At 65.5% G+C, this 54,176-nt stretch carries 61 protein-coding genes and 1 tRNA gene (2 of these 62 running past the window's edge); 20 read left to right on the forward strand and 42 right to left on the reverse strand.

Annotated features, from left to right (window positions below):
* Positions 1-200 carry the 3' portion of a lipid IV(A) 3-deoxy-D-manno-octulosonic acid transferase gene (gene waaA, locus U5798_RS10730; RefSeq protein ID WP_124449121.1) on the forward strand. The gene continues 1,162 nt to the left of window position 1, outside the view, so only the last 200 of its 1,362 coding nucleotides appear in the window; its start codon lies beyond the left edge, outside the window; its stop codon occupies positions 198-200.
* A gap of 63 nt (positions 201-263) precedes the next feature.
* Here the strand turns inward: waaA and ureG are convergent, their stop codons facing one another.
* The 16 genes from ureG to hemN all read right to left on the reverse strand — a co-directional run bounded on the left by ureG (position 264) and on the right by hemN (position 14,834).
* The gene (ureG, locus tag U5798_RS10735) at positions 264-911 is read right to left on the reverse strand and encodes an urease accessory protein UreG (RefSeq protein WP_124449119.1); all 648 of its coding nucleotides are present in this window, start codon (positions 909-911) and stop codon (positions 264-266) included.
* Positions 912-927: 16 nt separating this feature from the next.
* Entirely contained in the window at positions 928-1,608 is a 681-nt protein-coding gene (locus U5798_RS10740; protein WP_124449117.1) for an urease accessory protein UreF, read from the reverse strand.
* Positions 1,595-2,221, reverse strand: coding sequence for an urease accessory protein UreE (gene ureE / locus U5798_RS10745; RefSeq protein ID WP_322082023.1), 627 nt, complete (start codon positions 2,219-2,221; stop codon positions 1,595-1,597). The genes U5798_RS10740 and ureE overlap by 14 nt, the downstream gene beginning before the upstream one ends.
* An 18-nt stretch (positions 2,222-2,239) precedes the next feature.
* Positions 2,240-3,946 (reverse strand): urease subunit alpha, encoded by a 1,707-nt coding sequence (gene ureC, locus U5798_RS10750; RefSeq protein ID WP_124449113.1) that lies wholly within the window; start codon positions 3,944-3,946, stop codon positions 2,240-2,242.
* Between the two features lie 31 nt (positions 3,947-3,977).
* Positions 3,978-4,283, reverse strand: coding sequence for an urease subunit beta (locus tag U5798_RS10755; protein WP_043181642.1), 306 nt, complete (start codon positions 4,281-4,283; stop codon positions 3,978-3,980).
* Positions 4,284-4,290: 7 nt separating this feature from the next.
* On the reverse strand, positions 4,291-4,593 hold the full coding sequence (ureA, locus tag U5798_RS10760) for an urease subunit gamma (protein ID WP_006406310.1): 303 nt from the start codon (positions 4,591-4,593) through the stop codon (positions 4,291-4,293).
* Positions 4,594-4,826: 233 nt separating this feature from the next.
* Complete coding sequence (locus U5798_RS10765; protein ID WP_322082024.1) at positions 4,827-5,702, reverse strand: urease accessory protein UreD; 876 nt, start codon at positions 5,700-5,702, stop codon at positions 4,827-4,829.
* 166 nt (positions 5,703-5,868) lie between these two features.
* The gene (gene urtE / locus U5798_RS10770) at positions 5,869-6,561 is read right to left on the reverse strand and encodes an urea ABC transporter ATP-binding subunit UrtE (protein ID WP_322082025.1); all 693 of its coding nucleotides are present in this window, start codon (positions 6,559-6,561) and stop codon (positions 5,869-5,871) included.
* A gap of 4 nt (positions 6,562-6,565) precedes the next feature.
* Entirely contained in the window at positions 6,566-7,423 is an 858-nt protein-coding gene (urtD, locus tag U5798_RS10775; RefSeq protein ID WP_124449107.1) for an urea ABC transporter ATP-binding protein UrtD, read from the reverse strand.
* On the reverse strand, positions 7,420-8,607 hold the full coding sequence (gene urtC, locus U5798_RS10780) for an urea ABC transporter permease subunit UrtC (RefSeq protein WP_124449104.1): 1,188 nt from the start codon (positions 8,605-8,607) through the stop codon (positions 7,420-7,422). The genes urtD and urtC overlap by 4 nt, the downstream gene beginning before the upstream one ends.
* 1 nt (position 8,608) lies before the next feature.
* Positions 8,609-10,228, reverse strand: coding sequence for an urea ABC transporter permease subunit UrtB (urtB, locus tag U5798_RS10785; RefSeq protein WP_322082026.1), 1,620 nt, complete (start codon positions 10,226-10,228; stop codon positions 8,609-8,611).
* 113 nt (positions 10,229-10,341) lie between these two features.
* Entirely contained in the window at positions 10,342-11,649 is a 1,308-nt protein-coding gene (gene urtA / locus U5798_RS10790) for an urea ABC transporter substrate-binding protein (RefSeq protein ID WP_322082027.1), read from the reverse strand.
* 364 nt (positions 11,650-12,013) lie between these two features.
* Positions 12,014-12,337 (reverse strand): rhodanese-like domain-containing protein, encoded by a 324-nt coding sequence (locus U5798_RS10795; RefSeq protein ID WP_124449098.1) that lies wholly within the window; start codon positions 12,335-12,337, stop codon positions 12,014-12,016.
* A 14-nt stretch (positions 12,338-12,351) separates the two neighbouring features.
* Positions 12,352-13,008 carry a protein-L-isoaspartate O-methyltransferase family protein gene (locus U5798_RS10800; RefSeq protein WP_124449096.1) on the reverse strand — a complete coding sequence of 219 codons (657 nt, stop codon included), beginning with the start codon at positions 13,006-13,008 and terminating at the stop codon, positions 12,352-12,354.
* 104 nt (positions 13,009-13,112) lie between these two features.
* A complete protein-coding gene (locus U5798_RS10805) occupies positions 13,113-13,370 on the reverse strand; it encodes a hypothetical protein (protein ID WP_006488573.1) in 258 nt (85 codons plus the stop codon).
* A 72-nt stretch (positions 13,371-13,442) separates the two neighbouring features.
* Positions 13,443-14,834, reverse strand: coding sequence for an oxygen-independent coproporphyrinogen III oxidase (hemN, locus tag U5798_RS10810; RefSeq protein ID WP_322082028.1), 1,392 nt, complete (start codon positions 14,832-14,834; stop codon positions 13,443-13,445).
* Positions 14,835-14,993: 159 nt separating this feature from the next.
* Between hemN and U5798_RS10815 the strand changes: the two genes are divergently transcribed.
* The 3 genes from U5798_RS10815 (at position 14,994) to U5798_RS10825 (ending at position 16,811) form a co-directional block, all read left to right on the forward strand.
* Positions 14,994-15,323 carry a YkgJ family cysteine cluster protein gene (locus tag U5798_RS10815; protein WP_260434825.1) on the forward strand — a complete coding sequence of 110 codons (330 nt, stop codon included), beginning with the start codon at positions 14,994-14,996 and terminating at the stop codon, positions 15,321-15,323.
* Positions 15,320-15,901, forward strand: coding sequence for a DUF1439 domain-containing protein (locus U5798_RS10820; RefSeq protein WP_124449092.1), 582 nt, complete (start codon positions 15,320-15,322; stop codon positions 15,899-15,901). The genes U5798_RS10815 and U5798_RS10820 overlap by 4 nt, the downstream gene beginning before the upstream one ends.
* Positions 15,902-15,980: 79 nt before the next feature.
* Complete coding sequence (locus U5798_RS10825) at positions 15,981-16,811, forward strand: undecaprenyl-diphosphate phosphatase (protein ID WP_124449090.1); 831 nt, start codon at positions 15,981-15,983, stop codon at positions 16,809-16,811.
* A gap of 94 nt (positions 16,812-16,905) precedes the next feature.
* Here the strand turns inward: U5798_RS10825 and trmB are convergent, their stop codons facing one another.
* Positions 16,906-17,664: a tRNA (guanosine(46)-N7)-methyltransferase TrmB gene (gene trmB / locus U5798_RS10830; protein ID WP_322082029.1), complete on the reverse strand. Its 759-nt coding sequence runs from the start codon at positions 17,662-17,664 to the stop codon at positions 16,906-16,908.
* Between the two features lie 627 nt (positions 17,665-18,291).
* Between trmB and U5798_RS10835 the strand changes: the two genes are divergently transcribed.
* Positions 18,292-19,515: a DUF5677 domain-containing protein gene (locus U5798_RS10835; protein WP_322082030.1), complete on the forward strand. Its 1,224-nt coding sequence runs from the start codon at positions 18,292-18,294 to the stop codon at positions 19,513-19,515.
* 160 nt (positions 19,516-19,675) lie between these two features.
* Here U5798_RS10835 and U5798_RS10840 read toward each other — a convergent pair whose 3' ends face one another.
* The 3 genes from U5798_RS10840 to U5798_RS10850 all read right to left on the reverse strand — a co-directional run bounded on the left by U5798_RS10840 (position 19,676) and on the right by U5798_RS10850 (position 22,070).
* Positions 19,676-20,449 (reverse strand): hypothetical protein, encoded by a 774-nt coding sequence (locus U5798_RS10840; RefSeq protein WP_322082031.1) that lies wholly within the window; start codon positions 20,447-20,449, stop codon positions 19,676-19,678.
* Positions 20,450-20,856: 407 nt separating this feature from the next.
* Positions 20,857-21,750: a hypothetical protein gene (locus tag U5798_RS10845; protein WP_322082032.1), complete on the reverse strand. Its 894-nt coding sequence runs from the start codon at positions 21,748-21,750 to the stop codon at positions 20,857-20,859.
* Complete coding sequence (locus U5798_RS10850) at positions 21,747-22,070, reverse strand: hypothetical protein (protein WP_055320267.1); 324 nt, start codon at positions 22,068-22,070, stop codon at positions 21,747-21,749. Before U5798_RS10850 ends, U5798_RS10845 begins: the two co-directional genes overlap by 4 nt.
* Before the next feature lie 203 nt (positions 22,071-22,273).
* Between U5798_RS10850 and U5798_RS10855 the strand changes: the two genes are divergently transcribed.
* Positions 22,274-22,852: a recombinase family protein gene (locus U5798_RS10855; RefSeq protein WP_322082033.1), complete on the forward strand. Its 579-nt coding sequence runs from the start codon at positions 22,274-22,276 to the stop codon at positions 22,850-22,852.
* A gap of 16 nt (positions 22,853-22,868) precedes the next feature.
* Here U5798_RS10855 and U5798_RS10860 read toward each other — a convergent pair whose 3' ends face one another.
* The 3 genes from U5798_RS10860 to U5798_RS10870 all read right to left on the reverse strand — a co-directional run bounded on the left by U5798_RS10860 (position 22,869) and on the right by U5798_RS10870 (position 25,880).
* The gene (locus U5798_RS10860; RefSeq protein WP_322082034.1) at positions 22,869-25,001 is read right to left on the reverse strand and encodes a P-loop ATPase, Sll1717 family; all 2,133 of its coding nucleotides are present in this window, start codon (positions 24,999-25,001) and stop codon (positions 22,869-22,871) included.
* 182 nt (positions 25,002-25,183) lie between these two features.
* Entirely contained in the window at positions 25,184-25,489 is a 306-nt protein-coding gene (locus tag U5798_RS10865; RefSeq protein ID WP_322082035.1) for a hypothetical protein, read from the reverse strand.
* An 88-nt stretch (positions 25,490-25,577) separates the two neighbouring features.
* On the reverse strand, positions 25,578-25,880 hold the full coding sequence (locus U5798_RS10870; RefSeq protein ID WP_069255244.1) for a hypothetical protein: 303 nt from the start codon (positions 25,878-25,880) through the stop codon (positions 25,578-25,580).
* Between the two features lie 127 nt (positions 25,881-26,007).
* Between U5798_RS10870 and U5798_RS10875 the strand changes: the two genes are divergently transcribed.
* On the forward strand, positions 26,008-26,262 hold the full coding sequence (locus tag U5798_RS10875; protein WP_175241165.1) for a helix-turn-helix domain-containing protein: 255 nt from the start codon (positions 26,008-26,010) through the stop codon (positions 26,260-26,262).
* 3 nt (positions 26,263-26,265) lie between these two features.
* Here the strand turns inward: U5798_RS10875 and U5798_RS10880 are convergent, their stop codons facing one another.
* Complete coding sequence (locus tag U5798_RS10880) at positions 26,266-28,269, reverse strand: site-specific integrase (protein ID WP_322082036.1); 2,004 nt, start codon at positions 28,267-28,269, stop codon at positions 26,266-26,268.
* Between the two features lie 84 nt (positions 28,270-28,353).
* A tRNA-Gly gene (locus U5798_RS10885) sits at positions 28,354-28,428 on the reverse strand.
* A gap of 211 nt (positions 28,429-28,639) precedes the next feature.
* On the opposite strand from U5798_RS10885, the gene U5798_RS10890 reads away from it, so the two are divergent.
* Both U5798_RS10890 and U5798_RS10895 read left to right on the forward strand, forming a co-directional pair.
* Positions 28,640-28,984 carry a cupin domain-containing protein gene (locus U5798_RS10890; protein ID WP_027788152.1) on the forward strand — a complete coding sequence of 115 codons (345 nt, stop codon included), beginning with the start codon at positions 28,640-28,642 and terminating at the stop codon, positions 28,982-28,984.
* 283 nt (positions 28,985-29,267) lie between these two features.
* Positions 29,268-30,428 (forward strand): enolase C-terminal domain-like protein, encoded by a 1,161-nt coding sequence (locus U5798_RS10895; RefSeq protein ID WP_322082037.1) that lies wholly within the window; start codon positions 29,268-29,270, stop codon positions 30,426-30,428.
* Positions 30,429-30,431: 3 nt separating this feature from the next.
* Here the strand turns inward: U5798_RS10895 and U5798_RS10900 are convergent, their stop codons facing one another.
* From U5798_RS10900 to U5798_RS10910, 3 genes are all read right to left on the reverse strand, one after another.
* Positions 30,432-31,061, reverse strand: a complete 630-nt coding sequence (locus U5798_RS10900; protein ID WP_322082038.1) for a LysE/ArgO family amino acid transporter — start codon at positions 31,059-31,061, stop codon at positions 30,432-30,434.
* A 108-nt stretch (positions 31,062-31,169) separates the two neighbouring features.
* Positions 31,170-31,511, reverse strand: a complete 342-nt coding sequence (locus U5798_RS10905; RefSeq protein ID WP_124449082.1) for a DMT family transporter — start codon at positions 31,509-31,511, stop codon at positions 31,170-31,172.
* 122 nt (positions 31,512-31,633) lie between these two features.
* Positions 31,634-32,563 (reverse strand): LysR substrate-binding domain-containing protein, encoded by a 930-nt coding sequence (locus tag U5798_RS10910; protein ID WP_322082039.1) that lies wholly within the window; start codon positions 32,561-32,563, stop codon positions 31,634-31,636.
* Between the two features lie 181 nt (positions 32,564-32,744).
* Between U5798_RS10910 and U5798_RS10915 the strand changes: the two genes are divergently transcribed.
* The 3 genes from U5798_RS10915 to scpB all read left to right on the forward strand — a co-directional run bounded on the left by U5798_RS10915 (position 32,745) and on the right by scpB (position 36,158).
* Positions 32,745-34,067, forward strand: a complete 1,323-nt coding sequence (locus U5798_RS10915) for an MFS transporter (protein WP_174941473.1) — start codon at positions 32,745-32,747, stop codon at positions 34,065-34,067.
* Between the two features lie 61 nt (positions 34,068-34,128).
* Complete coding sequence (locus U5798_RS10920) at positions 34,129-35,352, forward strand: CaiB/BaiF CoA-transferase family protein (RefSeq protein WP_322082040.1); 1,224 nt, start codon at positions 34,129-34,131, stop codon at positions 35,350-35,352.
* Positions 35,349-36,158: a methylmalonyl-CoA decarboxylase gene (scpB, locus tag U5798_RS10925; RefSeq protein WP_322082041.1), complete on the forward strand. Its 810-nt coding sequence runs from the start codon at positions 35,349-35,351 to the stop codon at positions 36,156-36,158. The genes U5798_RS10920 and scpB overlap by 4 nt, the downstream gene beginning before the upstream one ends.
* A 33-nt stretch (positions 36,159-36,191) precedes the next feature.
* On the opposite strand, the gene U5798_RS10930 is transcribed toward scpB, so the two are convergent.
* The 3 genes from U5798_RS10930 to U5798_RS10940 all read right to left on the reverse strand — a co-directional run bounded on the left by U5798_RS10930 (position 36,192) and on the right by U5798_RS10940 (position 38,226).
* Positions 36,192-36,734, reverse strand: coding sequence for a chromate transporter (locus tag U5798_RS10930; RefSeq protein ID WP_124449072.1), 543 nt, complete (start codon positions 36,732-36,734; stop codon positions 36,192-36,194).
* Positions 36,731-37,345, reverse strand: a complete 615-nt coding sequence (locus U5798_RS10935) for a chromate transporter (protein ID WP_322082042.1) — start codon at positions 37,343-37,345, stop codon at positions 36,731-36,733. Before U5798_RS10935 ends, U5798_RS10930 begins: the two co-directional genes overlap by 4 nt.
* A 125-nt stretch (positions 37,346-37,470) precedes the next feature.
* Positions 37,471-38,226: a DeoR/GlpR family DNA-binding transcription regulator gene (locus U5798_RS10940; RefSeq protein ID WP_322082043.1), complete on the reverse strand. Its 756-nt coding sequence runs from the start codon at positions 38,224-38,226 to the stop codon at positions 37,471-37,473.
* 81 nt (positions 38,227-38,307) lie between these two features.
* Between U5798_RS10940 and U5798_RS10945 the strand changes: the two genes are divergently transcribed.
* From U5798_RS10945 to U5798_RS10955, 3 genes are all read left to right on the forward strand, one after another.
* The gene (locus U5798_RS10945) at positions 38,308-38,907 is read left to right on the forward strand and encodes an NUDIX domain-containing protein (protein ID WP_322082044.1); all 600 of its coding nucleotides are present in this window, start codon (positions 38,308-38,310) and stop codon (positions 38,905-38,907) included.
* Positions 38,904-39,284 (forward strand): DUF4406 domain-containing protein, encoded by a 381-nt coding sequence (locus U5798_RS10950; RefSeq protein ID WP_124449063.1) that lies wholly within the window; start codon positions 38,904-38,906, stop codon positions 39,282-39,284. Before U5798_RS10945 ends, U5798_RS10950 begins: the two co-directional genes overlap by 4 nt.
* A gap of 184 nt (positions 39,285-39,468) precedes the next feature.
* A complete protein-coding gene (locus U5798_RS10955) occupies positions 39,469-40,338 on the forward strand; it encodes an SIR2 family NAD-dependent protein deacylase (RefSeq protein WP_322082045.1) in 870 nt (289 codons plus the stop codon).
* 37 nt (positions 40,339-40,375) lie between these two features.
* Here the strand turns inward: U5798_RS10955 and U5798_RS10960 are convergent, their stop codons facing one another.
* Positions 40,376-41,587 (reverse strand): S53 family peptidase, encoded by a 1,212-nt coding sequence (locus U5798_RS10960; RefSeq protein WP_124449059.1) that lies wholly within the window; start codon positions 41,585-41,587, stop codon positions 40,376-40,378.
* Positions 41,588-42,002: 415 nt separating this feature from the next.
* Between U5798_RS10960 and crcB the strand changes: the two genes are divergently transcribed.
* Positions 42,003-42,389, forward strand: coding sequence for a fluoride efflux transporter CrcB (gene crcB, locus U5798_RS10965; RefSeq protein WP_124449057.1), 387 nt, complete (start codon positions 42,003-42,005; stop codon positions 42,387-42,389).
* Positions 42,390-42,412: 23 nt separating this feature from the next.
* Entirely contained in the window at positions 42,413-42,763 is a 351-nt protein-coding gene (locus U5798_RS10970) for a DUF190 domain-containing protein (protein ID WP_124449055.1), read from the forward strand.
* A gap of 14 nt (positions 42,764-42,777) precedes the next feature.
* On the opposite strand, the gene U5798_RS10975 is transcribed toward U5798_RS10970, so the two are convergent.
* On the reverse strand, positions 42,778-43,341 hold the full coding sequence (locus U5798_RS10975; RefSeq protein ID WP_006488584.1) for a YggT family protein: 564 nt from the start codon (positions 43,339-43,341) through the stop codon (positions 42,778-42,780).
* A 76-nt stretch (positions 43,342-43,417) separates the two neighbouring features.
* Positions 43,418-44,347, reverse strand: coding sequence for a Rossmann-like and DUF2520 domain-containing protein (locus U5798_RS10980; protein WP_322082046.1), 930 nt, complete (start codon positions 44,345-44,347; stop codon positions 43,418-43,420).
* 527 nt (positions 44,348-44,874) lie between these two features.
* On the opposite strand from U5798_RS10980, the gene U5798_RS10985 reads away from it, so the two are divergent.
* On the forward strand, positions 44,875-45,183 hold the full coding sequence (locus tag U5798_RS10985) for a hypothetical protein (protein ID WP_124449051.1): 309 nt from the start codon (positions 44,875-44,877) through the stop codon (positions 45,181-45,183).
* Positions 45,184-45,301: 118 nt separating this feature from the next.
* On the opposite strand, the gene U5798_RS10990 is transcribed toward U5798_RS10985, so the two are convergent.
* Complete coding sequence (locus U5798_RS10990; RefSeq protein WP_124449049.1) at positions 45,302-45,970, reverse strand: LysE family translocator; 669 nt, start codon at positions 45,968-45,970, stop codon at positions 45,302-45,304.
* Between the two features lie 60 nt (positions 45,971-46,030).
* The gene (locus U5798_RS10995; protein WP_124449047.1) at positions 46,031-47,587 is read right to left on the reverse strand and encodes a UbiD family decarboxylase; all 1,557 of its coding nucleotides are present in this window, start codon (positions 47,585-47,587) and stop codon (positions 46,031-46,033) included.
* Between U5798_RS10995 and U5798_RS11000 the strand changes: the two genes are divergently transcribed.
* Both U5798_RS11000 and U5798_RS11005 read left to right on the forward strand, forming a co-directional pair.
* Entirely contained in the window at positions 47,559-47,753 is a 195-nt protein-coding gene (locus U5798_RS11000; RefSeq protein ID WP_124449045.1) for a hypothetical protein, read from the forward strand. The two genes, U5798_RS10995 and U5798_RS11000, sit on opposite strands and share 29 nt — an antisense overlap.
* 430 nt (positions 47,754-48,183) lie before the next feature.
* A complete protein-coding gene (locus U5798_RS11005) occupies positions 48,184-49,311 on the forward strand; it encodes a lytic transglycosylase domain-containing protein (protein WP_124449043.1) in 1,128 nt (375 codons plus the stop codon).
* Between the two features lie 108 nt (positions 49,312-49,419).
* On the opposite strand, the gene U5798_RS11010 is transcribed toward U5798_RS11005, so the two are convergent.
* The 6 genes from U5798_RS11010 to U5798_RS11035 form a co-directional block, all read right to left on the reverse strand.
* Positions 49,420-50,616 (reverse strand): pyridoxal phosphate-dependent aminotransferase, encoded by a 1,197-nt coding sequence (locus U5798_RS11010; RefSeq protein WP_124449041.1) that lies wholly within the window; start codon positions 50,614-50,616, stop codon positions 49,420-49,422.
* A gap of 70 nt (positions 50,617-50,686) precedes the next feature.
* Positions 50,687-51,124 carry a transcription antitermination factor NusB gene (gene nusB, locus U5798_RS11015; protein ID WP_124449039.1) on the reverse strand — a complete coding sequence of 146 codons (438 nt, stop codon included), beginning with the start codon at positions 51,122-51,124 and terminating at the stop codon, positions 50,687-50,689.
* Complete coding sequence (gene ribH, locus U5798_RS11020) at positions 51,121-51,639, reverse strand: 6,7-dimethyl-8-ribityllumazine synthase (RefSeq protein ID WP_011351235.1); 519 nt, start codon at positions 51,637-51,639, stop codon at positions 51,121-51,123. Before ribH ends, nusB begins: the two co-directional genes overlap by 4 nt.
* A gap of 53 nt (positions 51,640-51,692) precedes the next feature.
* On the reverse strand, positions 51,693-52,835 hold the full coding sequence (ribBA, locus tag U5798_RS11025; RefSeq protein WP_124449037.1) for a bifunctional 3,4-dihydroxy-2-butanone-4-phosphate synthase/GTP cyclohydrolase II: 1,143 nt from the start codon (positions 52,833-52,835) through the stop codon (positions 51,693-51,695).
* Positions 52,836-53,027: 192 nt separating this feature from the next.
* Positions 53,028-53,546: a DUF1993 family protein gene (locus tag U5798_RS11030; RefSeq protein WP_124449035.1), complete on the reverse strand. Its 519-nt coding sequence runs from the start codon at positions 53,544-53,546 to the stop codon at positions 53,028-53,030.
* Positions 53,547-53,892: 346 nt separating this feature from the next.
* Positions 53,893-54,176, reverse strand: partial view of a riboflavin synthase gene (locus tag U5798_RS11035; protein WP_322082047.1) — the 3' end only. Its footprint extends 346 nt past the window's final position; only the last 284 of its 630 coding nucleotides appear in the window; its start codon lies beyond the right edge, outside the window; its stop codon occupies positions 53,893-53,895.

A 54,176-nucleotide genomic window follows, 5' to 3' on the forward strand; every position in this document is an offset into this window, starting at 1 on the left:
ATCTCGCGCACGTGCTCGACGCGCTGTTCGCCGACAAGGCGCGGCGTATCGCGATGGGAGCGGCCGGCGCGGCCTTCGCATCGCGTCACCGCGGTGCGACCGCGCGCACGGTCGACGTGCTCGCGGCGCTGCTGCCGCCCGCCGAACGCGGCGAACGTACGTTGCAGGACGCGCAGGATACTGCTTCCGGCGACGAATAGACGACGGGCGGCGCAAGGCCGCCCGCGAATGCATGGCGGCGACGCGAGCCGCCGCGATGGTGCTCAGACCGTCAGCAATCCCTTCTTCTCGATGAACGCGATCACGTCCGCGACGCCTTCGAGCGCCTTCAGGTTCGTCATCACGTAAGGCCGTTCGCCGCGCATCTTCCGCGTGTCGGACGCCATCACGTCGAGATTCGCGCCGACCAGCGGCGCGAGGTCGGTCTTGTTGATCACGAGCAGGTCGGACTTCGTGATGCCGGGGCCGCCCTTGCGCGGAATCTTCTCGCCGCCCGCGACGTCGATTACGTAGATCGTCAGGTCCGACAGCTCGGGGCTGAAGGTTGCCGCGAGATTGTCGCCGCCCGATTCGATGAACACGATGTCGGCGTCCGGAAAGCGCGACAGCATCCGGTCGACGGCCTCGAGGTTGATCGATGCGTCTTCCCGGATCGCCGTGTGCGGGCAGCCGCCCGTCTCGACGCCCATGATGCGTTCCTCGGGCAGCGCGCCGGCCACCGTCAGCAGCCGCTGGTCTTCCTTCGTATAGATGTCGTTGGTGATCGCGACCAGGTCGTACCGGTCGCGCATCGCCTTGCACAGCATTTCGAGCAGCGTGGTCTTGCCGGAGCCGACGGGGCCGCCGATGCCGACGCGCAGCGGCGGCAGTTTCTTCGTGCGGCGGGCGGAGGAGGGGGCAGGTGCGTTCATGGTCTGGCGATGAGGTTCAGGAGCGGAACAGCCGCGAGTACTGGGTTTCGTGCCGCGCGGACAGGATGCCGAGCTGCGGCGCGAACGTGTTGATGGCGTCGGGCGGCGTCGCGAGCGCACGGCGCACGGCCGCGTCGATCGCGCCGCGCAGCGCGACGATGATGCGTTGCCCGGCGAGCTGGCCGAGCGGCACGGCCTTCAGCGCGGCGGACGTCTGGTTCTCGACCCAGCCGAATGCGTACGCGGCAAGCGTCGCGTCGGCGCCGGCGTCGTGCATCGCGGCCGCGTAGGCGAACGCGGTCGGCAGCGCGACCGGCGAGATCGACGCGAGCGTCGCGCGGCGCGCGGCATCGCCCCATTCGAGCGACGCGCACAGTTGCGCGAGCGACCAGCCCATCTGTTCGGTTTCGCGGCGCAGTTCCGCCGATTCGCGGCTCGCGATGAACCATGCGTTTTCGGCGGCAAGCGCGTGCGTGTCGTGTGCGTGCCAGCGTGCGAGCTGGTGCGCGAGGAACGGCAACTCGCCGTGCGCGAGCACGTCGGTCAGGCCGCTGGCGATCCAGTCGCGCGCGGAATCGGCGTCGCGGATGAGGTTCGCGTCGAGCGCGGCTTCAAGGCCCTGCGAATAGCTGTACGCACCGATCGGCAGCGCCGGAGACGCAAGGTGCAGCAGCGCGACGAGTTCAGTGGTGGTCATGACCGTGGTGGCCGTGCGTGCAGCCGGGACCATGCTGATGATCGTGATCGTGATCGTGATCGTGATCGTGCGAATGCGAATGCGAATGCGAGTGGCCGTGGTGTTCGCCGAACACCTGTTGCGCGAGTGCGTAATCTTCGGCGAACGTCGCATCGTGCCCGGGCTTGTGGCCGCCGCCGTACGCGCCGGCCTCCGGCTGGAATGGCACGCGCGCTTCCTCGACCTGTGTGCCGAGCCGGCGCAGCATGTCGGCGAGCACCGGATCGGCTTCGAGCTTCAGGTAGCCGTCGCCGATCTCGACCGGCGTGTGACGGTTGCCGAGATGGTATGCGGCGCGCATCAGCGTGAGCGGATCGGCGGCCCGCACCAGCAGCACGGTCTCGGGAGCAGCTGCGATGCGCACGAGCGCGCCGTCGTCGGCGACGAGCACGTCGCCGTCGCGCAGCACCGTGCCGCGCGGCAGCAGGACCGCGACGTCCTCGCCGGTGTCGAGCGTCGCCGCGAGGCGGCTCTTGCAGCGGGCGTCATAGGCTAGCGTGAGCGTCGGCGCGCGTGCGACGAGCGACGCGGCGAGTTTCACGTTCGGGGCAATGCGTTTGTCGAGGGTGCGCATGAAACTGGGGATTCCGAATCAGAACAGGAAATAGCGCTGCGCCATCGGCAGCACCGTCGCCGGTTCGCAGGTGAGCAACTGGCCGTCGGCGATCACGTCGTAGGTTTCGGGATCGACGCTGATCGACGGGCGCCACGCGTTGTGGATCATGTCTGCCTTCGTCACGTTGCGGCAGTTACGTACGGGCACGATCCGCTTCGCGAGGCCGTAGCGTTCCGCGATGCCCGCATCGGCGGCCATCTGCGACACGAAGGTCAGCGACGTGCGGGCGAGTGCCCCGCCGCGCGTCGCGAACATCTCGCGATAGTGGACCGGCTGCGGCGTCGGGATCGACGCATTCGGGTCGCCCATCTGCGCCATCGCGATCATTCCGCCCTTCAGGATCATCGACGGCTTGATCCCGAAGAATGCCGGTTCCCACAGCACGAGGTCTGCCCACTTGCCGGGTTCGATCGAGCCGACTTCGTGCGCGATGCCGTGCGTGATCGCCGGGTTGATCGTGTACTTCGCGACGTAGCGCTTCGCCCGGAAGTTGTCGTTGCGCGTGCCGTCTTCCGGCAGCGCGCCGCGCTGCACCTTCATCTTGTGCGCGGTCTGCCAGGTGCGGATGATCACTTCGCCGACGCGGCCCATCGCCTGCGAATCGGACGACAGCATCGACAGCGCGCCGAGATCGTGCAGGATGTCCTCGGCCGCGATCGTCTCGCGGCGGATCCGCGATTCGGCGAACGCGAGATCCTCGGCGATCGACGGATCGAGGTGATGGCACACCATCAGCATGTCGAGATGCTCGTCGAGCGTGTTGATCGTGTACGGACGCGTCGGATTGGTCGACGACGGCAGCACGTTCGACTCGCCGCATACCTTCAGGATGTCGGGCGCATGGCCGCCGCCCGCGCCTTCGGTGTGGTACGTGTGGATCGTGCGGCCCTTGAACGCGGCGACCGTCGATTCGACGAAGCCGCCTTCGTTCAGCGTATCGGTGTGGATCGCGACCTGCGTGTCGGTGTCGTCGGCGACCGACAGGCAGTTGTCGATCGCGGCGGGCGTCGTGCCCCAGTCCTCGTGCAGCTTCAGCCCGATCGCGCCGGCCGCGATCTGCTCGACGAGCGGTTCCGGCAGGCTCGCGTTGCCCTTGCCGAGGAAGCCGAGGTTGATCGGCCAGCCGTCGGCGGCCTGCAGCATCCGCTCCATGTGCCACGGGCCCGGCGTGCAGGTCGTCGCGTTGGTGCCGGTGGCCGGCCCCGTGCCGCCGCCGAGCATCGTCGTGACGCCCGACGCGAGCGCCTCGTCGATCTGCTGCGGGCTGATGAAGTGGATGTGCGTGTCGATGCCGCCGGCCGTCACGATCAGCCCTTCGCCGGCGATCACTTCGGTGGCCGCGCCGATCGCGATCGTCACGCCCGGTTGAATGTCGGGGTTGCCGGCCTTGCCGATCGCCGCGATGCGGCCGTGCTTGAGCGCGATGTCGGCCTTCACGATGCCCCAGTGATCGAGGATCACCGCGTTCGTGATGACCGTGTCGGGTACGTCGGCCGCCACGCGCTGCGACTGGCCCATCCCGTCGCGGATCACCTTCCCGCCGCCGAATTTCACTTCTTCGCCGTAGGTCGTGAAGTCGCGTTCGATCTCGATCAGCAGTTCGGTATCGGCGAGCCGGACGCGGTCGCCCGTCGTCGGCCCGAACATTTCCGCGTACGCGCGGCGGCTCAAGCGTAGTGTCATGTCGTGCTGTTCCTGAAGAGCGGGGCGCGGCTTACAGCGGCCCCATCACCTTGCCCTGAAAACCGTAGACGGCGCGCTCGCCCGCGAGCGCGACGAGCTCGACGGTGCGCGTCTGGCCCGGCTCGAAGCGCACGGCCGTGCCGGCCGCGATGTTGAGCCGGAAGCCGCGCGCGGCCGCGCGGTCGAACGACAGTGCATCGTTGACTTCGAAGAAGTGGTAGTGCGAGCCGACCTGCACCGGGCGGTCGCCGGTGTTCGCGACGACGAGCGTCAGCGTCGCGCGGCCCGCATTCAGTTCGTGTTCGCCGTCGTCGGTGAGGATTTCGCCGGGGATCATGCAGGCCTCACGGAATCGGGTGGTGGACGGTCACGAGCTTCGTGCCGTCGGGGAAGGTCGCTTCGACCTGGATGTCGGGAATCATCTCCGGCACGCCGTCCATCACGTCGTCGCGCGTGAGCAGCGTCGTGCCGTAGTGCATCACTTCGGCGACCGTCTTGCCGTCGCGCGCGGCTTCCATCAGCGCGGCGGTGATGAAGGCGACCGCCTCCGGATAGTTGAGCTTCAGGCCGCGCGCGCGACGGCGCTCGGCCAGCAGCGCTGCCGTGAAGATCAGCAGCTTGTCCTTCTCGCGGGGAGTCAGTTTCATGAAGGGAGGCGTTCAGGAAAACGTAATTTTTATCGGTGCGCATGCAATGAGGCGGGCGCGCGAGTCATCGTAGCACCGCGCTGTTTTGCGTGCGTCGTGTATCGCTTATGAAAGGAGCAAGGCGCGTGCCATGTGCATGGAACATGGGGCGATGCGCGTTCGTGGTGCGTCGTGCATGACTGGCGTGCAGCGACCGATGCGGCCGTGCGCCGAAACGGTGCGCGGCGGAACGCTCAGGTTTGCCAGAGGCGCAGCGGCCGTGCGTCGACGCCGTGCACGATCGGCCGCAACTGCAGCCAGCAGTCGGTGAAGTGGCGTTGCAGCGCTTCCATCGAAGTCGACAGTGCGCGCACGAGCACGACGCCCGGCGTCACGCAGGTCGCGCCCGCGCGCAGCGTGCCGTCGAACGGCATCCGGGCGGCGAGCGATTCGGCCAGCGCGGCGTCGCACGCGGCGCCGACGGCCCACAGCGTGCCGTACGCGGGAAAGCCGGCGAGGCCCTGCAGCGCGCCGCGCAGCGGATCGTGTGCGTCGAGCAGCGCGCGTTCGGTCCAAAGCGGCCGGCCGTCGGCATCGACGAGTGCCGAGGTCGACGCGATGCGTCCTGCCGACCAGGTTTCGCCGGCGGCCTGCCGGCCGAGCTGCGTCGCGTCCCAGCCGATCGCGCTCGCGCCCGTGCCGATCGTCACCGTGAAATCGAGCGACGCATGCGATGCGTCGAAGAACAGGTTGTTCTGCGGCAGCCAGTCGAGTTTCGCGCCACGGCCGACGGTGATGCCGATGCGCTGCGTCGCATCGAGGCCGTTCGACTTGTACCACTTGGTCGCGCCGGGCGTCGTCAGCACCGCGTGCGTGCCGTCGCCGAGCGCGATGTCGATGTCGAGCCGGTCGCCGCCCGCGACGCCGCCCGGCGGATGGACGATCACCGCGTGGCAGATCGCGTCGCCTTCCGGATACAGCGGCCGCTGCACGCGCAGCGGGCCGTCGTGCAGCCGGTGCGCGAGCGTCGTGCGCGCGCCGTGCCGCTCGAAGCCGAGTTCGAGGCGGCCGCGCCACGACTTGGCGACGGCGGGGCGGGACAGCGGGGCGTGCGAATCGGGGGCGGACATCGGCGGTGAACGGGAAACGAGGGATGCGGGTGCGAAGAACGTGGATGCTACCGGAACAATAATGCAGATGCCGCATTCGTTGAAAGCGCCGCGTGCAGCAGCCTCGCGGGCCGGCCGCCCGTGTTCGTCGCCGTGCCTGTCGCCGTACCTGCCGCCGTGCCACGCATCACACCGCGATCAGTTCGCGTACGCCGTTCGTCTCCATGTCGCACGCGTCGCCGCCCGCGACGATCTCGCCGCGGCTCATCACCCAGTAGCGGTCCGCGATCGATTGCGCGAAGTCGTAATACTGCTCGACGAGCAGCACGGTCATCCTCGATTCGTCGACGAGCTGGCGCAGCGTGCGGCCGATGTCCTGGATGATCGACGGCTGGATGCCTTCGGTCGGCTCGTCGAGGATCAGCAACTGCGGCTCGCTCATCAGCGCGCGGCCGATCGCGAGCTGCTGCTGCTGGCCGCCCGACAGGTCGCCGCCGCGCCGCGCGCGCATGTCCTTCAGCACGGGAAACAGGTCGTAGATGCGGTCCGGCACTTTAGACGGCGCCTTGCGGCTCGCCGCGCCGACGAGCAGGTTTTCCTCGACGGTCAGCCGCGGGAAGATGTCGCGGCCCTGCGGCACGTACGCGAGCCCGGCCGCGACGCGCGCATACGGCGGCAGTGCGCCGAGCGCCGTGCCGCGCCACGACACGCTGCCGCTCTTCGCGGCGACGACGCCCATCAGGCAGCGCAGCAACGTGCTCTTGCCGACGCCGTTGCGGCCGAGCAGCACGGTGAGCTTGCCGTCGTCGGCGGCGAGGTTCACGTTGCGCAGGATATGGCTGCCGCCGTAGTACTGGTTCAGTGCTTCGATCTTCAGCATCGCATCATCGTCCGAGATAAGACTCGATCACCGCGTCGTCGCGCTTGACCTGGTCGAGCGTGCCCTGCGCGAGCACCGCGCCTTCGGCCATCACCGTCACGCGGCCCGTGTCGCCCGCGAGCGCCGCGACGAATTCCATGTCGTGCTCGACGACCATCATCGAGCAGGTGCCGCGCAGCGTGTTCAGCAGCTCGGCGAGCTCCATCGTCTCGTGGTCGGTCATGCCGGCCGCCGGCTCGTCGAGCAGCAGCAGCGCCGGGCGCTGCATCAGCAGCATGCCGATTTCGAGCCGCTGCTTCTGCCCGTGCGACAGCTCGCCGGCCGCACGGTATGCGTGGCTTTCGAGGCCGATCAGCGCGAGCGTCTCCTCGATCTTCGCCTGCGCCGAGCGGTCGAGCCGCGCACGCAGCGACGCGAGCCAGCCCTTGTCGGTCTGCATCGCGAGCTCGAGGTTTTCCCACACCGGATGCTGCTCGAACACGGTCGGCTTCTGGAACTTGCGGCCGATGCCCGCGCGCGCGATTTCGGGTTCGTTCATCCGCGCGAGGTCGATGGTCTGGCCGAGAAACACCTTGCCCGCATCGGGCCGCGTCTTGCCGGTGATGACATCCATCATCGTCGTCTTGCCCGCGCCGTTCGGGCCGATCACGCAGCGCAGCTCGCCCGCGTCGATCGCGAGCGACAGCTTCTTCAGCGCGCGAAAGCCGTCGAAGCTCACCTCGATATCCTCGAGATAGAGGATCGTGCCGTGCGACGTATCGATGCCGGCCGGCACGACGCGCCCCATCGATGCGGTGCCGCTGACGGCGAGCAGCTCGTCCTCGGGCGGCGGCGTGAACTGGTACAGGGCCGTTCCGTTCATGCGCGTTTCCCCTTTGCGATCAGGGTTTCGACGAGGCCCATGATCCCGCGCGGCAGCAAGAGCGGCACGAGCACGAAGATCAGGCCGAGGAAGAACAGCCAGTATTCGGCGAAGTACGCGGTGAAGAAACTCTTCGCGCCGTTCACCGCGAATGCGCCGACGATCGGCCCGATCAGCGTGCCGCGTCCGCCTACCGCGACCCAGATCGCCATTTCGATCGAGTTGCCGGGCGACATCTCGCCGGGATTGATGATGCCGACCTGCGGCACGTACAGCGCGCCGGCGATGCCGCACAGTACGGCCGACACGGTCCACACGAACAGCTTGTACGCGAGCGGGCTGTAGCCGAGGAACATCAGCCGCGTCTCGCCGTCGCGCACGGCGGTGACGACGCGCCCGAGCTTGCTCGTGACGATCGCGCGCGCGGCGATGAACGACAGCACGAGCGTCGCGAACGTCAGCAGCAACAGCACCGTGCGCGTACCGGGCGACGTGATCGCGAAGCCCGCGATGCGCTTGAAGTCGGTGAAGCCGTTGTTGCCGCCGAAGCCCGTCTCGTTGCGATAGAACAGCAGCATCGCGGCGAACGTCATGGCCTGCGTGATGATCGACAGGTACACGCCCTTCACGCGCGAGCGGAACGTGAAGAAGCCGAACACCCACGCGAGCACGGCCGGCACGAGCACGACGAGCGCGAGCGCCCACGCGAGATGCTGCGTGCCGCTCCAGTACCACGGCAACTGGTGCCAGTCGAGAAACACCATGAAGTCGGGCAGGTCGCTGCCGTACTTGCCGTCGCGACCTATCTCGCGCATCAGGTACATGCCGATCGCATAGCCGCCGAGCGCGAAGAACAGCCCGTGGCCGAGGCTCAGGATCCCGCAGTAGCCCCACACGAGATCGAGCGCGAGCGCGGCGATCGCGTAGCACATCAGCTTGCCGGCGAGCGTCATCGCATACGCGGACAGATGGAACGCGCTCGCTTCGGGCGCGACGAGCGCGGCGAGCGGCACGCCGATGCCGATCGCGATGCACAGCGCGACGAGCGCGAGCCATGCGCGGCGCGACAGCAGCGCCGGGCGCGGCGGCAGGCCGAGCGCGAAGCCGTCGGCTGCACGTGCGGCGACGGCGGGCTTCGGTGCATCGGCGACCGGGTTCGACACCGAATCGGTGAATGAAGTCACGTCAAGCCTCCGCGCTGCGGCCCTTCGGGGCGAACATGCCCTGCGGGCGTTTCTGGATGAACAGCACGATCATCACGAGCACCGCGATCTTCGCAAGCACGGCGCCCCAGAACGGTTCGATTGCCTTGCTCGCGAGGCCGAGCCCGAAGCCGCCGAGCACGGTGCCGGCGATCTGCCCGACGCCGCCGAGCACGACCGCCATGAACGAATCGATGATGTAGTTCTGGCCGAGGTCGGGGCCCACGTTACCGATCTGCGACAGCGCGCAGCCGCCGAGGCCCGCGATGCCCGCGCCGAACGCGAACGCATACGCGTCGACGCGGGCGGTCTTCACGCCGACGCACGCGGCCATCCGGCGGTTCTGCGTGACGGCACGCACGAACAGGCCGAGCCGCGTCCTGGTCAGCACGGCCCACGCGACGAACACCACCGCGAGCGCGAACGCGAGGATCGCGAGGCGGTTGTACGGCAGGATCAGGTTCTGCATCACCGTCACGCCGCCGCTCATCCATGACGGGTTCACGACCTGCACGTTCTGCGCGCCGAACAGCATGCGCGTCGCCTGGATCAGGATCAGGCTCACGCCGAACGTCGCGAGCAGCGTTTCGAGCGGGCGGCCGTACAGGTGCCGCAGCACGAGCCGTTCGAGCACGATGCCGACGAGCGCGGCCGCCGCGAACGACACCGGCACGGCGACGAGCGGATACCAGTCGAATGCGCCGGGCGCGTAGCGCTGGATCAGCGTCTGCACCACATAGGTTGCGTACGCACCGATCATCAGGAATTCGCCGTGCGCCATGTTGATCACGCCGATCAACCCGTACGTGATCGCGAGGCCGAGCGCGGCGAGCAGCAGCACGCTGCCGAGCGACAGGCCCGCGAACAAGGTGCCGACGATTTCGCCGCGGCGCTGCAGCGTATGCAACGCGTCCAGTCCTTGCTGCGCGGCGTCGCGCACGCGCGCGTCGGGTTCCGCGTAGCTGCCGTCGGCGTTCTTCGCGACGAGCGGACGCAGTTGTTCGATCATGTCGAGATCGCTGCGCGCGGCCACCACCTGCACGGCTTCGAGGCGCTTCGCCGGATCGGCGTCGTGCAGCGCGGCGATCGCCCACAGGGCGTCGAGGCGGCGCTTCAGCGCGGGATCGGTTTCCTTTGCGCGAGCGCGATCGATCATCGGCTTGAGCGCCGGATCGGGCGACTTCAGCAGCGCATCGATCGCGTCGCGTCGCGCGGCGACGTCGGGCGATGCCAGCGCGAGACCCGACAGCGCGCCCGCGATCTTCGTGCGCAGCAGGTTGTTCAGCATCACGGGCTGCGCATCGCCGGCCGGCGTCGCGGCCTGCGTGAGCGCGTCGTGCGCGGTGTCGCCGGTCTGGATCAGCAGGCGGCCGTCGCTCGTCGCGAGCGCGTCGCCGCTCGACAGCGCGTTGAGCACCGCGACGGCGCGCGGATCGGCATCGGCGGCGAGGCGCTCGATCGCGGCGGTCTTCGCGTCGAAGTCGTCGCCGGCGAGCGCGGCGGTATCGGCCGCCGTCAGCGCGAACGCGGCGTGCGGCAGCATGCCCGCGAGGGCGGCGCACGCGGCGATCGCGCGGACGGCTCGGCGAAAGCGTGTAGGCATCGGGAAATCCTGTCGGCGTGGGGAGACGGATTCATGCACCGATGGGCGGGCTCGCGCATCGGTGCAGGCGTGCGAGCGGGGCATCGCGCCGGTGCGCGCGCCCCTGCATCGCGTCAGGCCAGCGCCGTGCGCTGCCGGCGCAGGAATGCCGGGATCGACGTGACGATGTCCGGCTTGCCCTGGTTGCCGGCAATGAACGGGCTCCACGGCTGCGCGCGCACGGCGGTCTTCGTCTTCCACACGACGTTGAACTGCCCGTCGCCGCGGATCTCGCCGATCATCACCGGCTTGTGCAGGTGGTGGTTGCCGTCCATCGAGAGCGTGAAGCCCGACGGTGCGGCAACCGTCTGGCCGATCATCGCGACGCGCACCTTGTCGACATCGGTGCTCTTCGCCTTCTCGACGGCTTGCTTCCACATGTGGATGCCGACGTAGGTCGCTTCCATCGGGTCGTTGGTCACGCGCTTCGCGCCGCCCGGCAGGTTGTTCGCCTTCACCCACGAAGCGAACTGGTCCTTGAACTTCGTGTTGGTCGGGTTCTTCACCGACATGAAGTAGTTCCACGCGGCCAGGTGGCCGACGAGCGGCTTCGTGTCGATCCCGCGCAGCTCTTCCTCGCCGACCGAGAACGCGACGACCGGCACGTCGGTCGCCTTGATCCCCTGGTTGCCGAGTTCCTTGTAGAACGGCACGTTCGAATCGCCGTTGATCGTCGAGATCACGGTCGTCTTGCCGCCCTGCGAGAATGTCTTGATGTTCGCGACGATGGTCTGGTAATCGCTGTGGCCGAACGGCGTGTAGACCTCCTGAATATCGGCGTCCTTCACGCCCTTCGATTTCAGGAACGCGCGCAGGATCTTGTTGGTCGTGCGCGGGTACACGTAGTCGGTGCCGAGCAGGAAGAAGCGCTTCGCGCTGCCGCCTTCCGCGCCCATCAGGTACTCGACGGCCGGGATCGCCTGCTGGTTCGGCGCGGCGCCCGTGTAGAACACGTTGCGCGACATTTCCTCGCCTTCATACTGCACCGGGTAGTAGAGCAGCCCGTTGAGCTCCTCGAACACCGGTAGCACGGACTTGCGCGACACCGACGTCCAGCAGCCGAACACGCACGCAACCTTGTCCTGCGTGAGCAACTGGCGGGCCTTCTCGGCGAACAGCGGCCAGTTCGACGCGGGATCCACCACCACGGGCTCGAGCTTGCGGCCCATCACGCCGCCGCTCTTGTTGATGTCGGCGATCGTCATCAGCGCGGTGTCCTTCAGCGACGTCTCCGAGATCGCCATCGTGCCCGACAGCGAGTGCAGGATGCCGACCTTGATCGGGCCGGTGCCCGCATCGGCCGCATGCGCGAACGGGCTCTTGCCCGCCAGTGCGAGCGCGCCGGCCATCGAACCGAACTTCAACAGACTGCGACGTTTCATCGGGATCCCCTTGTCGTGTTGGATGTGCGTGCGCCGTGGCGGCGCCTGCCATCGTGTAACGCAAGGCATGTGCCAGTCGCGCGAATGCACGCCGGGCGTGCCGGTGCGGGGCGTTCCCGGGCGTCGGGGTGGTGCGGATGATGCGTCGTGCAGCACGCACGGTCCGTTGCGGTGCAGGCGCGCGGGCGTAAATGGTGCACGGTCGGCGCGCGGCGCCGTTGTGCGTCACCGGCGGCGTGCGGAAGGAACCGAAGCGGGGCGGAAAAGAGAAACGGGCACGCGATGCGTGCCCGTTCGGCGGGTCAGTGCGGCCGGCGGCAGTGTGCCGGACGGCGCGGCGGCGCGCGATGCGCCGCCGGACAGGTCAGTAGCGCGGCACGGACGGATCGACGTCGCGCGACCACGCGTCGATTCCGCCTTGCAGGTTGTACAGCTTCGTGAAGCCGCGCGATTCGAGGAACATCGCGACCTGCGCGCTGCGCATCCCGTGGTGGCACACGCAGACGATTTCCGTTTCGTCGTCGAGCTCTTCGCTGCGCGCGGGAATCTGCTGCATCGGAATCGATACGCTGCCGGCGATCTGCGCGGTTGCGATTTCCCACGGCTCGCGCACGTCGAGTACGACCGGCGCGGGGCGCGCCGCATCGCCGAGCCATTCCGCGAGCATCGCGGGCGTCAGGATCTGCATGGAGGCTCCGCGGCTCAGAACTTGAAGCGCGACGGCTCGATCGCGTTGACGAGGTGGTCGATGTACGTCTCGAACACGTCGGCGACGCGGTACTGCTTGTCGTCGATGCGCGTGATGATCTGCGCCTTCATCACCGGACGGCCGCCGACGAATGCCGACAGGCGGCCGCCAACCTTCAGTTGCTCGAGCATTTCCTGCGGCACGACGGGCAGGCCGCCGGCGACGCAGATCACGTCGTACGGCGCCTTGGCCGCCCAGCCGCGCGAACCGTCGCCGAGCACGACTTCCGCGTTGGTCACGCCGTCGTTGCGCAGGTTGTCTTCCGCGAACTTCGCGATCGCCGGATCGATCTCGACGGCCGTCACGTGCTGGGCGCGATGCGCGAACAGTGCGGCCAGGTAGCCCGAACCCGCGCCGATCACGAGCACGTTCTCGTGCTTCTTGACCGTCAGCTCCTGCAGCACGCGCGCTTCGACGCGCGGGAACAGCATCTTGCTGGCGCCGCCGGGCAGCGGCAGTTCGAGGTCGGCGAACGCGAGATCGCGGTATTCGGCCTGAACGTAGTTTTCACGCTTGACGATCGACAGCAGGCCCAGGACGTCCAGATCCAGCACGTCCCACGGACGGATCTGCTGTTCGATCATGTTGAAACGCGCGTTTTCGATATTCATGGTGTGGTCACGCAGCCTGGTCGGCCATCAGCGGGGATAGAGAAACTTCGTGATTGTACCAAACGGGGCGGCCGCGAAGCCTTCAGGCGGCCTGCAACAGACCTTTACCCCTTGCTCTTCTTGATCTGCGCCTCGAATGCGAGGTCGAGCTTGCTCGCCTTGCGCGGCTTTTTGGGGCCGAATTCGTCGACGAACTTGACGAATTCGTCGAGCGGCAGCGGCTCGCAGCGCTTTTCGGCGGTGCCGCCGGAACGGTCGACGAGATAGAACAGGCCGCCCGCCATCGCGACGGCCGCGAATTGCGGGTTGCCGGAGCGGGTCTTCAGGCGTTCGACCGCGTGGGTCGCTTTGGTGGTGCGCATCGTGCGGGTTCTGGCGGAGCGTAAGCCCCACACTGTATCAAACCGGCCGCCGGCGTGCGGCCGGCGCCGGCGTCAGACGGTGCGCGAGTAGCGTTGCTGCGGCGTTTGGCCCAGGTACGCGTCGAACGCCATCGCGACGTTGCGCACGACCATCCGGCCGGCCGGATGGATCGTCAGGCGGTCGCGCGCGATCGTCAGCAGCCCGTCGCGCTCGAGCGGGCGCAGCGCGTCGAGCTCGCGTGCGAAATGATCGGCGAAACGGATGCCGTGCGCGGCCTCGACGTGCGAGAACGGCAGGTCGAGATTGCACATCAGTTGCGTGATCACGTCGCGGCGCAGCCGGTCGTCGGGCGTAAGCCGCACGCCGCGCGCAATCGGGAGCCGGCCCGCGTCGAGCGCAGCGCCGTACGCGGGCAGGTCCTTCGCGTTCTGCGCGTAGACGTCGCCGACCTTGCCGATCGACGACACGCCGAAGCCGACGAGATCGGTATCCGCGCGCGTGCTGTAGCCCTGGAAATTGCGCTGCAGCGTGCCGTTGCGCTGCGCGCGCACGAGTTCGTCGGACGGCCGCGCGAAGTGGTCCATCCCGATGTACACATAGCCGGCCGACGTCAGCATGTCGATCGCGAGGCCCAGCAACGCGATGCGCGTTTCGGGCGGCGGCAGCGTCGCGTCGTCGATCTGCCTCTGCATCTTGAACAGGTGCGGCATGTGCGCGTAGCCGAACACCGACAGGCGATCGGGCGCGAGCTCGATGATCGTCTCGAGCGTGCGCGCGAACACGGCGACGGTCTGGTGCGGCAGCCCGTAGATCAGGTCGACGCTCACCGAATGAAAGCCTGTCGCGCGCGCGGCGCCGAGCAGGTCGGCCGTCATCGCGAGCGGCTGGATGCGGTTGATCGCCTGCTGCACGACCGGATCGAAATCCTGCACGCCTAGGCTCAGCCGGTTGAAGCCGATCGTGCGCAGGTGCACGAGCGTCGCGGGCGTGACCGTGCGCGGGTCGATCTCGATCGAGAACTCGGCGTCGGCGTCCGGGGCGAGCGCGAAGTGCTCGCGGGTGGCCGCCATCAGCTCGGCCGTCTCGTCGTCGGACAGGAAGGTCGGCGTGCCGCCGCCCCAGTGCAGCTGCGTGACGGGGCGCGACGGATCGAACAGCGCCGCCTGCAGCGCCATCTCGCGCTTGAGCTGGTCGAGGTACGGGCGGGCGCGGCGGCGGTTGTTGGTCGCGATCTTGTTGCAGCCGCAGTAGAAGCACGCGGTGTTGCAGAACGGGATGTGGAAGTACAGCGACAGCTCGCTCGACGACGCGCCGGGGTCGCTGGCCGCGCGCACGTAGTCGGCCGGATCGAAATCGTCGCGAAACTGCAGCGCGGTGGGGTATGACGTATAGCGCGGCCCGTTCGCGCCGTATTTCGCGAGCAAATCGGGACGGAACAGTGTGTCGGCAGAACCAGAATACATGATGGTCTCGCGCTTTTTAGATGCTTTCGAGTATATAAACGCGCGATTCGGCTGCATTGTGTAATAACGTCGCAGCCGGCGATGGCACAATGCGGGGTGGGGCTGCCGGAAGCCGCGTCCGGTTGCCGCACCGTTTTTGTTGTTTGCCGAGAGAGCCGAGTGTCCGTCGAATTGCCTGTCCGCCCGGTGCCCGCCGAGGTCCCGCCGTCGCATGCGTGCCGCGAGGGCTGCGGCGCGTGCTGCATCGCGCCGTCGATTTCCAGCCCGATTCCGGGCATGCCCGGCGGCAAGCCGGCCGGCGTGCGCTGCGTGCAGCTCGGCGACGACCTGCGCTGCATGATCTTCGGCCGGCCCGAGCGCCCCGCATGCTGTTCCGGGCTGCAGCCGTCCGCCGACATGTGCGGCGCGTCGCGCGACGACGCACTTGCATGGCTCACGCGCCTCGAGGCCGCGACGCAGCCGTCGCCTACAGGAGAGAGTTCAGCATGACTGCATCCCGCGCGCCCGGCCGGCGCCGTTTCCTTGCCGCATCCATCGGCGCCGTCGGCGTGTGCGTCTCGCTCGCTGCGTGCGCGTCGACGTTCCCGTTCATCCCCGACCACTACACGTTCTCGCGCGGCGACGTGCAGAAGGCCGTCGGGCGCAAGTTCCCTTACCAGAAGACGGTCGCGCAGGTCGTGGACGTGTCGCTCGCGAACCCGGCCGTCAACCTGCTGCCCGACCAGAACCGCGTCGCCGTGCAGCTCGACGCGCATTTCGAGAGCCCCTTCCTGCGCGCGCCCGTCAGCGGCAAGTTCACCGTGTCGGGCCAGCTCGCGTACGACGCGCCGAGCCGCTCGGTCGTGCTGAGGGCGCCTGCCGTCGACAGCCTCGTGCTCGACGGCGACGCGCAGATGTACGCACAGCAGGTCGGCGCGGCCGCCGGCCTGCTCGCGACGCAGTTGTTGACCAATTATCCGATCTACACGTTCAAGCCCGAGCAGCTGCAATTTGCCGGGGTGAACTACGAACCCGGTACAATTACGATTCTTACAAACGGCATACGCGTGGCGATCGTCGAAAAGTGACGACGGACCGCGCGTGGCCGGGCGGGCCGCGCGTGGAAGAGTGGCCCTTTCTTTCGACCATTTCGGAGTTGGGCCACGGATGGACTGGATCCTGATCTGCAAGGCATTGATCCTCGGCGTCGTCGAGGGGCTGACGGAATTCCTGCCGGTGTCGAGCACCGGTCACCTGATCGTCGCGGGCAGCTTCCTGAATTTCAACGATTCGCACGCGAAGACCTTCGACGTCGTGATCCAGTTCGGCGCGATCCTCGCGGTCTGCTGGGAATACCGGCAACGGATCGCGTCCATCGTGTCGGGGCTGCCGAGCCGGCCCGACGCGCAGCGCTTCACGCTGAACGTCGTGATCGCGACGATTCCCGCGATCGCGCTCGGCCTCCTGTTCGAGAAGAAGATCAAGGCCGTGCTGTTCTCGCCGGTGCCCGTCGCGCTCGCGCTCGTCGTGGGCGGTGCGATCATCCTGTGGGCCGAGGCGCGGCAGCGCGAACGCAGCGAGCCGCCGCGGGTGGTGTCGGTCGATGCGCTGACGCCGCTCGACGCGTTGAAGGTCGGCATCGCGCAGTGCTTCGCGCTGGTGCCGGGCATGTCGCGTTCGGGCTCGACGATCATCGGCGGGATGCTGTTCGGTCTCGACCGGCGCGTGGCCACCGAATTCTCGTTCTTTCTCGCGATTCCGATCATCTTCGGCGCGACGCTCTACGAAACCGTGAAGGACTGGCAGGCGTTCACCGTCGATTCGCTCGGCCTGTTCGCGCTCGGGCTCGTCGCGGCGTTCGTCAGCGCGTTCGTGTGCGTGCGCTGGCTGCTGCGCTACGTCGCGACGCACGATTTCACGGTGTTCGCGTGGTACCGGATCGCGTTCGGGCTGTTCGTGCTGCTGGTCGGTTACAGCGGCTGGCTGAACTGGGCGTGATGCCGACAACGGGCCGCCGCGCCGGCCCATGAAAAAAAGCCCGACCGGCGCGAGAGGCCGGTCGGGCTTTTTTATTCTGCGCGGAGCGGGGTGTTCAGCCTGCGCGCTTGCGGAACACCAGGTCCCACACGCCGTGGCCGAGCCGCAGCCCGCGCCGTTCGAACTTCGTCACCGGACGGTAGTCGGGGCGCGGTGCATAGTCGACGGCCGTGTTCTCGAGCGTCGGCTCCGCGCCGAGCACTTCGAGCATCTGCTCCGCGTAGTTCTGCCAGTCGGTCGCGCAGTGCAGGTACGCGCCGGGCTTCAGGCGCGACGCGAGATGCGCGACGAGCGGCGGCTGGATCAGCCGGCGCTTGTGATGACGCGCCTTGTGCCACGGATCGGGGAAGAAGATGTGCACGCCGTCGAGGCTTTCCGGCGCGATCATGTGCTCGAGCACTTCGACCGCGTCGTGCTGGATGATGCGGATGTTCGGCAGATCCTGCTCGCCGATCAGCTTCAGCAGCGCGCCGACGCCCGGCTCGTGCACCTCGACGCCGAGGAAGTCGTCGCCCGGGCGGTGCGCGGCGATTTCCGCGGTCGACGCGCCCATGCCGAAACCGATCTCGAGAATGCGCGGCGCGCTACGGCCGAAGATCGCGTTCCAGTCGGGCAGCTGCGGCGCATACGGGACGACGAAGCGCGGGCCGAATTCGTCGAGCGCGCGGCGCTGGCCGGTCGACACGCGGCCGGCACGTGTCACGAAACTGCGGATGCGGCGGTGGTGCAGCGGGTTGACGGCGTCGGCGCCTTCGTCGGGAATGGCGTCGTCGTGCGGCGGCAGGCCGGCTTCGTTCGGATCGTCGTGCATCATCGGTGACAGAGAAAGGCTCGGTTGCGGGCGAGGGCCCGTTGCGCAGCGGTGTGTCGAGAACCGACACATGGTACAAAAAAGCCGCCTTCGGCGAGGCGGCTCATGCGCAGGCTGTCATGCAGCCGGAATGTGGAGCGGGCGATGGGAATCGAAGCACCGTCCACGCGCCCCCGCAACACATTGATTTATAAGGAACACGGAGCGGGCGGCACTGCTCCATGTCGGATACTTGTGTAGCAGTTTACCAGAGCCTTCACGCTCGACAAACCTTTAGGGCGTTGAGGTCGTAGGGACCGGGTGCTCGGAAGACTTGAGCGCGGGGATGACTATGCGCAACTTCGTATAAGGATTTGCGATCCGTGGGCTCAATTGAAGGACGCGATACCTTGGGTTGGTCGCGGCAGCCCTAGGACCTCCTACTTTTTGCGAGGCCCGGCTTGTGCGCTCGTCGGCGTTATGAGGATGGACGTTCGCGACGTTAAGCGAGCCAGGCACGGGGAGCATCGCCGAACTGTGAGAGAGAGTTTGGGAAGCGCTCCCTCGCTCGCTCATCGAGTCTGATAGCCGTATCATTCAGCCGAAGTGCTTAGCCGAGTGGATGGTATGGCCACTATTGGGAATGACAGAATGACGGACAATTCGCATCAGCAAGCGGATGATCAGACGCGCGAAGAACCTATTGCGTCGAATTTGGACGAAATTATCGATCGGGGCGCACTCGGCCCTGAGCCGTCGGAGTCGTATCTCGAGCGCCTGCGGATGCTCGACGAGATTGTGCGTGAGTGCATCTTCGTTTCTCGTTCCTATGGGGGCATTCCGTCGCCCACCAGCCAACATTTTTATGCGTCGGTTCTGTTCACGCTCATGATTACCAAGTGCGTGAGCCTTCTGATGCTCGCACCGCACACGCCTTGGGCTGAGAAGAAGATCGAGCATTGGGACTATAGCTCGATGACTGGCATTGCTCGCACAATCATCGAACTGCGAGTCGCTTTCTATTATCTGTGCGTGGATCAATGCCCCGAGGACGAATGGCAGTTTCGCTGGAATTTATTCAACCTTCACGATTGCACGTCGCGAATCCGCATGTTCGAAGCGCTCGAAGACTTGCAACAGGTGGAGGCTTTGCGCGAGACTGCGGAGGAGCTTCGATCACGCTTACTCGCAAATCCATTCTTAACCACTATCGACAAGAAGCACCACAAGCGCCTGCTTCATGGTCAGACCGCCTATCTCATGCCAATGGAAGTTATCGCGGAGCGTGCCGGTATTGACCTGAAAACCTTTCGCTGGCTTTATGTGCTGTTCTCAAGTCATGTCCATGCATTGCCTATGTCGTTTTATCGGATCGGTCATGCTGGAGACGACCGAGGGCGCGGGCTCCCAAGCCCTTCGGAGGAGGGTTATTCTGCGCTTTGTTTGAGTATGACTGCTACGCTCCTTGTTGCGACGAGGGACAACGTTCATGACCTGTTTGCGGCTCACAAGTCACCGTCACCGCCTTTGGAGCCAGATGTTTCCGAACTGACGGCCAACCCTCCTGCACTTGCTATTGGCGAGGAGCATCTTCACGATGCTTCGGACACGCTTACCATTCGCTTCAAGAGAACGGGTGAGATGGCCTATAAGACGACTTTCATATATCGGCCGACTGGCGATGAGATACTTGAGCGCGACGACTCTGAGCAGGGTGGTGTCGAACTGAAATATTTTGATCCGTATTTCTGGAGCGTGAAGCTCAACGGAGGTCCCGCAACGGGTGAGGCTCTAGAAAGAGCGCTCGCTGGGGCGCATGCGTTTCGCATTGACTATTCGGCACGCGAACTGCTGTTCAAGACGGCCGAAGGGTAGGGAGTGGACAGATGGTGAGCCGCCTTCTCGTCTATCCGTAGTTCTGCTCCACTAGATCGAAAGGCCGAGAACTGGGGTGGCAACATAGGCGACGACTTTCGCACATCATTTAGAGAATCGTTCGCGACCAGTGGCCGAGCACTTTCGCTCAGAACGTGGACTAATGCGGCAATACGATAGACTTGGCGCCGGTCAGTGGCGCGGCGGATTCTGACTGAGACTCGGCCTTGCCGATCGTGAACGGACCGATGATGGTTTGGATATAGTCGAACCATTTTTCTCCGAGATTATTCACGAAGGCGACGAGGTTGTCTGACGCACGGGCGCTATACATTGGCGCCCATACAAGACGCGGAACATTAGAGCCCGGTATTTCGACGTAGCGATTTACGGTCACGTAGAGGCAGCAGTCGATAGATGAATAGGATGTGGAAAGGATATCTCCCATCAAGGCTCTCACCCGGTCTGGGCCCAGAGAGGCAAATCCGTCATTCACTACTATTGCTACGCCGGTGTTGGATTTAATTTTAAAGTGTTCTTTTGTTTCTTTGATTTGCGCATTGGCTTTCTTAAGTATGCGTGCCAAATTTGGCCTGAAGAGGCGGACAAAATCACGAGCGAACCACTGTGGCTCACCCTTGCCGCCAAGTAACGCGGGTCGCCACTCCGGATCCTCAGCGACCACTCTTTGCATGAGTTCATCAAATCCCTTGACGAATGCTTGTGAATTGGAGAACTCAGTTTCTATTTCTTTTAACTCTGCAATAACTTCGTTCTCAAAAAATGCAAAATCGGCATTCTGAAAATTGCGAGGCTGAGGAATTAGGTCTTCAACCACTGACCCGCCGACTTGCGTGACAAAGTCTCTCCACGTCTTCTCTACTGGAACAGAGGTATGTGGGCCGGTGTCCCACAATCCAGGAATTGATGCCATGTTTTGCCCTTGTTGGTTAAGTTCGCCCGTAGGGTAGGCGGCGGGCGACTTGCCAATATACCCCAGCGGCAACAGTGGAGGTGTCGCAACGGAACGACTGTTCCGAGGTGGTAAGCGTGTTTCCCGGAAAGCTGCGAAGAATCCGACAAATCGGAACCTGCTTTTCTTTCCGCGACCCCTCCCGTTCCGGATCCCTCCTTAAAGACATAGGAGAAAAACCTAGGGGCGGCGTTAGCCGCCCATGGTTACTCGGATACATCGTTAATCGGTTATTGGTTACAGGCTACGGAACGGGATTTTCTGCAAATCACTGATTTTCATGGGAAATTCGTGGATCAACTATCCCGTGATGTATCCCGGAAACTATCCCGGAATGTATCCCGGAGACTATCCCTAGTTCCGCGCCACTAGATCGAGAGGCCCAAGTGCTTCTTGATTGTATCGACCTTGCGTTTCATGCCCCGCACATCGATGGGCTTTGTCCCGCGCATCCTGGCGACAAGTGACGCTAGCTCGTGCGGCGGGGCGTCAAGTCCGATCAGTTCCATTGCCGTGCACACATCTACCCAGTCGTCGATGTGGCAACGCACGTTCCGCTGACGACGTGTTGCGTTATTGAGGGCGCTGCGCCATGTAGCCTTGGACCGGTCGATACGCTTCCACTTCTCGCGGATCGAGTCGGTCTGTAGGGCAGCAAGTTCTGCGGCGAGAGCGTCGTCGATGCCCAGTGCTTGGAGCTTTCGTTCACCCGTCCACTTGGCGCGCGCAAATTCCGCCGCGCTCTTGAAATCGAACGACTCGCCAGTGAAAAGCTCGCGAAAGTCCAGTTCCGTGTCGATCACATAGCGGTGCCCACGTTCGTGCAACCAGTGGCAATCGATAACTTGCCGGTCTCGCCCTAGATACTCATCGGGGCCACCTGCGGCGCATGTATGGGCAGGCTTTGGAAGTGGCCGAAAGCGAGGGGCGATCTTGCCGCGCCGGTTGAGCGCAAGACCGAGTTGACCGATTTCCACGCGGTGCTGCATGTAGCGCTCAGATGTCGTCGGGGAGGTGAGTGGGCCTGTCAACTCGCGTAGCCTGTCGAGGAGTATGTGGTCGTCTACTTCAGTCAGATGCTCCCATCCATCGCACGGAAACTCGTATGCCCGCGACTCGGTGCGGACCGCAATGCTAGCCGGTCCGACGAGTTTGAGTTGTGACGCACCCGAGTGCGTCGGTATCGGTAGATCGTCAAGCAGCGAATCCAGATCGTCTCGCGCCTGCATAGTCGTGTCGTGCTGGATCGCTGCGGCGTTCATTTCGATACCCCGGCCTCGCTTAAGCTGCGCTCAAACCGGTCGCCGATAGTCTCGTAACCGGGCGCAATGCGCTTGATTCCTTTGACGAGATCATCCGGGCCGTAGCTCGCGAGGAGGTTGGTGCCCAGCGCCCATTCCTTGCTGTCGCGCGGAAGCTGTTCGAGCCATGTTCGCAGTTCCCACAGTTCCTCGATATGTGAGGACAACAAACGATTGACGATGCCGGACTCGGTGAGTTCGGTTGCGTCGGCAAGCCAAGAGAGAAGGTCAGCGGTGGACGTATCCACTGCCAGAGTGATGCGGCGCTTGTCAGTAGCCATGAGTCAGTTCCAAAAGAGTGATGGGGAAACAACAGAACAAACTATATCACACCGGTGTGACAAAGTGTGATTGATCGGGTGCCGAATAACGACCGATTTCCTGCACCCCTCCGGTAGCGTCCGGAAGGGTGGTGGAAATATAGCCTTGGCTTTTCCGGCAGGCCGTCCTAATCTGGCACCGTTTTCTAACAGGGGCGACGCACATGGCGATCTTTGGATACGGACGGGTCTCAACGGGACAGCAATCAACCGAGAACCAGCGACTCGAACTTGAGCGGTCGGGGTTCGTCGTGGATTACTGGTTCGCGGACCACGGAATCAGCGGAAAGACCTGCGCCAGTGAGCGCCCGGAATTCGGGCGATTGCTCGACAAGATCAGGGACGGCGAAACGCTCGTCGTCGCAAAGCTCGACCGGCTCGGGCGTGACGCTGTGGATGTGCTGCAAACCATTCGGGCACTCGAACGTCGGTCGATCAAGGTAATCGTCATGCAGTTGGGGCAAACCGATCTAACGTCGCCTGCCGGCAAGCTGCTGCTCACGATGCTGGCGTCTGTTGCGGAGATGGAGCGCGATCTACTAATTGAGCGAACCCAAGCCGGGCTTGCTCGCGCTCGTGCCGAGGGGAAGAAGCTCGGCAGACCGTCCAAAACCACACCCGAACAGCGGTTGGAGATTCTTCGTAGGCTAGATGAGGGCGAGTCGGTTAGCGCGCTTGCGCGCGCTTATTCCGTTTCTAGAGCGAACATCATTAGCGTTCGGGCGAGGGGGCACGCAAAATGACTCACTCGGAAGAGTTCTATTGCTTTGATTTAGCTGCGGTTTTTGGCTTCCTTGAAACTGTGGATTGAAGGTTTAGATAGCGCCTCTCATAGTTATCCAAGAGTGAAGATAACGCTGAATCGACCGCGTCATGCTTTTCTGGGCTTCTCAGTTTGCCGAGCATGCGTTGAAAGAATTTATAAGAGAGGCGAATAACCAATTTCTTTTCTGTATTGTATAGCTCTCTTACCCAGTCAAGTTCTGAGCCGGCATGTAAATTCTCGTCGTCGTCGCGTGTAATTAGAAATCCGAGGAAACCATAGGCTCCGTTAAGATAGGTGGCCATCTGGCGGTATTCGTCTCGGCCAACGGAGCGATAGTTCTTTGCGTCAAACAGAACTTGCCGAACGCCGTAATCCTTTTCAATTCGCAACCAGGCCGATGTTCTCGCCAGATTGGTTCCAACAATATCTCGTCGTTGCACAGCATTGCCGTTGGGCTTCCGCTCGACGTTGCCCAAGTGTCCGGCGAATACTGTCGATACAGCAGTTAGCGACCAAGCTTCAAAGTCCTCAGCGTGGTCTCGTCCTTCTTGTATTTGACCAAGCTCTGCGATTAATGAACCGATTCGTTGGGAGCGGATTTGTGGAGATATGGATGAGACCTTTATCTCATACTCATCATTAATTTGTTCAGCTTCTTCGGCAACGAGGGCGTTTCGCGATAAGTTCAGCGCAATCCAGTAGCATGGGTGGATGAGAATTCTGTCGGATGAGGTGAATTCTCTATCGGGCTGCCTGCCATCGTGGCAGAAGGTGAAGGTGTTTGAGTTTTCATCGTGCGTGCCGATAAACCCTACGCTATACAACGCCCTGAGCACGCCTTCACTTTTCAAGATCGCGTAGTCCTGTTCCGCCGCAGGAGTGGCGGACATCGCTTTCAGAGTTGCTGGTATTCCATCTAGTAGAATTAATGCGTTGTGGTATGTGAACTCAGGGGTTCCCTGTTCAAAAACAGATGTTGCGGCGGAAATGGATGGGATGATCGAGTTGTATTCTTTTTTTAGATCATTGAGCCTGTTTATTGATATGGATTTGGCTGTCTTTTCAATGTCTTTGAGGATGATGGTTTCTCGATCTTCCTTGCCAGCGTTGAAGAAGGCTTGGTTTAAGAGGGAGAGGAGGTCTCTCGGTCGATAAAGCGTAAACTGAAGACATTTTTTGAATCCGTCGATTCCTTGCAACTCTCGATCTGAACCTTCATTTGCCGTGCAGCGGTCCCATATTTTTTGTGCCTTCTCTATTTTTAAATCAAACGCGGCGTTAAGTCGTTTAGTAACGAGATTTTGTAGTTGGTATGTATCCCAGTGAAGCGAGATAACTTCGCCTTCTATATTTCGGGTGTAATCCGGGTCAAATTTCTGGACGGCACGAAGAATGTTGTCTCGTTGAAATATGATGGGGCGGATTTTCTCATGGCGCTTGTTGATTTCTGAGGCGGTGGCTATCACCCCAGAGATAATTGCTGCGCCTGTTTCATCATTTTCGTAACCTTCATCCAGGCGATCGATGAGAATGAAGAAGCGAACTGATGATGCGTCAAGTAGAGAGGAAAGTGCCGCCTCTAATTCGGTGATATTTAACGTCTGATGTAGTGTGCCTATTCCGTTCTCGGGCTCGGGTGATGTGCGAAGAATTGGAAAGACGCGCGAGGTGATTTTGGAGAAAAAATCTCCAGAGGCGGACTGCCAGTATTTAACTTGCTCTGCGGCAATGCGATGTTCGCTAATCTGATCGCGTGTTTTGAAATGCTTGGAGAGATGGGTGAGGATTTCCATGAGTAAGCCATATTTCCAAGCAATTCTGGAAACGGAGCGAACGTGTGAGTATTTTCCCTCGATGTGTTTAAATATTGAGCGAAAATTTATGGTTTGGAAATCCTCAGGAGCGATGGATATGACGTGGGTTGCTTTTTGCTTGCCCCAAAAATCCTGAAGCTTTGCGAACATTGCACTCTTGCCAGTGCCTCGTCGACCGACGACAACAGTGTTGTCCTTGGTTTCAATAATTGAACGGTATTCAGGCGTCTCTATGAAGTTCGGCAACAGCAATTTAATGTCATTTTCTGCTGTTTGCTCGCCAAGCAAACTAGCCCGCAGCAATCTTGTCATTTGCCTTGTCCTCGCTCTGGTTCGCGGCGGTTGGAGTGATCCAGAGTCTAACCGGAAGCTAGCGTGCTAGGGCGTCATGCTGACGGCGAAAACATGGTTTGATGCTGACCGTTCTTGTGTTTCGGGCGCTCATCTGGTGATGTGCGGCGCGAGGGCGCGCCGCCATCCCGGTCGTATGCCGCTTATCGGGTGTTCACCTGCCCCTTGCTGGAGATCCGAATCATCTTCCCATCCCGGTCGAACAGGATGGCGATGTTTGAGGACGTGCCGCCGAGCACCGATGCTTGCGAATACATCCATTGTTGAAGCGTGCCGCCGTTCGGCATAGCGTTGGTCGCCGTGGGGGTGCCCAGCTTCTCTTGCGCTTGCTGCATCGTCGTCACGCCCGGAACGAATTGGTCGGCGTCGTGCATGTCGAACTTGCTTCCCATCGTCATGCACGCCGACAGGGTAAGGGCCAGGGCGCACGCCCCGAACGTCTTTCTCATTGGTCAGGTCTCTTTGTAGATATGGCGGGCGGTGGACAAACGCAACAAGACGTGCCCCGCGTCTGTTGCGCTACGGCAGCGTTACGTTTCAGTATTCGGAAGCGCAAACCTTGTAGACGGCGCGTTGCAACTGATCCGGTGTGGCGTCGCGTTGACGTTTGTAAACCAGATCGAGTGAGCCCATGTAGAGTCCGCGGAATTCGCGCCGCCACTCGGGCTGGATCGTTTTGAGGCTCGTTTCGAATTTCGCTTGCTCGGTTGTGTAGGGCACCCCGTCGTCCCTGTCTCGGGCCATCTCTAGCGCCATGCGGCTGATTTGCAAACAGATGCCCTCGCTCCCCGCCCATGCTTGGCTGGTCGCTACCGGTCCGCACATCAGCACTAGCAGCAACGTTACGGAAGCGCGCGTTGCGCGCCGATGGTTTGCATGTGGTCTTGTCATTTATAGGGTGGCCACTTTCAGGGTGGCCATTATTAGGGTGTGGTCGCGATTATACGTGCCCGCCAACATCCCACGGATGACGGCAAACACAACACTCAGGAATCGCTTCGGGGCGAGGGTTCGAGAACTACGGAAGGCCACGACTGGCTTGAGCCAAGAGGCTTTCGCCGACAAGTGCGGCTTCGTTCGTAGCTATATGGGGAAGATCGAGACGGGCAAGGCGAATCCATCCTTGGACTCGATTCAGACAATCGCCGATGCTCTCGGCGTGCCGGTCAAGACATTGTTCGAGGAAGACGGTGCGGAGGGCGCACCGTCAGTTCAAGACTAGGGGCTAGTCAGCCCGCGTGCCGCTCGATCCACGACGCACAAGTTCCTTCTGACGCTTGGCACATTCAATGGCCCGGATGCCGTTTGGCGCAATGAATGGCGCGATGCCGTTTGCTTCAGGGAAGGTAAGCCCATTGATGACTGCGGCCAACTGGTCCGCATCCCGGTCCTTCGCATAACGGTTCCAGCTTTCAGTGTCTCCGCGCTGATGCCCTGCTATTTGCGCCATCACCCGTTCCGGGGTGCCCAGACGTTCGGTTGCGGTCAGGAACGTGTGTCGGAACGAGTGAAACGTCTTCATTCCGTTTCGTTCGATGCCGAGCGTTCGTCCCAAGAATCGTTCATTGAACCAAGAACTGGCGGGTTTACCGTAACCTTTTACCGCATCTCGTTTGAGTTCCGGAAATAGACGGGTGTAGCCTGCTTTGCGAAGCGTCTGGACGTATTCCGGCAGCCCGAGTTGGACGAGCCTGTCATGTAGCGGGACGACGCGTAGCGCATTGATCGTCTTGAGAGACTTGTCGCTCTCGTCAACTTTGTCGGGCCCCATGAGGTTGAAATCGAGATACCACGCGCCGCCTTCCGTCTGGTGGATGTCCGATAGGTATAACTGGCAGAGTTCGTTGATTCGTCCGCCAGTGAATAGACCGAGCAAGGGCAGCCAGTAGTAGTGTGGACGCCAAGTGGTCCAACCCGTCCGGTTGAACGAACCCGCACCGGTAGCAAACCAGTCCTGCGCGAAGATCAACGACAACTCCTGCGAAGTAAATGCGTGTCGCTCGTCCTGAGCGCGCGGCGCATTGAACCGCCCATCGCCACGCTTGTAGTCGGATGCGGGGTTGAACCGCAGCATGTGCTTGCGCTCGCCGAATGCGAGGATCTCGCTAAGGCGTCCAATGTGCCCCTTGATCGTCGCTTCCCGCTTGAGTTCAAGTCCTTCGCGTTCCGCAATGCGGATTAAGTCGTCGAGCGAGTCGGTTCTGAACCGGCGCTTGGCTAGATAGATGTCGGGAGGTAATTGCGCCAAGCGGCTGGCGTATTGGTCGATGGTCTCCAGTTCGATTTCGCCGAGTTCCGGGTCGCCCATGAGGTCGCGAAAAAGACGTGCTTCTGTTGTCATGCGGCGGGTTTGATCTTCGCCCCATGTGCGACTTCGTGCGTAAAGCTCGAACAGGTCCCAGAATCGTTTCTTGCCATGTTTGGCCGTGATCGGATCGAATACGACCGGCGTTGGTTCAATGCGCGTCGGCAACCCGGTTGGGACGGCGCCAACGGTCGCTGACGGGCTTGGGACGGACAATGCCGCTATAGACGCGCTCGAAATGATCGACGGCGGTGGCAGGGCGACAATGGAGGCGGGGCTGAGTGATGCAACCAGCCGGGCGCGAACCTTTGTGACGGCCGTTTTGTGAACGATGCAACTAGCGAGGTCGACGGCTATCGGGTCCTCAAGAAAGATGCCCGCTGACTTGCCGTCTCGGAACACACCTTCTTGTGCCACCCCGGCGGTGATGACCTGTTGCAGCGTGGCCCGGCCATCGAGGACGCGCACGGTTCCGGTGTGGACGGTTCGCTCGCCGTTGATCTCCACCTCGTTCCAGATGAATTCGCCGCCGAAGTCCCGGTCCAGGTCGTTGAGCACTGGCACCCGCCAGCAGGATTGCCCGTGAAGGTGCGTGAAGACATGCCCGCCATCGTTGAGCAGTTCATTCGCCAGCGATTCCGCCTGCATACCGACGGTCCGGGCAGCCTCGACAATGGGAATCATGCCCTCGCCGTCAAGCAACGGGTTTCCTGCCCGCAGTTTTTCGATGTCCAACGTCATGAAGTGCCCGCGCCAATGCGACTGAATCTGATGGGCGACGAGTTTAGCGGCTTCCCAATCCCGGAGGCGGGTGGACGCGTGAATTTCGTTCTTGCCGACTGCTGAGCGCAACCGCATAGGGACGACGAGACGGACGACGTAGATGCCGCTGGGGCGACGATAGAGGCAGGAGGTTTGAGCCACCGTAGGAGACCACTGTAGTAGTGGTGCGGTGAAGCTCGTGAGACATGCACTTAGCCCATTGGAATCAAGGAGCTAGGTGATGTGTGGAGCGGGCGATGGGAATCGAACCCACGTCATCAGCTTGGGAAGCTGAGGTAATGGCCATTATACGACGCCCGCAGAACGCGCAATTCTACAGGGTTTGGCGGCAATGTTGCAAGTGAAGCGTTTTTGGCCGCCGGCAAACGGCTTCGCGTACCCCTCTGTCCGTGCGCCTGCACGCAACCCCGTGTCGAAAATAGACGAGTCGGTGTCGGACGCATGCAAGTCCCGGCAACGCTTTCGAACTAACGTGACAAGCCTCTCTTACGATCGTTAGTCTGGAGCCGACATGTCCGATTTCATCACCGTTTTGCGCGAAACCTGCCCGACGCCCGTCCTTGATGCGACCAAGTGGAAGCGCATCGGCGGCGATCCGCATACCGTGAACCTCAACGCATACCTCTCCAAGGACGGCAGCAAGATCATGGGGACCTGGATCTGCACGCCGGGCAAGTTCGAGGTGAACTACGAGAAATGGGAGTACTGCCACTTCCTCGACGGCTACTGCATCATCACGCCGGAAGGCGAGGAATCGGTGCACCTGAAAGCCGGTGACGTGTTCGTGATCGAGCCCGGTATGAAAGGGACATGGGAAGTGGTCGAGACGGTGCGCAAGTACTTCGTCTTCGCCTGAGCGGGCCTGTCGGTTCGATCCACGTATAAGGCCGTCGCCCGATACCTCCCGGTTCACGGAGCCGGGAGGGCAAACGGGGATCCCGGCTCAATAAAATTCGTTCCGGTTCGGAAGCCGCTCGCGGAGCGTGGTCGCACGCCCGGCTGGTTCCTCCATTCCGCGCGATCGCGCCCGGTGCCTGCAAGACATCGCGCAAGCGCCTATGATGCGGCGATCCACCAGTCGCGCCGGTTGCCATGCATGCATGGCCCGCGAACACCGAACGTATTCCCGGAACCCGACCATGCGCATCACCGCGATCCACGAGCAAGCGATTCCCGTCTCCCGTTATGCCGACCCGGCGATTCCCTCTGGCGGCCTGACGACGAGCGTCGTCGCGGTCGTGACCGACGTCATGCGTGACGGCCGTCCGGTGACGGGCTACGGCTACGCGTCGATCGGCCGTTTCGCGCAGGGCGGGCTGATCCGCGAACGGTTCGCGCCGCGCCTGCTGGCGGCGGCCGACGCGCTCGCCGGCGAAACCGGCACGAACCTCGACCCGTTCCGCGCGTGGCGCGCGATGATGGCCGGCGAAAAGCCCGGCGGACACGGTGAACGGTGCGTCGCGGTCGGCACGCTCGACATGGCGATCTGGGACGCCGCCGCGAAAATCGCCGACCTGCCGCTCGATCGCTTTCTCGCCGACCAGCTCGAACGCACGGCAGCACCACGCGTGCGCGTGTACGCAGGCGGCGGCTACCGCTATCCGCATGACGACCCCGCGCGCCTGTCCGACGAAATGCGTCGTATCGTCGATCTCGGCTACACGCACGCGAAAATCAAGATCGGCGGCGCGGATTTCGACGAGGACCGGCGCCGCATCGAAGCTGCTGCCGCACACCTTGCGGACAGTTCGCATCTCGCGGTCGACGCGATGAACGCGTACGACGCGACGTCCGCCCGCGCGGCCGCCGAAAAGCTCGCACCTCTCGATCTCTGGTGGTTCGAGGACATCTGCGATCCGCTCGACCTGCCGCTCCAGGCAGACATCGCCACGCGATATGCGCCGCCGATCGCGGCCGGCGAAGCGTTGTTCTCGCTCGCGGAAGCGAAGCTGCTCGACCGTTACGGCGGCTTGCGCCACGATCGCGACGTGCTCGTGTTCGATCCCGTGCATTGCTACGGGCTGCCGGGCTATCTGCAGATCGTCGATCACTTCGTGTCGCGCGGCTGGCGGCGCGATGCGTTCTGGCCGCATGGCGGCCACCTGTTCTCGCTGCACGTCGTCGCGGCGCTCGGTCTCGGCGGTGCGGAAGTCAGTCCGTTCGCGTTCCTTCCGTTCAGCGGGCTGGCCGATGGCGAAATCGTCGATGCAGGATACGCACGCGTGCCGCAGGCGCCGGGTATCGGTTTCGAACTGCACACCCACGCGCGCGACGCGTTCCACGCGGTATCCGGCCGCTGACGCCTAAAGCGCGTCGATCGCGAAACGCACGGCGAACCCAAGCATCATCATCGCGACGAAGCCGTCGAGCACCCGCCACGCGAGCGTGCGAGCGAACCAGGCGCGGCACGCGCGTGCGCCGTAGGCGAGCATCAGGAACCAGACGAGCGAAGCGGTCATCGCGCCGATCGCAAACGGCGCGCGTGCGGACGGCGGGTGACTCACGATCACGGTGCCGAGCAGCAGCACCGTATCGATCCACGCATACGGGTTGAGCAGCGAAACGGCGGCGGTTGCCAGCACCGTGCGCGACCGCGTGGGCTCGCCGCTGCCGGCGCACAAGCCGTCGGCATGCCCGGGCTGTCGTCTCACGATCGCCGAGCGCAACGCGAGCAGGCCATAACCGGCGAGATACGCGATACCGGCCCACAATGCGGCCGAAACCACGGCAGGATATCGCGACAGCAGCGACGACAATCCTTGCGCGCCAAGCGCGATCAACAGCGCGTCGCTGCCGGCGCAAACAAGGGCGATGGAGAGCAGATGGGGGCTCGAGATCGAGCGCTTGATGACGAAGGCGTCCTTGGGGCCGACCGACGTGAACAGGCCGGCGCCAAGCAGCAGGCCTTCGAGGAAGGCAGAGGTGTCGAGCACGAGCGGGCCGACAACCTCTTAAGCTGAACCGGTGATGGTTACGATGGGAGCAACGTTAAGGGGCGCCAGGGGGCGTTGTCAATGGCCCGCCGGGCGCCTGCGTGCCGATCACCGTGCTGCCACATCGCCGAGGTTGAGCGCGACGAGCGCGCAGACGGTCAGCGCGATGCCGGCGAGCTTCAGCGACGACACCGATTCATCGAAGCAGACGATACCGATCACGGCGGTGGCCGCCGTGCTGGCGGCGGCCCAGCTCGCGTATGCGAGCCCCATTTCGAGCCGCTTTGTCGCGAGCGCCATCAGCCACACGGCGCATGCATAGCAGACGACCGTGACCGCGGACGGCAGCGGGCGGGAAAAACCGGCCGAAAACTTCAGGCCGACGGAGCCGAGCACTTCGGCGAGCACACTGATGCCGAGCAGAAGCCAGGCAGACTGGAACGGGGACACGAACGGCCTCCTTCCCCCGACGCTTATACCGAGCGGCGAGGAGAAGTGGAGGTGTCAGCGGTACCCAGATGAAAGGAGCTTAGTACGCGCGGCGGGGCAGCACAAGACAAGCGCTGCACGGGTCACGCGCGATCGCCATTGCCGGCCGCCCATTCCGGCCGCTGCCCGAGCGTATCGAACAGCCGGACGATCTCGGCCTTCACCTTCTGCACCGCGTTGCTGACGAGCGCGGTGTCGTGCCAGCACAGCGACAGGTCGCGCGCGAACAGCCGGTGCGCGACGGTCGACAGCTTGAGCTTGCATTCCTCGATCTCGACGTGCGCAGCCGTCCAAGGCAGGATCGTCACGCCAAGTTGTGCCATCACGGCCGCGAACAGCAGCCCGGTCGAGCTCGCCTCGAAGCTGATCTCGTACGACAGCCCGGCCTCGCGCATCGCCCAGTCGACGCGGTTGCGGATCGTGTTCGGCGCGCTCGGCAGCACGAGCGGCATCCGCGCGATGGCGTCGAGCGGCACGGGATCGTCGGGTACCTGGAATCCGGGCCACGTGATCAGGTACAGCGTTTCGGTCAGCAGCCGGTGGATCGCGATGCCGCGCGTGTCGACTGCATCGGCGACGATCGCGAGATCGAGCCGAGCGCGTTCGAGCAGCGTGTCGAGATCGGCGCTTGGCGCCTCGATCAACTCCAGCATGATGCCCGGATAGCGGTCACGTACCGCGCGGGCGAGCGGAATGGCCAGCACGCGCGCGGTGCTCGACGGCATTCCGACCGTCACGCGGCCCTGCGGCGTATCGGCGTCGCGGCGCAGCAGCTCGCGCGTGCCGTCGGCCTGGCGCAGCAGTTCGAGCGCATGCTGGTACAGCGTGCGGCCGGCGGCGGTCGGCGCGACGCCGCGCACGCTCCGCTCGAGCAGCTGCATCCCCAGATCCCGTTCGAGATTGCGCATCTGCTGGCTGACCGCCGGCTGCGCGACGTGCAGCGCCTCGCTCGCATGCGTGACGTTGCCGCATTCGACGACCTTCACGAAATAGCGCAACTGTCTCAAGTCCATCGCCGCCGTCTCCCGATTCAAGGCCGATTCAAGCCATAAGGCAATCCGATCGAGCAAGATGAATATCATATTTTTCTGCGATCGATGGGGTTTCTATACTCGTCTCACAAAAGAGCCCGACTGCCGGCCATCCCGGACCGGACGCGGCGAACGTGCCGGCCCCGCCGGCAAGGAGACGACGATGTTCAAGGCGATCGACGCGCCGGCGGCCGGCGCGAAGCCGCGGCGCACGCCGCTCACGCGCGAGCAGGTGAAGGGCTTCTGGGCCGTGTATGCGGGCTGGGTGCTCGACGGCGTGGATTCGGTGATCTACGCGCTCGTGCTGATTCCCGCACTGACCGAGCTGCTGCCGGCCTCCGGCATCGCGGCGACGCCCGCGAACCTGGGGATGTACGGCTCGATCCTGTTCGCGCTGTTCCTGATCGGCTGGGGGCTGTCGTTCATCTGGGGGCCGCTCGCCGACCGCTTCGGCCGCGTACGCACGCTCGCCGCGAGCATCCTGATCTACTCGGTATTCACCGGCGCGGCCGCCTTCGTGCACGACGTCTGGGCGCTGGCCGCGTGCCGGCTGATCGCCGGGATCGGCGTCGGCGGCGAGTGGGCGCTCGCGGGCACCTACGTCGCCGAGAGCTGGCCGGAAGACCGTCGCAAGATGGGCGCCGGCTACCTGCAGACGGGCTACTACTTCGGCTTCTTCATCGCCGCCTGCCTGAACTACACGATCGGCGCGACCTACGGCTGGCGCGCGATGTTCCTGTGCGGTCTTGCGCCTGCACTGCTCGCGGTGTTCACGGTGATGCGCGTGAAGGAGCCGGGTCAGTGGCGCCGGCACGACGCGCGCGACGGCGACGTGGCCGACGCGCGGCGCGCGCATCCGCTGCGCGAGATCTTCGCGCCGGCGTTCCTGCGTCGCACGCTGACGAGCGCGAGCCTCGTCGGCGTCGCGATCGTCGGGCTGTGGGCCGGTTCCGTCTACGAGGCAAGCGCGGTCAGCACGCTGGCGGCGCGCGCGGGCATCGACCACGTCGGCGCGCTGCGGCTTGCGTCCATCGGCGCGGCGATCCTGTCGTGCGCGACGATCGCCGGCTGCCTGGTCGCGCCGTGGCTGTCGGAACGGCTCGGCCGGCGCACCGCGCTCGGTGTGTATTTCGCGGGGATGGCCGCATCGATCGTGTTCGCGTTCGGCTGGGCGTTCTACCAGCCGAACGGGCTCGCGGCGTTCATGGTGTCGCTCGCATTCCTCGGCTTCTTCGGCGGCAACTTCGCGATCTTCTCGCTGTGGCTGCCCGAGCAGTACCCGACGCGCGTGCGCGCCACCGCGTTCGCATTCAACGCGTCGGTCGGCCGCTTCATCGGTGCGGGCGTGAACTTCCTGCTCGGCGCTGCAATTCACGGCTACGGCTCGCTCGGTGTGCCGGTCGCATGGACCGCTGCCGTGTTCGGGCTCGGCATCCTGATCCTGCCGTTCGCGGTCGAAACGCGTCACCAGACGTTGCCCGAATGAGCGGGACGTATCCCTCGTTCGCAGCCACGCCACACCCAGTCATCAATATCAGGAGTCCGGAATGCAGGCGTTGAATGGAATCAAGGTCGTCGATCTGAGTCGCGCGCTGTCGGGGCCGTTCTGCTCGATGGTGCTCGCCGATCTCGGCGCCGACGTGATCAAGGTCGAATCGGGGCCGCACGGCGACATGAGCCGCGCATGGGGGCCGTTCGATCGCGGCGTGAGTACGTACTACCTGTCCTGCAACCGGAACAAGCGCGGTATCTGCGTGGACTTCCGGCAGCCGGCCGGCCTTGACGTCGTGCGGCGGTTGATCGCGCAGGCCGACGTCGTGATCGAGAACTTCAAGGCCGGCACGATGGACGCGATGGGGCTCGGCTATGCCGCGCTGAGCGCGCACGATCCGCGGCTCGTGATGGGCAGCGTCACCGCGTTCGGTCCGCGCGGCCCGCTGCGCGACTGGCCGGGTTTCGACCAGATCGCGCAGGGCTATGCGGGGCTGATGAGCCTCACCGGTTTCCCGGACGGCGAGCCGACGCGCACGGGTACCGCGATCGGCGATCTCAGCTCGGGGATGTGGGTGGCGACCGGCGTGATGGCCGCACTGTTCGAGCGCGAGCGCACCGGGCGCGGGCAGCATGTCGGCACGTCGCTGCTCGAAAGCCTCGTGTCGCTGCTGAGCGTGCACGGGCAACGCTACCTGAGTCTCGGCGACGTGCCGCGCCGCACCGGCAACGCGCACGCGGTGATCGCGCCGTACGGCGTGTTCGAGACGGCCGACGGCCCGCTCAACCTCGCGCCGATCACGACCGACATGTGGCTGCGGCTCTGTCAGTTGCTGGATCTGCCCGCGTTGCCGAGCGATCCGCGCTTCGCGACCAACGATGCGCGCGTCGCGCACCGTGACGAACTGAAGACGTTGCTCGAAAGCCGGCTGCGCACGCGCGGCAAGCGCGAATGGACGCAGCGTTTCGTGGCAGCCGGTTTGCCGGCCGGCCCGATCAATACGCTCGACGAAGTGTTCGACGATCCGCAGCTCGCGCATTGCGGGCTGGTCGAGCCGGTCGCGCATCCGACGCTCGGCACGCTGCGCCAGGTCGTCACGCCGCTCGGCGGGATGGGCGACGACGTGCCGGCGCAGCGCACGCGCCATGCGCCGCCGCTGCTTGGCGAGCATACGGTCGACGTGCTGCGCGAAGCGGGCTACGGCGACGACGCGATCGACGCACTGCTGGCCGGGCGCGCGATCTTCCAGGCGGAAGCCATGGCGGAGGCCGTGCAATGACCGACCTGACGAAACACGACAGTGCGTCGACCGTGACGGTCGAGATGGTCGGCGAGCGGATCGCGCGCGTACGGTTCGCGAATCCGGCGCGGCGGCATGCGCTCGACGCGCCGTTGCTCGATGCGCTCGTCGCACGCCTCGATGCGCTCGCCGGACACCGTCCGCCGCCCGTCGTGATCCTGTCGAACGACGGCAGCGGCGACGTGTGGAGCGCGGGGCACGACCTGCGCGAACTGGCCGACGACCGCGATCCGCTCGCCTACGGCAAGCCGCTCGAACGCGCGCTGCGGCGCGTGCGGACCTATCCGGGCGCGGTGATTGCGGCGGTGGCCGGGTCGGCGTGGGGCGGCGCCGTCGATCTCGTGATGAGCTGCGATCTCGTCGTCGCGGCGCGCGACGCGCGTTTCGCGATGACGCCCGCGAACATCGGCCTGCCGTATTCGACGAGCGGCCTGCTGCGCTTCTACGACAACCTGCCGATTCATGTGCTGAAGGAAATGTTCTTCAGTGCGCAGCCGCTCGACGCGGAGCGCGCCGCGCATCACGGGCTCGTGAACCGGCTGGCGGAACCGGGCGGCGTCGACGACGCGGCGCTCGACGTCGCGCGCACGATTGCCGCGAAGGCGCCGCTTGCCGTGCATGCGGTGAAGGAGCAGTTGCGTGTGCTGCAGGATGCGCGGCCGCTGCCGGCGGATGCGTTCGAACGGGTCGCGGAGTTGCGCCGGCAAGCGTGCGAAGGCGCCGATTTCGACGAAGGGCTGCGTGCGTTTGCGGAGCGCCGCGCGCCGCAGTTTCGCGGCGTCTAGGCAGAGCGGTCGCGCGGCGACGGCTGCGCCGCGCTACATGCCGCCGAGCGCGTGTACGCCGACGAGCAGCAGCGCGCCGATCGCGATCAGCAGCAGCGCATGGAGGCGCGTGTACATCACGCACAGCGTCGACGCGACGGCGATCGCGCGCGCGGCCCAGCCGCCGTCGAGCGCCTGCAGCAGCACCCAGACCGACGCGAGGATCATGCCGGCCGCGACCGGGCGCAGGCCGGTTTCGAGTGCGACCTGCCAGCGCGCGCCCTGGTGCCGCCGCCACAGATGCGCGACGCCGTAGATCAGGAAGGCAGTCGGGCCGAACAGCGCGAGCGTCGCGATCACCGCGCCCCAGAAGCCGCCCACCTGCCAGCCGATCAGCGTCGCCAGCAGCGAGCCGGGCCCGGGCGCCATCCGCGCGATCGCGAAGTCGTTCACGAATTGCGTGGCGGTCATCCAGTGATGGACGTCGACGACCTGCCGCTGGATGTCGGCGATGATCGCCTGCCCGCCGCCGATCGTCGCGATCGACAGCGGCGCAAATACGCCGAACAGCGCGGCATAGCGTACGGACGCGGTCATCGTGCGTCGCTCCCGGCCGATGCCGCGGCCGTCCGGCGGTACTCCAGCGCGACGCTCGAGGCACCGCCGATCAGCACGGTCCACACGAGCGGCCAGTGCAGTATGGCGACCGACACGAACGTGAGCGCCATCACCGCGAACGGCAGCGCGCGACGCGGCAGCCGCCGCACGGCGGTGATCGCCATCGAGATCGACAGCCCGATCGCCGCGGCCGCCGCGCCGGCCAGCGCGACATGCGTGAGCGGAAAGCGCGTGAGGGTCGAGAACGCGACGCCGAACAGCACGATCAGCACGGCCGGCGGCGCGATGATGCCGGTGAAGCCGGCCACCGCGCCGCGCCATCCGGCGAGGCGGTAGCCGATCCAGATCGCGAGGTTCTTCACGTTGACGCCCGGCAACGCCTGCGACAGTGCGAGCCCGTTGAGGAACGCCTCTTCGTCGAGCCAGCGCCGTTCGTAGACGAAGTCGCGCATCATCCGCCCGCTCAGTCCGCCGCCGAAGCTGGTCAGGCCGATCTGCGTGAACGCGATGAACAGCGTGAGGACGCCCGGCGGCGGTGCGTCGGCGGCGGGCGGCGGCGGCGGGGGAATCGTGGCGGAGGGCGCGGGCATCGGGCGGGCAGCATGGGGCGATCGGGCGATCGCCCATGTTAGCAAGCGGCGCCTGTCAGCACGCTGACATCGGCCCGGCGCCGGCGCGACGACACGCGCAACCCACGTGCAACCGCTTCGACGCGCTACGCGCGTACGACCGTCACGCCCGCCGCCTCGATCGGCTCCGTCAGCGCGGCCTCGGTTTCGTTTTCGACGACGATCGTCTGCGCCAGCGTGATCTCGCCGATCACGAACTGCGACGCCGCGCGCAGTTTCGACTGCGACGCGAGCACGACCGTCTCGGCCGCGCGTTCGGCCAGCGCGCGCTTGATCGCCGCCTCCTCGAAATCGCCGGTGCTCAATCCCGCGACCGGATGGACGCCCGTGACGCCCATGAAGTACAGGTCAGCATGGATGCGTGCAATGCCTTCCATTGCCGCCGCGCCGACCGCGACGATCGAGTGCTTGTAGAGCCGCCCGCCGATCAGGATCACGTCGATCGACGGATGGGCGGCCAGCGCGACCGCGACGCTCGGGCTGTGCGTGACGATCGTCGCGCGCAGGTCGGCCGGCAACTGGCTGACGAGCAGCGCGGAGGTCGTGCCGCCGTCGACGATCGCCACTTGCCCGGGCGCGATCATCTCCGCGGCCCGCCGCGCGATGCGGCGCTTTTCCGCCGTCTCGAGCGTCTCGCGCTGCGCGAACGGCGCGACGGCCGGCGACGCCGGCAGCGCGCCGCCATGCACGCGCTGCAGCAGGCCTTCGGCCGCGAGTTCGCGCAGGTCGCGGCGCACCGTGTCCTCGGACACGCCGAATTGCACGCTCAGCTCGACGGCCAGCACCTGGCCGTCGCGCGCGAGCGCATCGAGGATCGCCTTCTTGCGTTGGGTCGTCAGCATCGTGTTTGCACGAAATATCTTGAAATTGCACGAAACTGCACGTTACCATGGGCACCGTCTTTTGTCGAACGGGAGGCTGCAATGGCTGCAACGCGTGACCGGGTCCGCATCGTCGATACGACGGTGCTGTCCGACGACTGGTATGTGCTGAAGAAGGTGACCTTCGATTTCCGGCGCCGCGACGGAACGTGGCAGCGCCTGAACCGCGAGACTTACGATCGCGGCAACGGCGCGACGATCCTGCTGCGCCATGCCGTTACGGGCGACGTGCTGCTGACGCGGCAGTTCCGGATGCCGGCGTTCGTCAGCGGCCACGACGGCATGCTGCTCGAAGCGGCGGCCGGCCTGCTCGACGACGAGACACCCGAAGCGCGCATCCGCGCCGAAGCCGAGGAGGAGACCGGCTACCGCGTGCGCGGCGTGCGCAAGGTGTTCGAGGCGTTCATGAGCCCGGGCTCCGTGACGGAGAAACTGCATTTCTTCGTCGGCGAATACGATGCGTCGCTGCGGACCGGCGACGGCGGCGGCGTCGCGGAAGAGGGCGAGGATCTCGAAGTCGTCGAGATGCCGCTGCAGGCTGCGCTGGACGCGGTCGAGCGCGGCGAGATCGTCGACGCGAAGACGATCATGCTGCTGCAGTACGTCGCGCTGCGGGAAACCGCCGGCGCGCGCGCCGCATGACGCCGCGGCTCGTGCTGGTCGCCGGCCCCTATCGCAGCGGCACCGACGGCGACCCCGCGCGCATCGCCGCGAACCTGCACCGGCTGGAAGCCGCGGCGCTCGCCGTGTACCGGCGCGGGCACGTGCCGATGATCGGCGAGTGGGTGTCGCTGCCGCTTGCGGCCGCGGCCGGGTCGACGCAGGTCGGCGACGCGATCGGCGAGACGTTCCTGTATCCGGCCGCGCACCGGTTGCTGCGACGTTGCGATGCGGTGCTGCGGATCGACGGTGCGTCGCGCGGGGCGGACATGGACGTCGGCCTTGCGCGGCAACTCGGCAAACCGGTCTATTTCGCGGTCGACGAGATCCCGTTCGCACAGGACGATTCGGACAGCTGACCGGGAAGAACGGCGCCGGGCCGACGAACCACCGACGGCATCGCCGCCTCGGTCGATGTCCGCGTGGCCGACGGCCGGGCGAGCGTGGCGTCGCGCCGCTGCATCGCGCATGCGGCGCGGCGTCCGAACGGGCGTATGATCGCGACGCCACTCGTGCAACGTTCGACACCACCGCCTTCCCATCATGCCGTTCTCCGATCCCGCCGACTCTACCGACTCCGCCGCCGCGCAACTGCCCGCCGATCTCGTCGCGGCCGCCGTCGCCGCGCTCGAGCGTGCCGACGCGTTGCTCGTGACGGCCGGCGCGGGTATCGGCGTCGATTCCGGGCTGCCTGATTTTCGCGGTACGGACGGCTTCTGGCGCGCGTATCCGGCGCTGCGCCACGAGCGTTTCGAATTCCACGAGATCGCGTCGCCGCATGCGTTCCGTGCGCGTGCGCCGCTCGCGTGGGGGTTCTACGGACATCGTCTCGCGCTTTACCGTGCGACGGTGCCGCACGCGGGTTTCGCGATCCTGCGCCGCTGGATCGGCGCGATGCCGAACGGCGGCTTCGTGCTGACGAGCAACGTCGACGGCCAGTTCCAGAAAGCCGGCTTCGATCCGGCACGGATCGTCGAGATCCACGGGTCGATTCATGCGATGCAGTGCCTGCGGCCGTGTACGGACGATACATGGGACGCGGCGCCGTTCGTGCCGGATGTCGACGAAGCCGCGTGCCGCCTCGTTGGCGACCTGCCGCGCTGTCCGCACTGCGGCGGGCTCGCACGGCCGAACATCCTGATGTTCGGCGACACCGGCTGGCTCGGGGAGCGCTACGACGCGCAGGAGCGCGCGCTGGAAGACTGGATCGCGCAGGCCGGGCGCGTCGTCGTGGTCGAGATCGGTGCGGGCACCGCGATTCCGACCGTGCGCCAGCTGAGCGAACGGCTCGGTGCGGACGTGATCCGCATCAACGCGCGCGAAGCGCATGCGCGCCGTTCGGACGTGATCGGGCTGAAGGGCAGTGCGCTCGCGACCCTGACCGCGCTCGATCGCGCGTGGCGCGGCGGCTGAGCCCCGTGCCACGGGCCGACCGGCGCCGACCGCGCGGTTACGGCCGGGCGACGAGCGCCTGCACGAGGGCCGGCGCGACGGGCGAACCGAGCCCCGTCGCGTAGTCGTAGCCGCCCGCTGCATTGCAGACGCTGCCGCAATTGCCGTTGGACCCGGTCGTCACGTCGTGAAAGTCGCTGCCGTACGCGTTTTTGCCGACCGTATAAAGCGCGTCGTACGTGCCGCTCAACGACTTCTTGCCGGCCGCCGTGCGCAGCGAATTCGCGATCGCGACGAGCGCCGACCATTGCGGCGCGCCCGCGCTCGTGCCGCCGACCTGGAACCAGCCTGCTTGCCCCTGATAGGTGACCGAGTCGTACACCGCGAAACCGCTGGACGGATTCGCGTCGTAGCTGACGTCGGGCACGCCGCGCTTGCCGGCCACCGGGATGGGCCATGCGGCCTGTCCGGCCGGCTCGGCCTCGGTCGTGCTCACGCCGCCGCCGCTGCCGCTCCACGCTGCTTCGCCGACGTAGTTGCCGGCCGTATCGGACGACAGCGTCGTGCCGCCGACCGATACCACGTAGGGCGACGCGGCCGGGTATTCGGTCCCGGTGCCGCTGTCGCCGGACGACGCGACGAACGTGACGCCCGCGACGTTGAAGTGGCTGTCGAAGCCGGTCTCGGTGCCGAATTCGTTGCCGCCGAAACTCATCGACACGACCGACGCGCCGCGCTTGACTGCAACGTCGACCGCGGCCAGCAGGTCGTTGAAGCCGGCCGACGCGGCCTCGACGAGCACGATCTTCGCCTTCGGCGCGATCGCGTGCACCCATTCGACGTCGAGCGACATCTCGAGCGACCATCCCGCATCGGTCTTGGGCCGTGCGCCGCGTGCGTACACCTTGGTGAAACAGCCGTTCGACGACGTGCAGGGCGGCAGCGAGAACGCGTTGCTGAACACGCCGAGGTCGGACTCGATCTTCGGGTCGTCGTACGCGTCGACGATCGCGACGATCATCCCGTCGCCCTGGTTGGCGATCGAATCGAACCCGTACGCGTGCCGCGTGAGCGCGGGCGTGAGGCCGGCGATCGTGGCCGTGCTCGCGCGCGGCTTCGTGTGGAACGGCGGGCGGGCGAATCCTTTCGGCGCGCGGTTGCCTTCGACGTAGGAGGGCGGCCCATTGCCGTCGGCGAGCGCGACACTCGATGCGAGCAGCGACGCGCACAGCGCCGGAATCAACATGGATGACAGGCGGATATTGTTCATTTTTCGAGTCTCCATGCCGATGGAGTGGAGTGGCGAAACAATTCTACGAAATCGACGGCGTCAATTGAATCGAATATCGGCTGGATGCGGGAATTCCTGATAAGGGCGAGCACGCGGAATCCTTGTGGATACGGGGTTTTCAGGGTTAACCTGCGGCCGTATCCAATCGCCTGTTTCGCATTTAAAAATCTGATAAATAATCGGTCGATTCAAAAACGAATTTGTAATGTCAGATGTAATTGCCTGGAAATATCGATCGAGTCCCGCTCGCGAAGACAACGGGAAACGTCGTGCAGTCACGACACGATCGGGCGCCTGCCGGCCCGTCCCGCCGGCATTGCCGCCGTCGCGCGATTCCGCATACAGTTCGGCGTAGGCCGTGCCCGTCGCGCGGCGTCGTCAGTGAGGAGTGCCCTTGTTCCATTCGATCGTCGCGATCTTCGTCGGCGCCGGGCTCGGCGCATTGCTGCGCTGGTTCCTGAGCCTCGCGCTCAACGAATTCTTTCCGGCCGTGCCGCTCGGCACGCTCGCGTCGAACCTGATCGGCGGCTACGTGATCGGCATTGCCGCCGTCGTGTTCACGGCGCGCGTCGGGTTGCCGCCCGAGTGGCGGCTGTTCGTGATCACGGGCTTCCTCGGCGGCCTCACGACGTTCTCGACCTATTCGGTCGAAGTGATGACGCATGCGCTCGAGGGTGAATTCGGATGGGCGCTGGCGGTGGCTGCCCTACACTTGACTGGATCGTTCGCGCTCACGGCGCTCGGCATGTGGACCGCGCGTGCGTGGCTCGCGGCGGCCTGAGCGTGCCGCCATCGGAGGCTGCGATGGACAGGGTCTTCTTGCGTTTCTACGTGCACGAGCAACACCGGCTGCACTGGAAGCCGCTGTGGGAATGGCTGCTGGAGGAGGCGAACCGGATGGGCGTCGCGGGCGGCTCCGCGTTTCGCGCGATGGCCGGTTTCGGCCAGCACCGCGTGCTGCATGAGGACCGCTTCTTCGAACTGCAGGGATCGCTCGCGATCGAAGTCGAATTCATCGTCACCGAGGACGAAGCGCAGCGGCTGCTCGAGCGGTTGTCACATGAGAAGGTGCGCGCGTGCTACGCGATGATGCCGGCGCGCTTCGGCGTGATCGACACGCTCGGCGCACCGCCGGCGCAGGGGCCGGCGGCGTAGGGTGATGCGCTGGATCAGATGCCGAACATCGTCAGCGAGACGGCCGCGCGCGTGACGATCATCAGCAGCACCTGCACGATCACGAACAGCAGGATCGGCGACAGGTCGATGCCGCCGAGGTTCGGGATGACGCGGCGCAGCGGGTTCAGGAACGGTGCGGTGAGCTGGTAGAGGATCGGCATCGCCGGCGAGCGCGGGTTGAGCCACGACAGCAGCGCCATCAGGATCGTCATCCAGATCACGAGGTTGAGCGCCCACTTCACGACGGTCAGCAGCGCGACCACGACGAGCGTCGCGATCACCGCGGCAGGATCGAAGCCGGCCATCACGACCATCAACACGACGTAGACAAGCGCGGTGAGCAGCGCGGCGACGACGCTGGCCCAGTCGATGCCGCGCACGCCCGCGATCACGCGGCGCAGCGGCAGCACGAGCCAGTTGGTTGCCTGCAGCACGGCCTGCGTGACGGGGTTGTAAGGCGGCACGCGAACGGCCTGCATCCAGACGCGCAGGATCAGCGCGGCGCCGAACAGCGTGAAGACGGTATTGAGCAGAAAACGGGCGATCTCGCCGAACATCGTTGGCATCCTTTTTATACAGTCCAGTAGCGTGCGGCCGCCAACGCCGGTTGGCGGCGCATCGGCCGACACATTATCACGCCTCGTCCCGCGACGGGGAGGGGTGCGCGGCCGTGCGCGCGAGCGACGTTTCGACGGCTTCGGCCAGCGCCGGCAGCGACGCCGGCGGTGCGGCGCGCTTCGCCGCGAGCGCGACCGCGCGGCGCGTCAGCAGCGCATACAGCGCCGCGTGATCGCCGCCGCGCGCCTCGAGCAGCGCGAGCTGGCGTTCGACGATACCCGTATCGCCGCGCGATACCGGGCCGGCCAGCGCGTTCGCGAGCCCCTTGTCGCGCGCGGTCTCGATCGTGCCGGCGAGCATCGGCAGCAGCGCGCGCAGCGCGGCGTCCTCGTCGAAGCCGAGGCCGCGCCACAGTTCGACCGCTTCCGACAGCCCGCACAGCGCGAAGCTCGCCGCGTAGTGCGCGGCTGCGTGGTAAAGCATCCGGCCGCCGGCCGGAATCGACAGCGGATGGCAGCCGAGTGCGGCAGCAAGTCGCAGCAGCGTCGCGTGCAGCGCACCGTCTGCTTCGATCGTGACCGAGCAGCCGTCGATGCGCGCGAGGTCGGCATCGGTGCCGCCGAACAGGTAGAGCGGATGGAAGCCGCCGGTGGCCACGCCTTGCTGCTTCGCCGGATCGAGCAGCGCAACCGCCGACGCGCCGCTGCAGTGGACGACCGCCTGGCTGGCGGCGCGCGACGCGTCGAAGCGGAGCGCCGCGGCGGTCGGGGCGAGATGGTCGTCGGGCACCGTCACGAAGATCAGGTCGGCGGCATCGGCAACCTGCTGCGGCGTGTCGACTGCGCGGCACCCGTCGATGCGCGCGGCGAGGCCGGCAGCCGACGCGGCCGTGCGGCTCGCGATCGCGACGACGGGGAAACCGGCCTGCGCGAAGCGCTGCGCGACGCAGCGGGCGAGGCGGCCGGCACCGATGAAGCCGAGGCGGGGTGTGTCGGGAAGGGGCATGGCAGCGGGCGTAAGCAAAACGAAGCAATCGCCAGTATCGCAGGAATGTCGGTGGTGTCGCGCAACGGCGGTTGTCGCGCCGCCGCAGGTATTCATTACCGACGTGCGACCCGATTCCCATCCGCGTACCGGTGCCCGGCCGGTGCCCTGCGCCGCGGGCGATTCATGATCGTGGAATCCGACCCCGAAACATGTCGCGTGCCCGTCCCGCTTGAAATGTCGGGATCTTGTCTCAAATTTGTAATCGTTCATTACGTGCGCGTCCCCGCTGCGCGCGCCGTATCCGGTAAGACTGACCGGCCAATGTGTTGCGACCCCGGTCGCCGGACGGAATCGCGCGATCTGCAAGGGGCACCGCCGGCTCCGGACGCCACGCCACAACGCGCCTCCAGCGTCGTGCAATTGCAATTTGCAACAAATGCACAACACGCGAGGGGCGGGTTTTCGCTACATTGCATCCATGCGACGTGCATGCCCGCCGTTGCCGACAGGAGCGCACAAAATCTCGCTCCAGCAGGAGAATCGAAGTGAAAAAGCTCATTCCGTTCATCGCCGCCGCCGCGCTGGGTCTGGGTGCCGCAAGCGCCGCGCAAGCCCACGTGTCGATCGGGGTCGGCATCGGTATCCCGGTCGCACCGGCGTACCCCGTCTATGCACCGCCGCCGCCCGTGTACTACGCACCGCCGCCTCCGCCCGTCTACTACGCACCGGCGCCGGCCTACTATGCACCACCGCCCGCCGTGGTCGTCGGCGGCTATGGCGGTGGTTACTACGGTCGCCCGTACTGGCACCATGGTTATGGCGGCTGGGGTCATCACGGCTACTGGCGTCGCTGATTCGTCCCGCGCGGCCTGACCGCGCGTGGCAAAACGGCGCATCGTCCCGCGAGGGGCGCTGCGCCGTTTTTCTTTGGGGCCGCCGCTCGATGCGCGGCCTGTTCAAACCCGGTTTCGCTTACACCGCGTGCACGATCAGGTCGCGGTAGCCGCCGACGATCACGCTGTACGAGAAATACGCGAACAGCAGCGCCGACGCGACATGGCACGCGCGCATCAACCCGGCGCCCGCGCGCTTGCGGCCCTGGCTCGCGAGCGTGCACATGAAGAGCGTCCAGGCGAGGCCGCCGAGGAAGAAGCCCGACAGGAACACCGACGCGGTGGCCGGCGTCGTCGCGCCGGCCTTCGCGATCAGTGCGCCGCCGACGGCCGCGAACCACAGGATCGCGCTCGGCGACGACATCGCGAGCAGCATCCCGCGCACGAAGCTGCGCCGGGCGCTCGCCCGCGGCTGCGGCGCGTCGTCCGCATCGTCGTTGGTCGCGCCGGCCGGCGTCAGCGCTTCGCGCGCCATCTTCCACGTGAGAAACAGCAGCACCGCGCCGCCGCCGATCCACACGATCCAGCGCACGGGCTCGAACTGCAGCAGCACGGCCATTCCCGCGAGCGCGAGCGCCGCGTAGACGAGATCGCCGACGCACGAGCCGACGCCGAGCCAGAAGCCCGGCCGGAAGCCGTGCGACAGCGTCAGCGACAGCATCGCGACGTTCACGAGGCCGATGTCGAGACAGAGCGACAGCGACAGGAAGAAACCGTCGGACAGCATGGAGGCGGGCGGAAAGCTCATCTTGGTTGTGTTCTGGTGGCGAGTGCGTTGCGCGGGCCGGCGCGCGCCGGCCGCATGACGTCAGAGGCCGATCTCCTGCCAGAGCCGGTCGACGCGCGCCTTCACGGCCGCGTCCATCTCGATCGGGCGGCCCCATTCGCGATTCGTCTCGCCGGGCCACTTGTTGGTCGCGTCGAGCCCCATCTTCGAGCCGAGACCGGCCACCGGCGACGCGAAGTCGAGATAGTCGATCGGCGTGCTGTCGACCATCACCGTGTCGCGCACGGGGTCGACGCGCGTCGTGATCGCCCAGATCACTTCCTTCCAGTCGCGGATGTTCACGTCCTCGTCGACGACCACGATGAACTTCGTATACATGAACTGCCGCAGGAAGCTCCACACGCCGAACATCACGCGCTTCGCGTGGCCCGCGTAGCTCTTCTTCATCTGGACGATCGCCATCCGGTAGCTGCAGCCTTCGGGCGGCAGGTAGAAGTCGGTGATCTCGGTGAACTGCTTCTGCAGCAGCGGCACGAACACCTCGTTGAGCGCGACGCCGAGCACGGCGGGCTCGTCGGGTGGCTTGCCCGTGTAGGTCGAATGATAGATCGCGTCGCGGCGCATCGTAATGCGCTCGACGGTGAACACCGGGAACCACTCCTGCTCGTTGTAATAGCCGGTGTGGTCGCCGTACGGACCTTCGAGCGCGTGCTCGTAGGCGGCCGACGCGTTGCCGGACGGGCGCGGCGGTGCGCCGGCCGGCGCTGGGGCAGGGGCGCCTTCCTGCGGATGGATGAAGCCTTCGAGCACGATCTCCGCGCGCGCGGGCACCTGCAGCGTGTCGACGCCGGGCGTCAGGCACTTCGCGAGCTCCGTGCGGCTGCCGCGCAGCAGGCCGGCGAACTGATACTCGGACAGCGAATCGGGCACGGGCGTGACCGCGCCGAGCGTGGTGGCCGGATCGGCGCCGAGCACGACCGCGACCGGATACGGCTTGCCGGGGTTCTGCAGCGCGAACTCGCGGAAGTCGAGCGCGCCGCCGCGATGCGCGAGCCAGCGCATGATCAGCTTGTTGCGGCCGATCAGCTGCTGGCGGTAGATGCCGAGATTCTGGCGCGACTTGTTCGGCCCGCGCGTGACCGTCAGGCCCCACGTGACGAGCGGCCCCGCATCGCCGGGCCAGCAGGTCTGGATCGGCAGCTTGTTCAGGTCGACGTCGTTGCCTTCCCAGACGATCTCCTGGCACGGCGGCGACGACACCGATTTCGGCGCCATGTCCCACACGGCCTTTGCAAGCGACAGCAGCTTGCCGGCGTCCTTCAGGCTTTTCGGCGGATCGGGTTCCTTCAGCGCGGACAGCAGGCGCCCGAGATCGCGCAGCGAATCGAGCGCGGCATCGTCGCCCGCATCGACGCCCATGCCGAGCGCGACGCGGCGCGGCGTGCCGAACAGGTTGCCGAGCACCGGAAACGCATGGCCGGGCGGCGCGTTGAACAGCAGCGCCGGGCCGCCGGCGCGCAGCACGCGGTCGCACAGCTCGGTCATTTCGAGCACGGGCGACACGGGTTGCGTGACGCGTCGCAGTTCGCCGAGCGCCTCGAGGCGCTGGATGAAATCGCGTAAGTCTTTGTATTTCATGAAGAAGGTCCGGGCCACCCGCATGGCGGGCAGCGATGGGCGGGCGCAGCTGCCGGCTGCGACCCCGAATCGACCGACGATTTTACCCGCGGCGCCGTCCGGCCGCCCGGCGGCGAAAAAAGTCGATCGCGCGCAAACCCCCTACGGCACGGGATTTGCGTTCTGAAGAGCGATCGTAAATTACTTTTTGTTATAGATTTGAGTTTTTATAGTGTTGACGATCTATAAAACCCTGCTAGAATCCGCTCACATTGGCTGCAGGGTAAAAGGCTTCGAGCCGCCAATCACCGATCTTTGACGCAGCGCGTCACCGTCCGCCGAATCCTGCACGGCGTATCCGACGGCTTGAGTTGTAGTCCCAGCCAGCGCTACCAGACGCTGGTTTTTTGCGTGGGTGCCACCGCGTATGCCCGCCTCGCCCATTGTGCGAAGGTGCCGGCCCTCTTACACCGTGGCCTCGAACGGTACTTATACCGTTTCCCCGATGCTTGCACGTCCCAACCAAGGCGTGCGGCGTCGTGATTCCGCGGCGCGTTATCTGTCTCGCCATCGAGCTGAGCGAGCCGCACGAGTCATGTTCATGGGAGATGATCTGAATGAACGCTTGGTTATCGTGGCGTCCCAATGAGCAGCATGCGCAGATCGTGCGCAACATGCTGCGTCGCGGGACGCGTGTCAGTCACCATCTATTCAGCGTTGTCGGCTGTTTTGCTGTCGCGGTTGCGCTTGCACTGTGGCTGCTGCCAACCGTCCGCGGCACGCTTGCCGCGAAGCTGATGCCGGTCGTATCCGCGGCCGTGCAGGCCGGGCCAGCCCGTTTGCTGTCCGGTCATCCGCTGCCGAACTTCGCGCCTGCCGGCGCGCAGCCGCAGCAGGAAGAGGCGCCCGAAACGGACGCGCTCGCGGTCGGCCTCGATGTCGCACCGGAACCCGCCGCACAGGGCGCCCAGGCCGATGCGTCCGATCCGGTCCGCAACGGCCCGTCGCCGGTCGCACTGGCCAAGCTGATCCCGACCCAGCGGGTCGCGGCCGATGCGCGTGACGACCGTGCGCTCGCGTCGAACCGCGAACAGGCGCTCGTCGCGACCTACCTGTCGCGCCGTTACCGCGTCGCGCAGGCGCCGCTCGGCCAGCTCGTCAAGGCTGCGTTCCAGACCGGCCGTGACGTCGGCCTCGATCCGCTGCTGCTGCTGTCCGTGATGGCGATCGAGTCGGGCTTCAACCCGTACGCCGAAAGCGGCGTGGGCGCGAAGGGCCTGATGCAGGTCATGTCGAAGGTCCATTCCGACAAGTTCGAATACTTCGGCGGCACCGATACGGCGTTGCAGCCGCTCGCGAACCTGCAGGTCGGTGCGCTGGTGCTGAAGGACTGCATTGCACGCGGCGGCTCGCTCGCGAACGGCCTGCGCCTGTACAACGGCTCGACGAACCCCGACGACAACGGCTATGGCTCGAAGGTAATGGCCGAGCGTGGTCGCCTGCGCGACGTCGCGCGCGGCCGCAGCGTGCCGGTCAACGCACCGCAGGCACCGGCGCAGCCGGCCAAGCCGATCGTCACGGCTGCCGTGACGGCAGCGGCAGGCGGCGCGAAGCGCGTGCATGCGACGCTCGACAGCGCGACGTCGGCGAAGGCGGCCGCGCCGAAGGAAGCGTCGCCGCAGGATGACGCGAGTGTCGACACCGCGAAGCAGTCGCACGGCGATCACTCGGAGCTCGGCGCGTAACGTCACGCGTTCCGCCCGGTTTCGCCCGGCAGGCAGTGAAAAAGGCACCCGATCCGGGTGCCTTTTCTTTTTGCGGCGGGTGAATCGGCCGGTGCGCGGGCCGCAGCGTCAGTGCTGCCCGAACAGCGTCGCGAGCCGGTCGACGGCCTCCTCGAGCCGCGAGTAGGCCGTCGCATACGACAGGCGGATGTAGTCGTGCGGCGCATGGACGCCGAAGTCCATGCCGGGCACCAGCACGACGCCGGCGTCGTGCAGCATCGCCTGCGTGAGCGCGGCGCTGTCGCCGGCTGCCGGATGGGCGACGCCGCCGCACTGCGCATACACGTAGAACGCACCGTCCGGCATCACGGGCACCGCGAAGCCGAGCCGTTCGAGTGCCGGCACGATGAAGTCGCGGCGACGCTTGAATTCGAGGCGGCGCGCTTCGTAGAGGTCGAGCGTGGCCGGTTCGAAGCAGGCGAGTGCCGCGTGCTGCGCGAGCGCGGACGGGCAGATGAACAGGTTCTGCGACAGCTTCTCGAACGTGCCGACCAGCGCGGGCGGCACGACGAGCCAGCCGAGCCGCCAGCCCGTCATGCTGAAATACTTCGAGAAGCTGTTCACGGTGATCACGTCGTCGCCGAACGACAGCGCCGACACGGGCGCCGCGTCGTAGCTGAGCCCCTGGTAGATCTCGTCGACGATCGTGAAGCCGCCGCGGGCGCGCACGGCTTCGACGATCCGCTTCAGTTCATCCGGCTCGAGCGACGTGCCGGTAGGATTCGACGGCGACGCGAGCAGCACGCCACGCGTACGATCGCCCCAGCGCGTGCGGACGTCGTCCTCGGTGAGCTGGAAGCGCGCGTCCGGGCCGCTCGGCACGAGCACCGCGCGGCCTTCGGCCGCCGCGACGAAGTGCCGGTTGCATGGATACGACGGGTCGGGCATCAGCACTTCGTCGTCGCGGCCGACGAGCGCGAGGCACGCGAGCAGCAGCGCGGCCGACGCGCCGGCCGTCACGACGATCCGCTCCGGGCTGATCGTGAGGCCGTACGCGCGCGCATAGTGCGCGGCGATCGCCTCGCGCAGCGGCGCAATGCCGAGCGCGCTCGTGTACTGCGTGACGCCGCGGCGCAGCGCGGCCGCGGCGGCTTCGACGACGGGCTCCGGCGCGGTGAAATCCGGTTCGCCGATGCCCATGTGGATAACATCGCGCCCAAGGGACTCGAGCCGCTGTGCCTCCTTCATCAGTTCCATCACATGGAAGGGCTGGATCGCGTCGACGCGTGCGGCGAGCGTGACGAGCGAATCGGCGGTGGTATTCATCGGCGGGCAGGGCGGGGGAGAGGAAGAATGAAAAACGGGCGCTCGCGCGCCCGTGGACCGGCAAACGGTGTCAGCCGTTGCGGCGCGCCTGCGTTTCGGCGGGGCGCAGCTTCGCGGCGAGCTTGTCGAGCACGCCGTTCACGTACTTGTAGCCGTCGGAGCCGCCGAACGTCTTCGCGAGTTCGACAGCTTCGTTGATGATCACGCGGTACGGCGTTTCGACATGGTGCGTGAGCTCGAACGTCGCGATCAGCAGCACCGCGCGTTCGACCGGCGACAACTGGTCGATCGGACGGTCCAGCGACGGCGTCAGCGCTTCGACGAGCGTGGCATGCTCGCGGATCACGCCGTGCAGGATCGCGTCGAGCAGCTCCTTGTCAGCCTTGTCGTAACCGAGCGCGCCGCGCAGCTGCGCGTCGATCTCGCCCGGGGACGCGTTCGACAGCAGCCACTGGTAGAGGCCTTGCGTCGCCAGCTCGCGCGATTGTCGGCGGGCGCTCTTCTTCATGCGCGCTCCTCTTCGTCGTCTTCGTCTTCCTCTTCGTCCTCGTCGTCATCGCCGAGCTGGTCGAGGGCCATCGTCAGGTTGGCCATCTCGACGGCGACACGTGCGGCGTCACGACCCTTTTCGGTCATGCGCGCGACGGCCTGCTCGTCGTTTTCGGTCGTCAGGACCGCGTTCGCGATCGGCAGGTTGAAGTCGAGGCCGATGCGGGTGATGCCCGCGCCGCTCTCGTTCGACACGAGTTCGAAGTGGTAGGTCTCGCCGCGGATCACCGCGCCGAGCGCGATCAGCGCGTCGAACTGGCCGCTTTCCGCGAGCTTCTGCAGCGCGAGCGGGATTTCCAGCGCGCCGGGCACCGACACGAGCAGCACGTCTTCACCGGTGACGCCGAGGCGTTCCAGTTCTTCGACGCATGCGTCGGCGAGGCCGTTGCACACGGGCTCGTTGAAGCGCGATTGCACGATGCCGATACGCAGGCCGTCGCCTTCGAGATTCGGTTGGTATTGTCCGATTTCCATGATCTGGTCCGTGGTGTGGATGAACGGTTATGGGGCGAAAGCGCCGTGGCGGGTTACGCGTGGGACGCCGGGCAGGACTTGGCCTCGGCGCCGGGCATCGGAATGAAGCCCGTGACTTCGAGGCCGTAGCCGGACATGCTGCCCAGCTTGCGCGGATTCGACAGCACCTGCATCTTGCCGACGCCGACATCGCGCAGGATTTGCGCGCCGATGCCGAACGTCTTGAAATCGACCGGCCGGCGCTTGAGCGCCGCAGCCCTTTCTTCCTCGTCGAACGCCTTGAAGACGTCGATCAGGTGTTCCTTCGTGTCGCCGCAGTTGAGCAGCACGATCACGCCGAGGTCGCGTTCCGCGATCTCGCGCATCGCGGCGTCGAGCGTCCACGAGTGGGTCGACACGCCCGTCTCGAGCAGGTCGAGCACCGACAGCGGCTCGTGCACGCGCACCGGCGTATCGACGTCGGGCGACGGCGCGCCGCGCACCAGCGCGATGTGCGGCGAGCCGCTCGGCTGGTCGCGGTACAGCACCGCGCGGTACGTGCCGTGCGCGGTCTGCATCGTGCGCTCGGCGATCCGCTCGATGATCGATTCGGTGCGGCTGCGGTACTGGATCAGGTCGGCGATCGTGCCGATCTTCAGGTTGTGTTCCTTCGCGAATTCGATCAAGTCCGGCAGGCGCGCCATCGTGCCGTCGTCCTTGATGATCTCGCAGATCACCGCGGCCGGCGTGAGGCCCGCGAGCGCGGTGAAGTCGCAGCCGGCCTCGGTGTGGCCCGCGCGCACGAGCACGCCGCCCGGTTGCGCCATGATCGGGAACACGTGGCCCGGCTGCACGATGTGCTCGGGGCGCACGTCGTGCGCGACCGCCGTGGCGATCGTGTGCGCACGGTCGGCGGCCGAGATGCCGGTCGTCACGCCTTCGGCCGCTTCGATGCTGACCGTGAACGCGGTGCCGTACTGCGTGCCGTTGCGGTAGGTCATCAGCGGCAGGTGCAGCTGCTTGCAGCGTTCCTGCGTCAACGTCAGACACACCAGGCCGCGGCCGTACTTGGCCATGAAGTTGATCGCTTCCGGCGTGACGAATTCGGCGGCGATCACGAGGTCGCCCTCGTTTTCGCGGTCTTCTTCGTCGACCAGGATCACCATCCGGCCGGCTTTCAGCTCGGCGATGATGTCGAGCGTGGAGGCGAGCGTCATAAAGGGGCGAGAAAGAGGAAAGTGCGTATTTTACGCCAGCCGGACGGCGTTTCGGCTGGCATGGGCTGCGCGCGGCGGGCAAGCGCTCCGGAAAGCGTCGCGGGCGGCCTGCGCGGCAGGCCCGGCGGGCCGCCGCGCGTGGCCGGCACGCGGGTGCGGACGGGTGCGTGCCGGGTCGACCGCGGCCGAGCGTCAGGCGTGCTGGTCGCGCCCGCCGAGGTAGTCGAGCTTGCCGAGTTCGACGCCGCTGTGGCGCAGGATGTCGTACGCGGTCGTCACGTGGAAGAAGAAATTGGGCAGCACGAAGCCCAGCAGGTACGACTGGCCGGTGAACTCGATCGGGCCGACGCGCATCTTCAGCACGATCTGGCGCGCCTCGCTGCCGTCGATCTGCGCGGCGTCGAAGCCTTTCAGGTAGTCGATCGTCTTCTGGATGCGTGCGTGCAGCTCGTCGAAGGTCTGCTCGACGTCGGGAAAGCTCGGGATCTCGGCACCGGCGAGCCGCGCGGCGCAGCCCTTGGCCGTGTCGGTCGCGATGTAGACCTGGCGGACGAGCGGCAGCATGTCCGGGTAGAGGCGGGCACCGATGAACACCGACGGATCGATCTGCTTCTCGGCCGCATGCGCCTGCGCCTTGCCGAGGATGTGCTGCAGGTTGGTCAGGCCGCGGATCAGGACGGGCAGCGAAGCCTGGTACATCGAGATGGACATGGGAACGACTCCTGTGGGAAGAGGGGCGGCCGGTGCGCGGCGCGTCGTGCGTTGCGGCGTTGAAACCGCTGTCGATGCATCTTAGCGCGACGGCATGACCCGTGCGCGTCGTTGGCCATTCGGCCGGGAATCGTTAGACCAAACGGCCGAGGGCCGGGCGGGAGCGGTTTGGATCACGCCGGAATGGCGCCCTGACGAGCACCGGGCATCGCTCCGAAAGATTCATAGGATGAAAAACGGGATATGAAGCACGGGTGTGCCACGCCGGGCAGGATGAAAAAAAACGGCGACCGTCCGCACCCGGATACCGGGCCGCCAGCCGCCGCTTCGAGGGGCGCCGCTGCGATCAGTCCTGATGCGCGCCCTGCGACGACGACAGCATCCGCTCCACATACCGCGCAATCATGTCGACTTCGAGATTCACCTTGTCGCCGGCCTTCACATGGCGCAGCGTCGTGACCTCGACCGTATGCGGAATCAGGTTGATCGAGAATTCGCAGCCGTCCGCGCGATCGTCGATCGTGTTGACGGTCAGGCTCACGCCGTTGACCGTGATCGACCCCTTGCAGGCGAGATAGCGGCCGAGCTCGCGCGGCGCGACGATGCGCAGTTCGTGCGATTCGCCGACCG

It is taken from the genome of Burkholderia sp. BCC1972 (assembly GCF_905339605.1).
Lineage (GTDB): Bacteria > Pseudomonadota > Gammaproteobacteria > Burkholderiales > Burkholderiaceae > Burkholderia.

Coding starts and splice junctions, on each gene's coding strand:
- U5798_RS10970 (WP_124449055.1), top strand. CDS start 42,413: ATGGACAGGGTCTTCTTGCGTTTCTACGTGCACGAGCAACACCGGCTG.
- U5798_RS10910 (WP_322082039.1), bottom strand. CDS start 32,563: ATGGACTTGAGACAGTTGCGCTATTTCGTGAAGGTCGTCGAATGCGGC.
- U5798_RS10835 (WP_322082030.1), top strand. CDS start 18,292: ATGACGGACAATTCGCATCAGCAAGCGGATGATCAGACGCGCGAAGAA.
- U5798_RS10930 (WP_124449072.1), bottom strand. CDS start 36,734: ATGACCGCGTCCGTACGCTATGCCGCGCTGTTCGGCGTATTTGCGCCG.
- U5798_RS10795 (WP_124449098.1), bottom strand. CDS start 12,337: ATGCAGATCCTGACGCCCGCGATGCTCGCGGAATGGCTCGGCGATGCG.
- U5798_RS10840 (WP_322082031.1), bottom strand. CDS start 20,449: ATGGCATCAATTCCTGGATTGTGGGACACCGGCCCACATACCTCTGTT.
- U5798_RS10800 (WP_124449096.1), bottom strand. CDS start 13,008: ATGAATATCGAAAACGCGCGTTTCAACATGATCGAACAGCAGATCCGT.
- U5798_RS10845 (WP_322082032.1), bottom strand. CDS start 21,750: ATGAACGCCGCAGCGATCCAGCACGACACGACTATGCAGGCGCGAGAC.
- ureC (WP_124449113.1), bottom strand. CDS start 3,946: ATGACACTACGCTTGAGCCGCCGCGCGTACGCGGAAATGTTCGGGCCG.
- U5798_RS10860 (WP_322082034.1), bottom strand. CDS start 25,001: ATGACAAGATTGCTGCGGGCTAGTTTGCTTGGCGAGCAAACAGCAGAA.
- U5798_RS10855 (WP_322082033.1), top strand. CDS start 22,274: ATGGCGATCTTTGGATACGGACGGGTCTCAACGGGACAGCAATCAACC.
- U5798_RS10990 (WP_124449049.1), bottom strand. CDS start 45,970: ATGAGCTTTCCGCCCGCCTCCATGCTGTCCGACGGTTTCTTCCTGTCG.
- U5798_RS10850 (WP_055320267.1), bottom strand. CDS start 22,070: ATGGCTACTGACAAGCGCCGCATCACTCTGGCAGTGGATACGTCCACC.
- ribBA (WP_124449037.1), bottom strand. CDS start 52,835: ATGACGCTCGCCTCCACGCTCGACATCATCGCCGAGCTGAAAGCCGGC.
- hemN (WP_322082028.1), bottom strand. CDS start 14,834: ATGTATTCTGGTTCTGCCGACACACTGTTCCGTCCCGATTTGCTCGCG.
- U5798_RS10805 (WP_006488573.1), bottom strand. CDS start 13,370: ATGCGCACCACCAAAGCGACCCACGCGGTCGAACGCCTGAAGACCCGC.
- U5798_RS10890 (WP_027788152.1), top strand. CDS start 28,640: ATGTCCGATTTCATCACCGTTTTGCGCGAAACCTGCCCGACGCCCGTC.
- ureA (WP_006406310.1), bottom strand. CDS start 4,593: ATGAAACTGACTCCCCGCGAGAAGGACAAGCTGCTGATCTTCACGGCA.
- urtB (WP_322082026.1), bottom strand. CDS start 10,228: ATGCCTACACGCTTTCGCCGAGCCGTCCGCGCGATCGCCGCGTGCGCC.
- U5798_RS10755 (WP_043181642.1), bottom strand. CDS start 4,283: ATGATCCCCGGCGAAATCCTCACCGACGACGGCGAACACGAACTGAAT.
- ureG (WP_124449119.1), bottom strand. CDS start 911: ATGAACGCACCTGCCCCCTCCTCCGCCCGCCGCACGAAGAAACTGCCG.
- U5798_RS11010 (WP_124449041.1), bottom strand. CDS start 50,616: ATGAATACCACCGCCGATTCGCTCGTCACGCTCGCCGCACGCGTCGAC.
- ureE (WP_322082023.1), bottom strand. CDS start 2,221: ATGCGCACCCTCGACAAACGCATTGCCCCGAACGTGAAACTCGCCGCG.
- U5798_RS10950 (WP_124449063.1), top strand. CDS start 38,904: ATGACGCCGCGGCTCGTGCTGGTCGCCGGCCCCTATCGCAGCGGCACC.
- urtE (WP_322082025.1), bottom strand. CDS start 6,561: ATGCTGAAGATCGAAGCACTGAACCAGTACTACGGCGGCAGCCATATC.
- trmB (WP_322082029.1), bottom strand. CDS start 17,664: ATGATGCACGACGATCCGAACGAAGCCGGCCTGCCGCCGCACGACGAC.
- U5798_RS10820 (WP_124449092.1), top strand. CDS start 15,320: ATGACTGCATCCCGCGCGCCCGGCCGGCGCCGTTTCCTTGCCGCATCC.
- U5798_RS10975 (WP_006488584.1), bottom strand. CDS start 43,341: ATGTTCGGCGAGATCGCCCGTTTTCTGCTCAATACCGTCTTCACGCTG.
- U5798_RS10865 (WP_322082035.1), bottom strand. CDS start 25,489: ATGAGAAAGACGTTCGGGGCGTGCGCCCTGGCCCTTACCCTGTCGGCG.
- urtA (WP_322082027.1), bottom strand. CDS start 11,649: ATGAAACGTCGCAGTCTGTTGAAGTTCGGTTCGATGGCCGGCGCGCTC.
- U5798_RS11000 (WP_124449045.1), top strand. CDS start 47,559: ATGAAATCGCGTAAGTCTTTGTATTTCATGAAGAAGGTCCGGGCCACC.
- U5798_RS10895 (WP_322082037.1), top strand. CDS start 29,268: ATGCGCATCACCGCGATCCACGAGCAAGCGATTCCCGTCTCCCGTTAT.
- U5798_RS10765 (WP_322082024.1), bottom strand. CDS start 5,702: ATGTCCGCCCCCGATTCGCACGCCCCGCTGTCCCGCCCCGCCGTCGCC.
- U5798_RS10825 (WP_124449090.1), top strand. CDS start 15,981: ATGGACTGGATCCTGATCTGCAAGGCATTGATCCTCGGCGTCGTCGAG.
- U5798_RS10960 (WP_124449059.1), bottom strand. CDS start 41,587: ATGAACAATATCCGCCTGTCATCCATGTTGATTCCGGCGCTGTGCGCG.
- nusB (WP_124449039.1), bottom strand. CDS start 51,124: ATGAAGAAGAGCGCCCGCCGACAATCGCGCGAGCTGGCGACGCAAGGC.
- U5798_RS10940 (WP_322082043.1), bottom strand. CDS start 38,226: ATGCTGACGACCCAACGCAAGAAGGCGATCCTCGATGCGCTCGCGCGC.
- U5798_RS10740 (WP_124449117.1), bottom strand. CDS start 1,608: ATGACCACCACTGAACTCGTCGCGCTGCTGCACCTTGCGTCTCCGGCG.
- U5798_RS10915 (WP_174941473.1), top strand. CDS start 32,745: ATGTTCAAGGCGATCGACGCGCCGGCGGCCGGCGCGAAGCCGCGGCGC.
- urtD (WP_124449107.1), bottom strand. CDS start 7,423: ATGAACGGAACGGCCCTGTACCAGTTCACGCCGCCGCCCGAGGACGAG.
- U5798_RS10955 (WP_322082045.1), top strand. CDS start 39,469: ATGCCGTTCTCCGATCCCGCCGACTCTACCGACTCCGCCGCCGCGCAA.
- scpB (WP_322082041.1), top strand. CDS start 35,349: ATGACCGACCTGACGAAACACGACAGTGCGTCGACCGTGACGGTCGAG.
- U5798_RS11005 (WP_124449043.1), top strand. CDS start 48,184: ATGAACGCTTGGTTATCGTGGCGTCCCAATGAGCAGCATGCGCAGATC.
- U5798_RS10995 (WP_124449047.1), bottom strand. CDS start 47,587: ATGAAATACAAAGACTTACGCGATTTCATCCAGCGCCTCGAGGCGCTC.
- ribH (WP_011351235.1), bottom strand. CDS start 51,639: ATGGAAATCGGACAATACCAACCGAATCTCGAAGGCGACGGCCTGCGT.
- U5798_RS10935 (WP_322082042.1), bottom strand. CDS start 37,345: ATGCCCGCGCCCTCCGCCACGATTCCCCCGCCGCCGCCGCCCGCCGCC.
- U5798_RS10945 (WP_322082044.1), top strand. CDS start 38,308: ATGGCTGCAACGCGTGACCGGGTCCGCATCGTCGATACGACGGTGCTG.
- U5798_RS10980 (WP_322082046.1), bottom strand. CDS start 44,347: ATGCCCCTTCCCGACACACCCCGCCTCGGCTTCATCGGTGCCGGCCGC.
- U5798_RS10875 (WP_175241165.1), top strand. CDS start 26,008: ATGACGGCAAACACAACACTCAGGAATCGCTTCGGGGCGAGGGTTCGA.
- U5798_RS11030 (WP_124449035.1), bottom strand. CDS start 53,546: ATGTCCATCTCGATGTACCAGGCTTCGCTGCCCGTCCTGATCCGCGGC.
- U5798_RS10920 (WP_322082040.1), top strand. CDS start 34,129: ATGCAGGCGTTGAATGGAATCAAGGTCGTCGATCTGAGTCGCGCGCTG.